The sequence below is a fragment of the Streptomyces sp. NPDC053367 genome, from assembly GCF_044545925.1.
Taxonomy (GTDB): Bacteria; Actinomycetota; Actinomycetes; order Streptomycetales; family Streptomycetaceae; genus Streptomyces.
The window spans coordinates 640778-692835 of sequence record NZ_JBITYN010000002.1 but is presented as its reverse complement, the minus strand read 5'-3'; the positions used below and the strand labels follow the sequence as shown (position 1 = coordinate 692835).

At 71.5% G+C, this 52058-nt stretch carries 35 protein-coding genes and 4 pseudogenes; 20 read left to right on the top strand and 19 right to left on the bottom strand.

Annotated features, from left to right (window positions below):
- The 5 genes and pseudogenes from ACIGXJ_RS09600 to ACIGXJ_RS09580 all read left to right on the top strand — a co-directional run.
- The coding region (locus tag ACIGXJ_RS09600) for a transposase family protein (protein ID WP_399642773.1) at positions 1 to 401 on the top strand (401 nt) is incomplete at its 5' end.
- A 269-nt stretch (positions 402 to 670) separates the two neighbouring features.
- Positions 671 to 1885 carry a PP2C family protein-serine/threonine phosphatase gene (locus ACIGXJ_RS09595; RefSeq protein ID WP_399642772.1) on the top strand — a complete coding sequence of 405 codons (1215 nt, stop codon included), beginning with the start codon at positions 671 to 673 and terminating at the stop codon, positions 1883 to 1885.
- 846 nt (positions 1886 to 2731) lie between these two features.
- The gene (locus ACIGXJ_RS09590) at positions 2732 to 3706 is read left to right on the top strand and encodes an SGNH/GDSL hydrolase family protein (RefSeq protein WP_399642771.1); all 975 of its coding nucleotides are present in this window, start codon (positions 2732 to 2734) and stop codon (positions 3704 to 3706) included.
- An 86-nt stretch (positions 3707 to 3792) separates the two neighbouring features.
- Positions 3793 to 4140, top strand: a pseudogene (locus ACIGXJ_RS09585) (NUDIX hydrolase); the annotation flags it as partial.
- Positions 4141 to 4558: 418 nt separating this feature from the next.
- On the top strand, positions 4559 to 5101 hold the full coding sequence (locus ACIGXJ_RS09580) for a hypothetical protein (protein WP_399642770.1): 543 nt from the start codon (positions 4559 to 4561) through the stop codon (positions 5099 to 5101).
- Here ACIGXJ_RS09580 and ACIGXJ_RS09575 read toward each other — a convergent pair.
- On the bottom strand, positions 5098 to 6267 hold the full coding sequence (locus ACIGXJ_RS09575) for an inositol monophosphatase family protein (protein ID WP_399642769.1): 1170 nt from the start codon (positions 6265 to 6267) through the stop codon (positions 5098 to 5100). The genes ACIGXJ_RS09580 and ACIGXJ_RS09575 overlap by 4 nt on opposite strands.
- A 489-nt stretch (positions 6268 to 6756) precedes the next feature.
- On the opposite strand from ACIGXJ_RS09575, the gene ACIGXJ_RS09570 reads away from it, so the two are divergent.
- Positions 6757 to 7341, top strand: a complete 585-nt coding sequence (locus ACIGXJ_RS09570) for a sigma-70 family RNA polymerase sigma factor (RefSeq protein ID WP_399642768.1) — start codon at positions 6757 to 6759, stop codon at positions 7339 to 7341.
- On the top strand, positions 7338 to 8087 hold the full coding sequence (locus ACIGXJ_RS09565) for an anti-sigma factor domain-containing protein (protein ID WP_399642767.1): 750 nt from the start codon (positions 7338 to 7340) through the stop codon (positions 8085 to 8087). Before ACIGXJ_RS09570 ends, ACIGXJ_RS09565 begins: the two co-directional genes overlap by 4 nt.
- A 170-nt stretch (positions 8088 to 8257) precedes the next feature.
- Here the strand turns inward: ACIGXJ_RS09565 and ACIGXJ_RS09560 are convergent.
- The 6 genes and pseudogenes from ACIGXJ_RS09560 to ACIGXJ_RS09535 form a co-directional block, all read right to left on the bottom strand.
- A pseudogene (locus ACIGXJ_RS09560) lies at positions 8258 to 8452 on the bottom strand (DUF1295 domain-containing protein); the annotation flags it as partial.
- Between the two features lie 150 nt (positions 8453 to 8602).
- Positions 8603 to 8771, bottom strand: a pseudogene (locus ACIGXJ_RS09555) (SAM-dependent methyltransferase); the annotation flags it as partial.
- 317 nt (positions 8772 to 9088) lie between these two features.
- Positions 9089 to 9751: a fasciclin domain-containing protein gene (locus ACIGXJ_RS09550; protein ID WP_399642766.1), complete on the bottom strand. Its 663-nt coding sequence runs from the start codon at positions 9749 to 9751 to the stop codon at positions 9089 to 9091.
- A gap of 107 nt (positions 9752 to 9858) precedes the next feature.
- Positions 9859 to 11427, bottom strand: a complete 1569-nt coding sequence (locus tag ACIGXJ_RS09545) for a molybdopterin-dependent oxidoreductase (RefSeq protein ID WP_399642804.1) — start codon at positions 11425 to 11427, stop codon at positions 9859 to 9861.
- 699 nt (positions 11428 to 12126) lie between these two features.
- The gene (locus tag ACIGXJ_RS09540; RefSeq protein ID WP_399642765.1) at positions 12127 to 13065 is read right to left on the bottom strand and encodes a hypothetical protein; all 939 of its coding nucleotides are present in this window, start codon (positions 13063 to 13065) and stop codon (positions 12127 to 12129) included.
- Positions 13065 to 13460 (bottom strand): hypothetical protein, encoded by a 396-nt coding sequence (locus ACIGXJ_RS09535; protein WP_399642764.1) that lies wholly within the window; start codon positions 13458 to 13460, stop codon positions 13065 to 13067. Before ACIGXJ_RS09535 ends, ACIGXJ_RS09540 begins: the two co-directional genes overlap by 1 nt.
- Positions 13461 to 13700: 240 nt before the next feature.
- Between ACIGXJ_RS09535 and ACIGXJ_RS09530 the strand changes: the two genes are divergently transcribed.
- Positions 13701 to 17633, top strand: coding sequence for a CHAT domain-containing protein (locus tag ACIGXJ_RS09530; protein WP_399642763.1), 3933 nt, complete (start codon positions 13701 to 13703; stop codon positions 17631 to 17633).
- 373 nt (positions 17634 to 18006) lie between these two features.
- On the opposite strand, the gene ACIGXJ_RS09525 is transcribed toward ACIGXJ_RS09530, so the two are convergent.
- From ACIGXJ_RS09525 to ACIGXJ_RS09495, 7 genes are all read right to left on the bottom strand, one after another.
- A complete protein-coding gene (locus ACIGXJ_RS09525) occupies positions 18007 to 18870 on the bottom strand; it encodes a universal stress protein (protein WP_399642762.1) in 864 nt (287 codons plus the stop codon).
- A 365-nt stretch (positions 18871 to 19235) separates the two neighbouring features.
- Positions 19236 to 21803 carry a cation-translocating P-type ATPase gene (locus ACIGXJ_RS09520; protein WP_399642761.1) on the bottom strand — a complete coding sequence of 856 codons (2568 nt, stop codon included), beginning with the start codon at positions 21801 to 21803 and terminating at the stop codon, positions 19236 to 19238.
- A 773-nt stretch (positions 21804 to 22576) separates the two neighbouring features.
- On the bottom strand, positions 22577 to 23500 hold the full coding sequence (locus tag ACIGXJ_RS09515) for a DUF1918 domain-containing protein (protein WP_399642760.1): 924 nt from the start codon (positions 23498 to 23500) through the stop codon (positions 22577 to 22579).
- A 359-nt stretch (positions 23501 to 23859) separates the two neighbouring features.
- Positions 23860 to 24318, bottom strand: a complete 459-nt coding sequence (locus tag ACIGXJ_RS09510) for an Hsp20/alpha crystallin family protein (RefSeq protein ID WP_399642759.1) — start codon at positions 24316 to 24318, stop codon at positions 23860 to 23862.
- Between the two features lie 36 nt (positions 24319 to 24354).
- Entirely contained in the window at positions 24355 to 24642 is a 288-nt protein-coding gene (locus ACIGXJ_RS09505) for a DUF1876 domain-containing protein (protein ID WP_399642758.1), read from the bottom strand.
- 11 nt (positions 24643 to 24653) lie between these two features.
- Positions 24654 to 26045 (bottom strand): nicotinate phosphoribosyltransferase, encoded by a 1392-nt coding sequence (locus tag ACIGXJ_RS09500; RefSeq protein WP_399642757.1) that lies wholly within the window; start codon positions 26043 to 26045, stop codon positions 24654 to 24656.
- A gap of 40 nt (positions 26046 to 26085) precedes the next feature.
- Positions 26086 to 26565, bottom strand: a complete 480-nt coding sequence (locus ACIGXJ_RS09495; protein ID WP_399642803.1) for a hypothetical protein — start codon at positions 26563 to 26565, stop codon at positions 26086 to 26088.
- Positions 26566 to 27418: 853 nt separating this feature from the next.
- Here ACIGXJ_RS09495 and acsA point away from each other — a divergent pair.
- The 5 genes from acsA to ACIGXJ_RS09470 are packed head-to-tail and all read left to right on the top strand — an operon-like array spanning position 27419 to position 32970.
- Complete coding sequence (acsA, locus tag ACIGXJ_RS09490) at positions 27419 to 29209, top strand: acetate--CoA ligase (protein WP_399642756.1); 1791 nt, start codon at positions 27419 to 27421, stop codon at positions 29207 to 29209.
- On the top strand, positions 29206 to 30291 hold the full coding sequence (gene pdhA, locus ACIGXJ_RS09485) for a pyruvate dehydrogenase (acetyl-transferring) E1 component subunit alpha (RefSeq protein WP_399642755.1): 1086 nt from the start codon (positions 29206 to 29208) through the stop codon (positions 30289 to 30291). The genes acsA and pdhA overlap by 4 nt, the downstream gene beginning before the upstream one ends.
- A 2-nt stretch (positions 30292 to 30293) precedes the next feature.
- Positions 30294 to 31292 (top strand): alpha-ketoacid dehydrogenase subunit beta, encoded by a 999-nt coding sequence (locus tag ACIGXJ_RS09480; RefSeq protein WP_399642754.1) that lies wholly within the window; start codon positions 30294 to 30296, stop codon positions 31290 to 31292.
- Between the two features lie 2 nt (positions 31293 to 31294).
- Entirely contained in the window at positions 31295 to 32728 is a 1434-nt protein-coding gene (locus ACIGXJ_RS09475; protein WP_399642753.1) for a 2-oxo acid dehydrogenase subunit E2, read from the top strand.
- Entirely contained in the window at positions 32725 to 32970 is a 246-nt protein-coding gene (locus tag ACIGXJ_RS09470; RefSeq protein ID WP_399642752.1) for an acyl carrier protein, read from the top strand. Before ACIGXJ_RS09475 ends, ACIGXJ_RS09470 begins: the two co-directional genes overlap by 4 nt.
- A gap of 792 nt (positions 32971 to 33762) precedes the next feature.
- Here the strand turns inward: ACIGXJ_RS09470 and ACIGXJ_RS09465 are convergent.
- On the bottom strand, positions 33763 to 36774 hold the full coding sequence (locus ACIGXJ_RS09465; protein WP_399642751.1) for an AfsR/SARP family transcriptional regulator: 3012 nt from the start codon (positions 36772 to 36774) through the stop codon (positions 33763 to 33765).
- A 318-nt stretch (positions 36775 to 37092) separates the two neighbouring features.
- Here ACIGXJ_RS09465 and ACIGXJ_RS09460 point away from each other — a divergent pair, with 318 nt between their 5' ends.
- From ACIGXJ_RS09460 to ACIGXJ_RS09445, 4 genes are all read left to right on the top strand, one after another.
- A complete protein-coding gene (locus tag ACIGXJ_RS09460; RefSeq protein ID WP_399642750.1) occupies positions 37093 to 37533 on the top strand; it encodes a hypothetical protein in 441 nt (146 codons plus the stop codon).
- A 148-nt stretch (positions 37534 to 37681) separates the two neighbouring features.
- On the top strand, positions 37682 to 38164 hold the full coding sequence (locus ACIGXJ_RS09455) for a hypothetical protein (protein WP_399642749.1): 483 nt from the start codon (positions 37682 to 37684) through the stop codon (positions 38162 to 38164).
- 633 nt (positions 38165 to 38797) lie between these two features.
- Complete coding sequence (locus ACIGXJ_RS09450; RefSeq protein WP_399642748.1) at positions 38798 to 40516, top strand: PhoX family protein; 1719 nt, start codon at positions 38798 to 38800, stop codon at positions 40514 to 40516.
- 38 nt (positions 40517 to 40554) lie between these two features.
- Entirely contained in the window at positions 40555 to 42324 is a 1770-nt protein-coding gene (locus ACIGXJ_RS09445; protein ID WP_399642747.1) for a peptidoglycan-binding protein, read from the top strand.
- Between the two features lie 268 nt (positions 42325 to 42592).
- Here ACIGXJ_RS09445 and ACIGXJ_RS09440 read toward each other — a convergent pair whose 3' ends face one another.
- Positions 42593 to 43501 (bottom strand): LysR family transcriptional regulator, encoded by a 909-nt coding sequence (locus ACIGXJ_RS09440; protein WP_399642746.1) that lies wholly within the window; start codon positions 43499 to 43501, stop codon positions 42593 to 42595.
- A 120-nt stretch (positions 43502 to 43621) separates the two neighbouring features.
- Between ACIGXJ_RS09440 and ACIGXJ_RS09435 the strand changes: the two genes are divergently transcribed.
- On the top strand, positions 43622 to 44503 hold the full coding sequence (locus ACIGXJ_RS09435) for an NAD(P)H-binding protein (protein WP_399642745.1): 882 nt from the start codon (positions 43622 to 43624) through the stop codon (positions 44501 to 44503).
- Here ACIGXJ_RS09435 and ACIGXJ_RS09430 read toward each other — a convergent pair.
- Positions 44481 to 44738: an HIT family protein gene (locus ACIGXJ_RS09430; protein WP_399642744.1), complete on the bottom strand. Its 258-nt coding sequence runs from the start codon at positions 44736 to 44738 to the stop codon at positions 44481 to 44483. The genes ACIGXJ_RS09435 and ACIGXJ_RS09430 overlap by 23 nt on opposite strands.
- Before the next feature lie 298 nt (positions 44739 to 45036).
- Complete coding sequence (locus tag ACIGXJ_RS09425; RefSeq protein ID WP_399642743.1) at positions 45037 to 47769, bottom strand: AAA family ATPase; 2733 nt, start codon at positions 47767 to 47769, stop codon at positions 45037 to 45039.
- A gap of 179 nt (positions 47770 to 47948) precedes the next feature.
- Here ACIGXJ_RS09425 and ACIGXJ_RS09420 point away from each other — a divergent pair, with 179 nt between their 5' ends.
- Complete coding sequence (locus tag ACIGXJ_RS09420; protein WP_399642742.1) at positions 47949 to 50096, top strand: M4 family metallopeptidase; 2148 nt, start codon at positions 47949 to 47951, stop codon at positions 50094 to 50096.
- 113 nt (positions 50097 to 50209) lie between these two features.
- On the opposite strand, the pseudogene ACIGXJ_RS09415 reads toward ACIGXJ_RS09420, so the two are convergent.
- A pseudogene (locus ACIGXJ_RS09415) lies at positions 50210 to 50674 on the bottom strand (VOC family protein); the annotation flags it as partial.
- Positions 50675 to 51171: 497 nt separating this feature from the next.
- On the opposite strand from ACIGXJ_RS09415, the gene ACIGXJ_RS09410 reads away from it, so the two are divergent.
- The gene (locus ACIGXJ_RS09410) at positions 51172 to 51795 is read left to right on the top strand and encodes a TMEM175 family protein (protein WP_399642741.1); all 624 of its coding nucleotides are present in this window, start codon (positions 51172 to 51174) and stop codon (positions 51793 to 51795) included.
- Positions 51796 to 52058 lie beyond the last annotated feature (263 nt).

Genomic DNA, 52058 nt, shown 5'->3' with positions numbered 1-52058 from the left:
ACTCCGGGAAACACAAACGCCACGGCATGAACGTCCAGGTCCTCACCGATCCGTTCGGCCGTCTGCTCTGGGCCTCACCGGCTCTGCCCGGCTCGACCCACGACCTGACCGCCGCCCGGCAGCACGGGATCATCGACGCCCTCGCCGCAGCGGGCCTCACATGCTGGGCGGATAAGGCGTATCAAGGAGCCGGCAGACCTGTCCGCGTCCCGTTCCGGGGCCGCCACCTCAAGCGATGGAAGCGCCGCCACAACACCACCCACGCCAAGATCCGCTGTGTCGGTGAACAGGCCATGGCCACCCTCAAGGGCTGGCGGCTCCTGCGGAAACTCCGCTGCGGCACCAACCGCATCACCAACATCGTGAAGGCCGTCCTCGTCCTTCACCACGCGTCAGCGTGAGGTTGGAAAGAGCTCAGTAGGCGTCACCAGTCATCGCCGAGCGGCCTCAGGGCGACCAGGGACGGCCTGGTGGAGATCACTCGCCGGCCGCCGGCCGCACATCAAGCCGGCCCGTGACCTGGCGGTTGTGGGCGGTGCGCCGGAGGACCTCCCCATTGACCAGGGCCTTGGCCTACTCATCGGGTCACCGCCGACAGAGGAAGGCCCGGGTCTCCATCAGGAGGATGCCGGTAAGCGTTAATCGCGCCATTTTTCCATATCCTGCATTCATGAGTATCGACTACGCGGCAGTGTTCCAAGCGCTGCCGGGCGCGGTCGCTCTGCTGACGCCCGACCTGGTCTTCGCCGACGCCAACGTCGCGTGGCTGCGCCAGGCCGGACGCAGCCGCGACCAGGTGGTGGGCCGCTACCTCTTCGACGCCTTCCCCGGCAGCCCGTACGACCCGGCGGCCTCCGGCGTCCGCCACCTGGAGGCATCCCTACGCGCGGTCCTGGCCAACCGCGAGATCGACATGGACCTGCAGCGCTACGACGTGGAATCCGCGCAGCGCCCCGGTCACTGGGAGGAACGCTACTGGAGCTCGGTCAACGCGCCCCTCTTCGCGCCCGACGGCCACATCGCCCTGGTGATCCACCGCGTCGAGGAAGTCACCGAACTCCTGCGCGCCGCCAGCCGGCCGGACGGCTCACGCCAGCTCGAGGCCGAGCTCTTCAGCCGGATGCGGCAGCTGCACGAAGTCAACGAGCGCCTGCGTCGCGCCCACGCCCGCGAGCGTGAGGTCGCCCTCGCGCTGCAGCGCGCCATGCTCCCCGTTCCGCCCCCGATCGGCCCGCACCGGTTCGCCGTGCGCTACCGGCCCGCGGTCGGCTCCCTCAATGTCTGTGGCGACTGGTACGACCTGGTCCAACTCCAGGACGGCCACAAGATCGCCGTGGCCGTCGGCGATGTCGTCGGCCACGGCCTGGAGGCCGCAGGCATCATGGGCCAGCTCCGCAGCGCCCTGTCCGCCACCTCCCTGGTCGCCACCGGCCCCGGGCAGGCTCTCGAGGTCCTCGGCCGGTACGCGCATTGCGTGACCGGCGCCGAGTCGACCACGGCGGTGACCGCCTTCATCGACTTCAGCCGCCACCTCATCACCTACTCCAGTGCCGGCCACCCCCCTCCGGTCCTTCTTCGCGGCGACGGCACCGTGGAGTTGTTGGACCGGGCGACCGATCCGCCGCTGGATGCCGTCGTCGAGTCCAGCCCTCGGCCGGAAGCCCATACCGCCTTCACCGACGGCGACACCCTCCTGCTCTACACCGACGGCCTCATCGAACGCCGCCACCAGGACATCGACACCGGACTCAGCCAGCTCACCGACGCCCTGATCCGCCACAGGGAACTCACCACCCCCGAAGCACTCGCCGATGCAGTCATGCACGACCTCATCCCCGCCGAAGGCGTCACAGACGACACCGCCCTCGTCGTCGTCAGCCTGTGAGGTTCCTACGTGCTCGCACTGCAGTTCTCCGCCCGTTCCCAATGCAATTCCACCTGTCAGGCGGCCCAGAACTGACGTCGCCCGCTGAGCGGATTTGAAATCGGCTCACCAAGGAAATTCGCCGGAATGCAGAAAGGGGGACGCGTCGCAAGAGTCACACGCCCGGAAATGAGGAGCTTCCCGTCCGACCCGCGAAGGTTCCCAGCTTTGAGCCCGATACGCGGGCGTGTGCCACTGGTCATCGCATGCACGGGAAGCGTTTAAGGGGTAAAGAATTCCCGAGGGCGGAACGTCCCCAGAACATCCCCGCCCGGAACCATCAACCCCGTTGTCCTCGACAGCCTTGAAGCCGTCCGTCATCGCGTGATCCGCGTCGGAGCCTGTCCGGCCCGAGGACGCGATACCGGCGGGCTGGGGCCAGCCTGGTCGACCGCGCACGGCCGCCCGGCGAGAGCGGCGCTTCGCCGGTAGTGCGTGGCCGCGCCGGTGAACACCCGCAGTTGGGGGCGGATGGCCGGTGCGCCGAGTGCGCGCCCGCCCGTTCGAAGGCGTCTCCTGGTGGCCCTCGACGGAGGCGAGCGTGTCGGTGATCGAGAACAGGCCAGCCGTGGTGAAGAGGGGTGTCGGGCCGGGGTCCTGTCATCGGTCAAGAACCGTCACGGTGCTGCGCAGGCACCGCTTCGGAGCGGTCGCCTGTGGGGGGCGAGTGATCGACATGCGAAGTGCTGATCCCCCACAAAGGTGGGCCCCCTCGGCGTGTCGTGACTGTCCGCATTGGATCTAGTGCGTTGCGTAATTGCCTCTTTAGGGTGAAAGCGACGCCAACACCGTATCCCTGGAGGATTCGTGGCACGCTTACGTACTCGTCTGGCCCTGCTCGGCTCGGCCGCAGCCCTGGCCGCCGGTGCTTTCGTCCCCGCGCAGTTCGTCGACGCTCCATCGGCCGCCGCGGCCGAGGAATACCAGTGGGTCGCGCTGGGCGACTCCTACACCGCCGGGGTCATCCGGGCCGCGGGCAACACCTTCGAGGTCCCGCGCGACGGCTGCGAGCGCACCGACCGCTCCTACCCCCAGGTCATCGACCGCGACCTCGGTGGCCTGTTCGAGCTGACCAACGTCAGCTGCGGCGCCGCGACCATCGAGAACGTCACCGACACCCCCCAGCACCCGATCGGCCGTCATCTGCCGCCCATCTCCGAGGACCCGGACTACCCCTTCCCCGCCGTGCCTCCGCAGTCCGAAGCGGTGGGTCCTGACACCGACGTCATCACCGTCGGAGTGGGCGGGAACACCCTCGGCTTCGCCGACCTCCTCGCCAAGTGCCCGCAGCTGGGCGGCGAGAGCAGCGGCAAGGGCACCCCGTGCAAGGACGCCCTGGGCGCCGGCATCCCGGCGAGGCTGAAGACCGTACGCCAGGAGTACGACCGGATGCTCGAAGTGCTCCACGAGCGCGCCCCGCACGCCAAGATCCTGGCCGTCGGCTACCCCACCATCGTCCACCAGGACACCTCCAGCTGCGGCTTCGGTGACCTGACGCAGTTCGGCACCATCACCCCCGGCGACCTGGACTGGCTGCGCGACGACGTCCTGGAACCCCTCAACAAGGCCGTCAGCGACTCCACCGGCACCCAGGACGCCGCCAGCTTCGTCGACCTCTCCCAGTCCTCGCACAACCACAGTGTCTGCGACGACTCCAAGTGGGTCGAAGGCTTCGTCACCCTCCCCGACCAGCTGTCCTTCGTCCACCCCAACGCCCTCAGTCACCGCAACGCCGCCGACCACGTCGAAGAAGCCATGCTGAACGCCATCGACGTGAGCTGACCCCACGCGCCACCCCCGCCTGCACCCCACGGACTGGCCCCCGGCACCAGCCGGGGGTCGCTTCCGCATAGAGGGGGGCGGTCTGCATGAAGTGGAAGCCCATGGCGAGCGGCAGATCTGGACCAACAAGTGGGTGAACCGGTGTCGGGTCGATGGCCGGCAGCCGGACGGTCGCAGGTGGGAGTACCACGTCGTGGCGTCTGCGGCATCTCGCGGTGGCGGCCGTGGTCGATGAGCGCCAGGAGGTGCTGATGATGTGGCGGCACCGCTTCATCACCGACTTCCTCGCCTGGGAGCTGCCCCATGGGTCTGGTCGAGGAGGGTGAGACGCCGGAAGAGGCCGCAGCCGTGAAGTGGTGGAGGAGACGGGCTGGCACCCCGGCCCGGTCAAGCCCCTGATCTATGCCGAGCCGGCCAACGGCATCACAACCAGCGGTAGTACTTGCGGGAGACGGCGATGCCCCGGTCACGGGTGGGCACCAGCGTGCGTCGACGGTGTAGACGGTGCCCTTGCGCGGTCGGCGGGCCGGTGAGATGGCCGGCAGGGGTACGAGGTAGGGATGATGCGGTACCCCGCCCGCGACTTGACGTCCAGGAGACCCCGGGCTCCGTCGGGGTCGCCTGCTCCCCGGCGACTCCGGCGGCGCGTATCTCCGGCGGTCTGCCGGGTGAGGTCCTGCGCCGCGGTGCTGACTGGGCCGCCTCGCCTCCGGCCTCTCGCTGGTGGCCACTGATTCGGCGGACCCCGGTCGTAGCACCTCTGCGACCACCCGGCCCGGCGCCGTACGCCGTCGTCCGTAGCGCACCCGTGATCCGGCTCGGGCGCCCGGGTGGCTCTGGGACACTGCTGCCGTGTCAGCGTTGCTTCCCGCTTTGACCGGGGTGTCCGGTGCGGCCCTCGGTGTTGTGGCCACCTATCTCGCCAACCGGTCCACCATGCGGCTCAACCTGGAGCACGAGTACGACCGCACGCTGCGCGACAAGCGGCTGGCGGCCCATCAGGCGCTCTTCCACCTCACCCGGCAGATCCCACGGCACTGGATGCTGATCCCGGTGCCCACGCGATCGGACCTGCTGCCGGTCCGCGCCTCCTTCCGCAACTGGTACTTCGCCGAGGAGGCACACGGAATGTTCCTGTCTCAGGGCTCCAAGCGGGCCTATCTCGCCCTGGAGGACGCTTTGGACAACGTACTGTTCGTGAGGTCGCCGGACGGCCGCAGCAAGACGGCGGACCGGGCGGACACGCCCCTGACCGCGGGCGAGCTGGAAGATCTGCAGCGGCTGGCCAGCGAACTGCGCCACCAGCTCGTCGCGGACATCGGCGGGTCCAATCCGCCGCGCACCCGCTCCACCCGCCCCGACCCGACCCTGCGGGGCATGCCAAGCCGGTTCTAGACCGCCGGCCGCGCCACCGGAACCGACCTCAGGAAGGCGAGGAGTTCGGCGGCGACGCCCGGTGCCGCGGCGACGACCGCGGGCACGCCGCCCGCCAGCTCGATCTCCTCGGCGACGCCGCCGGCCGCCCTCACCAGCGCGATGCCCGCCGCGTAGTCCCACCGGCCGAGGTCCACACCCACGTAGGCGTCGAGCGTGCCGGTGGCCACCGCCAGCTGGTCGCAGCAGGCGGAGCCGATCCGGCGGAAGTCGCGGGCGCGCGGCAGAAGGTGCTCCAGCAGCCGTAGCGATACCGGCCGTGTGGCCGGGTCGTGCGGGACGCCCACGGACACCACCGCCTCGGCGAGCGAGCCTGTGGACCGGCAGGCGAGCGGCAGCGTCCCCGTCGGGCCGTGCTCGCCGGTCGCGGCCCAGACGCCGTCCGCCGGCCGCCGGATGACGGCCGCCAGCGGGACGCCGTCGCGGTACGCCGCGACGCTGACCGCGTAATCGGGCCGCCCCAGGACGAAGTTGCCCGTGCCGTCCACCGGGTCCAGGATCCACTGCACGCCGCTGGTGCCGGGGTGGCTGCCCGACTCCTCCGCCAGGATCGCGTCGTCCGGACGGTGCCGGCGGATCTCGGCGATCGCCGCCTCCTCCGCAGCCCGGTCCGCCGTCGTCACCAGGTCGTGCGCCCCCTGCTTGGCGGCGACCTCGACCCGCCCGCCGGCCACCACGTCCCGGACCGCCCGCGCCGCCAGCCCGGCAGCCCGTACGGCCACCGCGGTCAGCGGCCCCTGACCCTCGCCCTCCTCACGCAGGTCGGGCAGCTCGAGCACACCCCCCACGCCGCCGGCGCGGCGGAACAGGGCGGCGACCTCCTCGTCCTCGCGAACGCCTCCCATTTCCGCGGGACGCAGGCCGGAGGCGTCCGGGCAGTGCGTGACCCTCACCACGTAGGCGTAGGCGGGCGCGGCCTCCGCTCCAATGCGGACCAGGGCGGCCACCCGTCCCCCGATGCCGTACCTCGCCCGCAGGGCGGCCAGCAACGCGGCCTCGCGGTCAACCGCCGGCAGGCCCCGCGGCACCGGCACGCTGGCGCCGGATTCGCCTCCACCCGCCTCCTCGACCAGCAGGGCGCCGTCGGCGGTGACGAGCAGGACGCGCGGGCTGGAGTCGCTCGTCATGGTTCCCCCTACCGTGCGGATGAGCCCGACCGGGCCGCAGCGGTCGGCCCGATCATCGTAGGGCCGCTGGCCACCTGCCTGGAAGGCCGCTGTGCGCCGACCACGGCGATGCCTACGGCGAAGACGGCAGCCACGGGCGCGGCGTCCCCCACCCCGCCGCATGTGATGTGCCATGGCCGCCTGTGTACACAACTCACCGCTACCTCCTGCCACATGGGCGATGAAACGCCCGACACCGGCGAGATCGCGGCACGCGACGCACGAGGCCTCGTAGGGAGTGGGTCGATCATATGACTGTCGGCTGAGGGGTGCGGACGGATGGCCGGCACGGCTGACCTGACCAGCAGCCGAGCGGTGCCAGCGGCTCTCAACTGGGCGCCACCGCCCGTGATCCTCGCCGCCGTCCCGCGCATCCGACCAATCCGCAGCTCGCGTAGTACCGGATTACACGGGACTGTTCCGCCCTGCCGCGTCCATGGGAGAGCCATTGTGAAGGAACCTGTATTTATCGGCAGTGGTCCAGCTGCCAAACCAGATCTGGAACAGTTGGTCAACGAGGTGGCGCTGGGCGATCAGGAGGCGTTCGCCGCGGTCTACGACGCCGTGGCCGGCTCCGTCCTGGGGGTCGTACGGGCCGTTGTGCGTGATCAGGCGCAGTCCGAGGAGGTGGCGCAGGAGGTGCTGGTGGAGGTGTGGCGTACGGCCCCCCGCTACCGGCCCGAGCGCGGCACGGCCATCAACTGGATCCTCACCCTCGCCCACCGGCGCGCCGTCGACCGAGTCCGCTCTGTGGAAGCCGCAGCCGCCCGTGACACCAAGGCCGCGCTGCTCGAGCATCAGCCGGCCTACGACGAGGTCACCGAGCAGGTCGAGAACCGGCTGGAGCAGGAGCAGGTGAGACGCTGCCTGCGCACCCTGACCGAACTGCAGCGCCAGTCGGTCACGCTCGCGTACTACCGCGGGCTGACCTACCGGGAGGTCGCCGAAGCGCTGTCGCTGCCGCTGGGCACGGTGAAGACCCGGCTGCGCGACGGGCTCATCCGGCTCCGCGACTGCCTGGGGGTGACCGCATGACCCCGACCGATCTGCACGCTCTGACCGGCGCCTACGCCGTGCACGCACTGGAGGCTGGAGAACGCGCCGCCTTCGAACGTCACCTGGCCCAATGCGACGCCTGTCAGCAGGAGGTGGCCGAGTTCACCGCCACCGCCGGGCGCCTGGCTCTGGCTTCCACGGTGCACGCGCGCCCCGTCATGCGGGAGCAGGTCCTTGAGCGCATCACGACCGTGCGGCAGGTGCCGCCCGGCGGTGCGCCCATGGAACGGGTACGCCGGGGCGCGCAGCGGGGTCGGGGCCTGGCCGGGTGGGCACTGGCCGCCAGTGTGGCCGCCGCTGCCGCGTTCGGGGGCGCCGCCGTGTGGCAGTACGGACGCGCTCAGGACGCTGCGCGCCAGGCGGCCCAGGCGGAGCGGCACGTCGACGAACTGGCCGCCGTACTGGCCGCGCCAGATGCCAAGTCGCGTCCGGTGCAGGTGGCGGGCGGCGCAGGCACGCTGGTGGTTTCCGCCGGCCGGGACCGGGCCGTGTTCGTCGCCACGGGGATGACCGGGCCTCCGCGGGGCAAGGTGTACCAGCTGTGGTTCGCCGACGGCGACAAGATGCGCTCGGCCGGTCTGATGGACCCCGACCGCGGCAGCCAGGCCGTGCTGATGCAGGGTGCGGTCGATGGCGCCTCGGGCGTCGGCATCACGGTGGAGCCGGCAGGTGGATCGAAGCAGCCGACCTCGACGCCTGTCGCCCTGCTGAGCGTGCCGACGTGACGGTGCGTGTGGGACCCGTCCGAGGACGGGCCCCACACGGCTGTCGGGGTCGGCGCGGGGGCCGGGGCGGGAAGCCGCTGGTGCGGGACGCGTACGCGGCCTACCCGGGACGGCCGGCCATGCGGCGTTCCAGCAGGCCCTTGCCGCGCTTACGTTGCTCAGCGGAACGCTCATCGCCGGCTCATCGCCGGCGGTGAGACGCCCCACACCGCGGCAGCCCGCCATCCGCCGTCGCAGGCGATGCGGAACAGTTTCCACCGGATCAGGAAGTCTCCGAAGTGGTCGGGGGGGCGGGTCAGCCGCCACGGTCCCCGGTCCATGAAGCGGCCCCGGCTGATCCGGTCCGCCCTGCAACGGGCGAGCCGGGCGTCGCCGACGGCCTCGAAGAAGAGACCGACTGTCCGGACGGCCTTGCCGGCGAAGTCCGGGGCCTACAGCGGCCGGAGCGTGTACTGGGCGGCCTGCACGGGCAGCGCCACGAGCCGCACCAAGGCCCCGTGCAGCGGGCTTCCTCACAGCGTGCGGTGCCAGGCGTTGAGGGTGCGCATGGAGTGTTCGCAGCGACTGCACCGACAAGACCTCCAGTCCGGCGGCTTCCAAAAGGCCGACGGTCTCGCCCGCCGGCCACAGGTACATGTCCGGGGCGGTGCACGCCTCGATGAACGCGCCGCCGCCCGGTGCGTCAGCCCTGGCTCGCGGACCCGTTGACCGGGCCTCGCCCAGGCGCGCTTCGACGGCGAGCTCAACGTGGGGGGCGACCTGCCCCAGGGGCCGCGCGCCATGTGGGCCGCCGTGCGGAGCGGGGCGGCCCACATGGAACGGCGACCTGCGAGGGCTGGTCCGCAGGCCTTGCATCTGCGGACCAGCCCTCTGACGAGGGGCACCCGCCTGGCCCCTGCCGGTGGGGTGGCTGGCGGATGCCCCGGTGTGAGGACGAGCACCGCCCGAATCGCTCCCGTCAAGGCGACCGGGCAGGCGTGCGTCCTCGGCTCGTAAAGGTGTCAGTTCTTGGGCATCAGGACGGTGTCGATGATGTAGACGTTGGCGTTCGCGGTCTTGACGTTGCCACAGACGACCTCGGCGGAGTCGTTGACGGTGTAGGACTCGCCGGAGCCGGACGTCGTGAGCTTGGACTTCTCCAGGGTGTCGAAGGAGCCGTTCGGCAGGTCCGTCGGGGTGAGCTTCTGGCCGACGACGTGGTACGTGAGGATCTTCGTCAGCATCGCCTTGTCGGCCAGGACCTTGTCCAGCGTGGCCTTCGGGATCTTGTCGAAGGCGTCGTTGGTCGGCGCGAACACGGTGATGTTCTGGGCGTTGTTGAGGGTGTCGACCAGACCGGCCTTCTGCACCGCCGTCACGAGGGTGGAGAGCGCCGGGTTGTTGGAGGCGGCGGTGGCGACAGGGTCCTTGGCCATGCCGTCGAAGGAACCGGCACCGTTCTTCGGCACGGAGGCACAGGCGGGGCCGAACGGCTGGTCCATGCTGCCCGCGGAGGCCGTCGGACCGCCCATGTCGTCGCTGCTGTCGGTGGCCGGAGCCGACGCCTTGTTCGGGGAGTCGGACTTGGCCGAGTCACTGCTGCCGTCAGAACAGGCGGTCAGGGCCAGGGGAAGCATGGCGGCTGCGGCGAAGAGACCGGCGGTACGGCGGATACGGGTGTTCATCAGATTTCTCCTGTAGGACAGTGCAGCGTGATGCGGCTGCGTCAGGGGTGTTGCGGAAAGGTGGTTCAGGGGAAGGGAGCGGAGCCTCTTCAAGGGGGCGTGGGGGATCACTCGACGGTCACGACGACGGAGTGCCATCCGGTCGCCCCGTCGGGAGTCGTGCGGGTGCGTCTGTCGGTCTGCACGACGCCGGTCCGGTCGGTGGCTCGGACAGTGAGCGTGTGGCCGCCCTTGGTGGCCCGCCAGGGAAGCGACCACTGCCGCCAGGTGTCGCGGGTGTCCTCGGCGGCCAGATCGGCTTTCTGCCAGGGGCCGTCGTCGATACGGACCTCGACCTTGTCGATGCCCCGGTGCTGGGCCCAGGCGACCCCGGCCACCATCACCGTGCCGGCCTCGGGGCGGGCGAACGGCTTGGGCGTGTCGATCCGCGACCCGGTCTTGATCGGGGCCCGGCGCGCCCAGCCGCGCTTGACCCAGTACGGGTCGTAGGAGTCGAAGGTGGTGAGTTCGATGTCCTCGATCCACTTGCAGGCCGAGACGAAGCCGTACAAGCCCGGGACGACCATCCGGACCGGGAAGCCGTGCTCGAAGGGCAGCGGCTCGCCGTTCATGCCGAGGGCGAGCATGGCATCGCGGCCGTCCATGACGTCCTCGACCGGGCTGCCGATCGTCATGCCGTCCACCGACCGGGACACCAACTGGTCCGCCGGCCCACCACGGGACGGAGGCTTGATGCCGCACTCGGCGAGCAGGTCGGCCAGGCGTACGCCGATCCAGCGGGCGTTGCCCACATACGGGCCACCGACCTCGTTGGAGACACAGGTCAGGGTGATGTTCCGTTCGATCAGCTCCCTGCGCAGCAGGGCGTCGAAGGAGTAGGTACCGGGGCGCTGCACCCCTTTGCCGTGGATGCGCAGCCGCCAGGAACTGGCGTCCACCTTCGGCACGACCAGCGCGGTGTCCACCCGGTAGAAATCCGCGTTGGGGGTGACGAAGGCGCTCAATCCTGGGACACGAAGCCCGGCCCTCCGCGGGACCGGTTTCGCCGGTGACCCGGGAGAAGGCAGCAGGAGCCTTTCACGGGAGGCGATCGCGTCCTGTCCGCGCGAGGCGTTCAGTGACCGGCCGGCCGCGCCGACCGCGGCAGAGGCCGCTGCCGCAGACGCTGCCGCGAGGACGAATCCCCGCCGGTCCCAGCCCTCGGAGGCAGGCACACCGTCTCCCGCTTCCTGGGCCGCCAAGTCGGATACCGACGCTGACGACCGCCTCACCGCGGTGAGGCGGCCCACCAGCACGTACAGGAGCAGCGCTCCGGCAACGGCCCCGACGACGGATGGGAGCGCGTCGGTGAGGCTGCTGGAGTCGGGGCGGCCGACGGCGGCCGCCGCCCCGACAGCTCCGAACAGAAGGACCCCAGCGGCTCCGAGCCGCCGCAACCGCAGTGCCAGAGCACCCAGCACCAGGGCCAGTACGGCCAGCACGGCGACAATGCCGAGTTGCAGCACCAGCTTGTCGTCGGTGCCGAAACGGCGGATCGCCCAGTCCTTGACCGCAGCGGGCGTCGCGTCGATGGACACCCCGCCCACCGCGATGACCGGACTGGACTGCGGACGCACCGCTGCCGCGACCAGTTCGGCCACCGCCAGCGCTGTGAAACCGGCCAGCACCCCGCTCAGCGCACCGAGCGCCAGGCGCGGCCACCGTGGCCGTGCTCGCCGATCCTTCTCTTCATCCCTCACGGGGGGAATCCGGTTCTGCCCACAGGGCGGATTGGTCTTGAACCCGATCAGGTGGAAAAAGGCCGCAGACCAATCCACCATGCATTCCGCTACGGAATACCCGGTTGAGCGTCGGCAAGCATCGCCGGACTTGCTCCGCCCCGGGAGGGGCGTGTGATTGCCGCTGCCCTGTCTGTGCCTCGCGCTGCCAGCGCTGTGAGGGTCCCCTCGAACCATCGGGAAGCACTTCGTGGCCCCACCGAACAGCACCTCGGCGCAGCCCCCCTCGGGCCCACCTTCACTCCGCCGCCACGGGAGGGTCCGTCGAGCTCTGCGGAACCGCAAAGCAGCCCGCCGCGACGTCGACCAAGACCGGTAACCACCGGACGCGGCTCCGGCCGGCCTCACGGCCACCACCGTGCACTCGACCCGCAGCGTCGCGCCCGACGCGGGCGAAATGCCCCACTGGTGCGCGTCTGACGGCGCTTCGGCAACACAAGGTGCTGCAGCTTCCGCTCGGCGGGAACTATCTCGACATCGTCGTCACAGCGGGCGATCCGCATCCCGACGCTGCCGAGCGGATCACGGACGCTGTGGACCACTGGCCGACCACACGCACACGTCCAGTGGTCGGCTTCGTCTTCTGGACCGCGGAACCTACGGCGTTCCGGTGGCGGGGGCCGGGAGGGTGGGATGCTGGGGGCAGACCAGTCGTTCGGCGACGGCGGTTCCGATTTCGAGGGCCGAGCGGTCGGTGGGGACGCCGAGCTGTCCCGCGAGGTCGGCCAAGTGCAGGTCGGTGGCGGTGTCGATGAGGTCGGCAAGGACACCGGCTGCGGCATGGGCCCTCACGCGGGCGACGGCGACCACGGCTGCAGCGGGCAGGACGGCGGGCCACCACAGGACGGACAGGGCGGCGTACAGCAGGCCCCATCCCGCGAGGCGGCCGGCCGCGGCGTAGGCGTCTCGGGCGGCGGCTATGTCGGCGCGCAGTCCGTCCGGCAGGACGCTCCACAGCCGGGGCCAGACCAGTTGGAGCTCCAGGCCGTACAGGGTGCGGGAGCGGTTGGCGCTGGCGTCGAAGCGTTCGGCGATGACCGTCGGCCGGTGCGGGGGCTGCGCCGGCCGGGCCAGGTGGCGGCGCTGGGCCCGGCGGGCCGCGGCGCGGGCACGGGCGTGCCTGATGCCGGTGCGCCCCGGGTCGTTCACCGCGGCGATCCAGTAGCGGGCCGAAGCGCGTACCGCGTTCCACCGCCGTTGGCGGGCCCGTACGATCCAGCTCAGCGGCGCACGGGTCCCCTGAGCGACCCACAGGTTCTCCAGCACAGAGCCGAGGCCGCCGACGGCCAGCCCGACCCCCGCCGAGACCAGGACGCCGACGATGCCGGCTACCGCGAGCCAGGTGGTGCGGTGCTCCGCGGGCAGCGCGGCGATGCCCCGCAGCCAGTCGGCCAGCGGCCGAGGGTCGAACGGGTCGGCCTGCTCCAGCCGAAATGCGGCGGCCGCCGCGGCGGCCCACAACAGGCCGGGCAGAACCAGCAGGGACAGCCACCGCTCGGTCAGGTTGGTACCCAGTTTCGCAAGGAAGCCGGTCATCACAGGACCCGGGTCGCGACCATCGGCAGCCCGGCCGCGGCGCAGGAGGGCGGCTCGGAGACCTCGTCGGCGAAGACGGCCCGGCTGCAGCGGCGCAGCGGGCAGGTCCAGGTGACCGGCTCGTCCGGAGTGGACGCCGAGAAACCCTGGGGGAGGGCGGTGTACTGCCTCAAGGAGGTGGTGACCCCGACCAGGCCCCAGTGGCTGCAGCGATCCTCGATCTTGTCGAGAAGTTCGAGCAGCTGCACCTGGTCCGGCGGCCCGTCGGCGGCGACGGCGTCGAGGAGCTGGGCCAGTTGAGTCTCCGCACCGGCGGCGGCGATGGCCTCGCGCATCTCGGGGTGCCTGGCGACCTGGCCGCACAGGATGGCCAGGCGCTCTCGAACCTCGTTCACCCGTCGTTCCTCCACACTCTCGTACCAGCCCGGCCAACTACGTAAATCGCTCTGCCAGTGGGACAATTGCGGTGATTCTAGCCGCTCCGGCGTACCGTGGCGGCTAGGATCCGCAGAACCCGGCGCGCTGCCCGGAGCGCCACGACGGACCGGTCCGCGGCGGCACCGCCCGCCGGGTTCGAGGGGGTCGTGGAAGTGTTCGGCAGATTCGGATCGGACGAGTCAAGACGGAGCCACGCGGTGGCGGCGCTACAACGGCGCATGCTCAAGGTGATGCGGGAGGGTGAGAGCCCGGCGACCTTGCTGATCCCCCAAGCCCTGCTGGAGGCGCAGGAGTTGGCCTCGGCGGGCAGCCCGGAGGAGGACCTGCGAGTGGCCCACCTGCTGGGCACGTTCCACTGGTACCGATACCAGTTGCTTCCCGAGGGCGAGGACCGGGAGGCGTTCGGCGAGGCCGTGCGCTTCCTGTACCCCGTGTACCGCTCCCACCCGGAGGTGGTCCCGGACGCCCTGCGCGTCCTGTTCGCCCAGGCCCCGGCGCACGCCCGCCGCCGGGTGGAGGCCGAGTCGGCCGCCTCCACCGCGGGCAGGTTGTTCGCCTCCTACCAGCGGAGCCGGAGCCTCCCTCAACTCGACCAAGCCATTGCGCTGTTGCGCGGGGCCCTGGACGACGCCCCGCGCGACGACCCCGACTTCTCGCCGTACCTGAGCAATCTGGCCCTACTGCTGCGGGCGAAGTCCGAACACACCGATGACACCGCCCCGCTGGCGGAAGCGGTGGAGCTGGTCCGGCGGGCAGCGGCTTCCGTCCCGGACGACCACGCCGACGTTCCCAGGTACCTGTCCATGCTCGGCCTCGCACTCCGCGCCCTGTACGACCGGACCGCCGACGCCGGAACGTTGGCCGAGGCTGCGGAGGTGGGCCGCCGGGCGGTCGCCGCGGCCCCGGTCGGCCATCCCGACCGCCGGCTCTGTCTGAGCAACCTCAGCATCACTCTGCGCTTCCAAGCCGCACTGCTGCGGGACGCCGAAGTGTTCGCCGAGGCGGTGAAGACAGGTCGGCAGGCCGTCATGGGCGGTCGGCGGGACACGCCGGAACGCGTCGCGTGCCTGGTTAACCTGGGCCTCGCCCTGCAGGAGTCGGCCGAGTACACCCATGACTGGGCCTTCCTCGCAGAAGTCGTGCCCCTCTGCAGCGAGGCCGTCACCTTGGCCCCGCCCGGGCATCTCCAGCACGCGGACGTCGTGCGGCTGCTCTCCGCCGTCCTGGAATCGTTGCGCGGGCTGTCCATTGCCGCTGGTGTGTCGGGGCCGCTGAGCGTCAGACCCAGGGAAGGGTTCGAGCGGATCGGCGGCGCCCGTCTGCTGGCCGAGGCGGTGGAGGTCGGCCGCCGGACCGTCGCCGCGATGCCGGACGACCATCCGCTCCGCGCCGGGCTGGCGGGGCTGCTGGGCCCCGTCCTGCGCACGCTGTCCGACCGGACCGGGGAATCCGGCCTGCTGGCCGAGGCCGTGTCCCTGTGCCGTGGAGCCGTCGCCGCCACGCCTGACGACAGCCCCGACTTCCTCAAGCGCCTGGTCGGGCTGGCCGACACGCTGCGCGCGCACGCTGAACGGACCGGGGACGTACGACTGCTCACCGAGGCCGTGGAGGTCGGCCGCCGGATCGTCGCCGCCACGCCGGAGGCGAGCCCGGAACGGATGGAGCGGAACAGTAACCTGGGCCTGGCCCTGCGGTGGCTCGCCAAGCGCACCGGAGACGTCGGCCACCTGGCCGAGGCGGTCGAGGTCACCCGCCAGGCGGTCGCCGACGCGGCGGACGGCGACCTCTTTCTCCTCCCTACGTACCTGAGCAACCTCAGCCTCGCCCTGCTGGCCCTCTACGATGCGACCGGAGACACCACCGCACTGGTCGAGGCGGTGGAGGTCGGCCGCCGGGCAGTCCTCGGGTCGCCGGCCGGCCACCCGAACCGGGCCGGGAACCTGAGCTACCTCGGGATCGTCCTGACGGCGCTCGCCAGGCGCACCGGCGACGCCAACCTGCTCGTCGAGGCGGTGGAGATCTGCACCCAGGCCGTCGCCGCCCTGCCGGAAGGCCATCCCGACCGCGCCGGGTATCTGAACAACCTCAGTAACACGCTGCTGGACGGCACCCCGGAGATCCAGGGCTGGGCGGTCATACTGCTCCGCGAGGCCGTGGCGGGCACACCGTCCGACGACCCCTACTACCCGCGACGCGTCGGGAACCTGGGAGCCTTGCTCCATCTCCTCGCCGAACCGACCGGAGACTGGGACCTGCTCACCGAAGCCGTGGAGGCCAGCCGCCGGGCCATCGCCACCACCCCGGAGGACCACCCCTCCCACGCCTCCTTCCTGAGCAACCTAGGCCACGCGCTGCGGGCCCTGGCCGAGCGGAACCAGGACCGGGCACTGTCCGCCGAAGCCTTGGACGTGTTCCGGTCGGCCGGACGGAACACCGCGGCCGAGGCCCTCGTCCGGATCCAGGCCCTGCGCGAGGTCGCCCTGCTGGCCGGTGCGACACCTGCCGGCACCGCGGAGGCCTTGGCTGCGGTGGAGACCGCCATCGCCCTGCTGCCCCGGCTCAGCCCCCGGACCCTGGCCCGGGACGACCAGCGCCACCAGGTCCGCCGCCTGGAGTCGCTGGCCGCCGTGGCGGCGGCGACCGCGCTGGCCGCAGGACTCCCCGAACGTGCGGTCGAACTCCTGGAAGCGACCCGCGGGACGCTCGCCGCCGGCACCATCGACGCCCGCGGCGACGACCTTACCCGGCTCGGTGAGCAACACCCGGAACTGGCCCGAGAGTTCCGGGACCTCCAAGACCGCCTCGACGCCCTCGACGGCCACGCCCCTGCCCCGCGGCCGACCCGCCACGGGACCGGCGGGACGCCGCGGCTCCCGGCTTCCGGCCAGGAACAGGGCCGGGGCCAGGGCCAGGGCCCCATGGACGTACCCCTCACCCGCCAGCGGGCCCACGACGAATGGGAGCGCCTCGTCGAGCGGATCCGCGGGCTGGACGGCTTCACGGGCTTCCTGCACCCGCCGAAGCTCGCCGACCTGACCGGGCACGGCGACCAGGGCCCCGTGGTGTTCCTCACCGCCGGGCCGGACCGCTGCGACGCGCTGATCCTCGACGGCACCCGGCCCGGCACTGTGCGCGCCCTCCGTCTGGACCGGCTCACCGCGCATGACGCCGCCGCCCGGACCGAACTGCTCACCGCCGCCCGCCGTGCGGCCACCGACGAGAACGTCTCACCCCTCACGCGCCGGGACGCCCAGCTTGCGATCCTCGACGTCCTCGCCTGGCTGTGGGACACCGTCGCCGAGCCGGTGCTGACCGCCGTCGGTGCCGACGGCCCGCCGCCCCGGCGGATCTGGTGGTGCCCGGTCGGCGTCATGTGCGCCCTGCCCATCCACGCGGCGGGCCACCACCTCGACCTCGACGGAGACCTCCCCCTGCGCAAGGGCGGCCCGCGCACCGTCCTGGACCGGGTGGTCTCCTCCTACACCCCGACGGCCCGCGCGCTGAAGTGCGCCCGCTCCCACCGGCCTGTGACCGTGGAACGTGCGCTGATCGTCGCCGTCCCCGACGCGCCCGGCACGAAACCGCTGTACAGCGCGCGCCTCGAAGCCGACACCGTCCACGCGCTGATCCCCGACGCGCTGCGCCCCGACCGCCCGATGCGCTCGCAGGTGCTGGCTGCGCTCCCCACGCACCCGGTGGCGCACTTCTCCTGCCACGGCCTGGCCGACGGTCGGGACCCAGGGGCCAGCCGGTTGGTCCTGTACGACCACGAGACCGCTCCCCTGACGGTTGGCGACATCGGCACACTGCGGCTGACCGGGGAGCTGGCCTTCCTTTCGGCCTGCGACACCTCCGCCACCGTCCTCCGACTGGCCGACGAGGCCGTGCACCTGACCGGGGCATTTCACCTGGCCGGATACCGGCACGTGATCGGCACGCTGTGGCCGGTCGACGAACGCGCCGCCGCCGAGATCGCCAACGACTTCTACCTCCGCCTCACCACGGGCGGCACGACCCCTCCCGACACCGCAAGCTCGGCCCGGGCCCTGCACCACGCGGTCCGCTCGCTCCGGTCCCGCTACATGCGCTCGCCGACCTACTGGGCGGCCCACACCCACACCGGGCCGTAGCTTGACCGAATGACTCGGAAGGAGATGGTTGCCCTCCCGCCTCCACACCATGGCGCGGCCCACCTCTGCAGCCGGTTGTCGGCACCGTTCCATGAGCCGAAGTGTTCGGGCAGGTCCATCCACGGTGAAACGGCCTGGAGGCGAAGGCGAGGGGCCGGCATCGTCCGTCGGCGGCGAGACGGATTTCGGGAAAGGAAGCCGCCCCGGGAACGTCCCCGGTACTCGCCGGCCTGACCACCTCCGACAGCAGGACCGTCGGTTTGTGCAATACCGGACGAGCCGGTTGTTGCAGCCGGCCGCGTACATGCCCGCGCAGTGCACCTCGTCCGGGTCGCAACGGCTGAGCGAGGGGTCTGTTCGGTGGCCGGGCCGGTCACCCCCGTTGGGGGACGACCGCGACGGGGCAGGCCGCTCGATGCAGCAGGGTGTGTGTCACCCGGCCCGGCCGGAGACCGAAGTGGCCGGACCTGCGGCGTGCGCCGACGACCACGAGGTCCGCGGCGGCCGACCGGCTGACCAGCGTCTTGCCGGCCGGGCCGTCGCTCACCGTACGGCGAACCCGCACGACCGGGTGATCCGCAGCCGCCTCCGCGGTCAGCGAGTCGATCAGGGCCAGGGCGCGTTCGTCATGCCGGTGGGCCGGTTCCGTGGCCGGCGCCGCGTGATCGGCGGGGAAGCGCCGACTGTGCACGACGTCCAGTTCGCAACCGCGCGTCTCCGCCTCCCTGAAGGCGAACCGGACGGCTTCGGCGCTCGTGTCGGCGTCCTTCACGCCGAGCGTGATCCTCTCGTGTGCAGCGGCGAGCGCGGCATTGTCGCCTCGTACCACGATGACCGGGCAGTAGGCACGGGTTGCGACCGCCAGGCTGACCGAACCCAGCAGCGCCTCCGCCGCCTTTCCCCGGCCCCAGGCGCCCAGGATGAGGGCGGAGGCGTTGTCGCCTTCGCTCATGAGGGCGAACACTGCTTCCGCGGGCACCGTCTCGGTGGTGACCTCGAGATCCGGGTCCGTCCGCCTCACGCGCTCCGCAGCGGACGCCACGATGTGCTCGGCCGTCATCCGCTCCGGGACTCGCTCCCGCCCGAGGTTCGGTACCGTCTTTGCGTGGCACTCCCACAGGGAGGCATAGACCAGGCGCAAGGGCAGGCCGTGGCGGGATGCCTCGGCCACCGCCCAGTCGACGGCCGTGAGACTGCCGTCCGATCCGTCAACGCCTACGACAAAGGGCAGCTCCATGATGCCACCCGCCTTCTCTCGGGCTGCCTCGGCGTGCAGCAGGGTCGGCCACCGTCACGGTCCCACTCCGGCGACGACTCGGCCATGAGCGGTTCGGCCTTTTCCCGGGACCTTCGGCTCCGCCCCGTGCCCTGCCGGCCCACGAGCCTTGCGCGCCGCCCGACGGACGCTGCGATCAGGAGACGGGTGGTGGTCCTCCTGGAAGGACGGTTTCCACCGTCGACGGCCCGGCCTCTCTGCACCACCGTTTCGTCGGCGCCGGCACGGCGGCACCGGGCGTCAGAGCCGCTGACCGCCGCCGGATCCCGATGGGACCGGTTCCAGCTCAGCGGAGCCCCCTTGACCGGGCGGAGCGAGAACGGCGACTACCGGGATCCACCTGCCGCCGGGGCGGCGCGCGGCTGCCGCTCCGGCCACAAACGTGCCTGCGCACGCATGACCACATGGCCGAGGCCGGACAACGCGCAAGCGATCGCCAGGTCCCCGAGCGACAGCGGCTCTGTACCCAACAGATCCCGCAGGAGGGGCAGATAGACACCGGCCGCCTGGAGGCCCAGGGCCGCGGCCACGGCGACCAGCAGGAACGGGTTGGCCAGGCTTCCCGGACGCGCGCGGGAGCCCAGGGCGACCCCCAGCTGGGTCGCACCGAGAACCAGGAAGATCATGGACTGCCAGGGGCGGCCCGTCTCATGGGCCCACAGGCCGGCACCCAAGGTCATGATGGCCACGAAGGCCCCCATGAGCAGGATCCGCGGCCACAAGCCGGCGCCCAGCACGCTTTCCTCGGGCGGCCGGGGCGGACGGCACATCGCGTCCCGGGGGACGGGCTCCGCCCCCAGCGCGACACCGGGCAGGCCATGCGTGAGCAGATTGATCCACAAGATCTGTGCGGGGAGCAGCGGCAACGGCATGCCCAGGAAAGGGCCGACGAGCATGACCAGGATCTCCGCCGTGCCCCCGGCGAGTGCGTAGAGCAGGAACCGGCGCACGTTGGCATACACCCGTCGCCCCTCTTCCACGGCCGACACGATGGTGGCCGGGTTGTCGTCGGCGAGCACCAGGTCGGCCGCCTGGCGGGCCACCTCGGTGCCGCGCCGACCCATGGCGACACCGATGTCGGCGCGGCGCAGGGCCGGGCCGTCGTTGACCCCGTCCCCCGTCATCGCCACCACCTGCCCGGCTCCGCGCCACGCCTCGACGATGTCCAGCTTCTGCTCGGGAGTGGTCCGGGCGTAGACACGTACGCCCGTCAGCCGGCCCGCCGTGCCTTCCCGCATCCGCTGCCCGGTGGTGACCTCCTCCTCCCGGGAGGCGATGCCGAGGCGCTCCGCCACCGCCCGTGCGGTCAGCGGATGGTCGCCGGTGATGAGTACAGGGACGATACCGGCCCGTTTGCAGGCGGCGATCGACGGCTCGGACGCGGCGCGGGGCGGGTCCAGGATGCCGACGAGGCCGAGCAGCGACAGGCCCGACTCCCATGTTCCGGACGGTTCCGTCGCCTCCTCGTGGTCGGCCGACGCGACGGCGAGCACCCGGTACCCGTCACGCGCCAACGCCTCCGCCTGGGCCGCCGCCCGGGCGAGCAGGTCCGGGCCGTCGGCCAGTACCTGCGGCCGGAGCAGGGTCTCCGGCGCTCCCTTGCAGGCGGCTAGCACCGCTCCGTCCGGCCGACGGTGGACAGTCGTCATGCGCTTGCGGCCGCTGTCGAACGGAATCTCCCCCACGCGCGGCAGCTCGCGGTTCAGCGCCGCCCGGTCCAGCCCGAGCCTGGCCCCGGCCACCAGGAGCGCGGCCTCGGTGGGGTCACCCAGCGCGCGCCACTCCGCGGAGCCGTCGGGCGCGGGCTCCAGCGCCGCGTCGTTGCACAGCATCGCGGCGCGCAGCAACGCCGCCAGGTCGGGTGCGTCATTGGCCGTGACCGTCTCTCCGTCCCGGACGACCCTGCCACCGGGCTCGTAGCCGGTGCCCAGGACCGTGGCGTCTCCGTGCGGTGTCCACAGCCGTTCGGCGGCCATTCGGCCCTCGGTCAGGGTGCCGGTCTTGTCGGTGGCGATCACCGTGACGGAGCCCAGCGTCTCCACTGCGGGCAGCCTGCGGACGATGGCGTGCCGGTCCGCCATCCGCCGTGCCCCCAGGGCGAGCGCGAGCGTCACGACGGCGGGCAGGGACTCCGGTACGGCGGCGACCGCGAGACTGATCGCCGCCACGATCATCGGTTGGACAGGCTGCCCGCGCACCAGCCCGAGAGCCAGGACCAGGGCGCACAGCGCCACGACGGCGACTGCCACAACCCGGCCGAACCCCGCCAGCCTGCGCTGCAACGGGGTCGGACCGGGCGCGGCACCCATCAGGGATGCGATCCGGCCCAGTGCACTGTGGGCCCCCGTGGCGGTGATCATGACGCGTCCATGGCCGCGGACGACGACCGTGCCCGCTGACGCCATGCCGTGTGAGGGGTCGCTGTCGGGGGCCTTCTCCACCGGAGCGGACTCGCCCGTCAGCGAGGACTCGTCCGTCAGCAGCAGGGCCGCGGACAGTACGTCTCCGTCGGCGGGCACGATGTCCCCCTCGGCCACCAGGACCAGATCGCCGGGCACCACCTCGGCGGCCGGCAGGGAGCGTTCCTTGCCGTCCCGTACGACTCTGGCGGCGGGAGCAGTCATGGCGGACAAGGCCATCACCGCCTGTTCGGCTCGTACCTCCTGAACGACGCCGACCGCGGTGTTGACCGTGATGACCAGCAGGATCACGGCGGCATCGGAGAGATCACCGGTGGCGATCGTCAAGGCGGCGGCCACCAACAGCACCAGGATCAGCGGGTCGATCAACTGCTGCAGCACTCGCCGCCATACGGGGGCGCGCGGCTCCGCCGGGATCGCGTTGGGACCGCAACGTGTCAGTCGGCGCGCGGCCTCGGACGATGACAGACCCACCGCGGAAGATGCGGACGCTGTCGTACGGGGTGCGTCGTCGCCCGCATCAAGGCCCCCGTGGCCCCGCTGCTCGCTCACGCGCCCGGCGCAGTTCTGCAGGTGCGTGCGTCGCGACCTGGTCGACGGTCGCTGTCGCGCACCGCGAGAAGGTCGCGGCGTGTCAAGGCGGCGGCATGGGGGTCTGCTTGTGCGCTGTGTGCCATCCACCCACCTCCCGTCATGCAGGAAACCGCTGTCGCCGAGTACCAGCGTCCGCTTGTCAGGGTGCCACCGCCGACACCGACCGGCATGACCGGCCATTCGTCGTCCGGGCGACGCCGGTGCCGCAAAGAGGGCATCGGCCGGTCCGTCAGGGCGGTGCGAGCAAGCCGCCTGCCAGGCGCCCCTCCTCGCCGCTGGGCTGCGTGTCCTTGCGCTGCGGCACTTTGCGACGATCGTGGAGTCGCCGGCGATGCGAGGTCCGCAACCCCGTCTCTTGTCAGGCCCCGGACAGGCCATCGAGGGTGGCCGGCAGCAGGACGCGTTCCGTGGCCAGCCCGGCTCGGAGCCGGAACTTCGGATGGTCGTGGCTCGTGCCGAGGGAGGTCCTGGGGCGCTGAGGAGGTTCGGGGCAGTGGGAGAGCCAAGGTTGCGGGCTGTGCATCGACGGGGGCGCGGCATGGGCCCGGGGCGTCACCCGCTCCTCCGGCCGGTGTTCGGCAGCTCACCAGAACCTCCCCCTGCGAGTCGGCGGCCCCGCCGGGCGGGGCTGGTGTTCGGCGGTCCGCGGGCGCCTACTGATCGGCCGGGGTGATGCGCCGGCCCGTCAGGCGCGTGGGCCGGATCGACACCCACATCTCGCGTGCACCGCCCGCCCATGGCTCGGTGTGGGCGCGCTGGGCGAGCCTGCGCACGGCGTCGGGCTCGGTGACGACGCTCGCGGGGCCGACGGCGAGCACACTCCAGCCCTGGCTCATCGCCTCGTCCACATGGTCGACCTCGAAGGCCACCTCCGTTCCGACGGCCGCCGCGGGCACGGAGTCGGGCGCGGTGCGGAAGGCGATCGTGTCATCCACGACTTCGTAGTTGACGGGCACGACCGCGGGGCGGCCGTCCGGCGTCGACACCGCGACACGCCCGAGGCCGTGCGTCGACAGCAGGTGGCGGCATTCGTCCGGGCTGAGGTCCCGCAACTGCGGATGCAGGAGTGCGCGGCCCTGGCCGGGTGGCAGGTCGACGCCTGCCCCGCGCAGGGCCATGGCGGAGGTGCCCAACGCGTCGGCCAGCCTGAGGAGCGTCGCCATGGTCGGGTCGGCCGGCTGTTCCTCCAGGTACGCCAGGTAGCCCGGTGACATGTGGGCGCGGCGGGCCGTTTCCGCACGGCTGAGCCCGTGCCTCCGGCGCTCGTCGGCCACACGCCGGCCGATGTCGCCGGGGTTGGGTGTCCCGGCCGCGGGAGCGACCGCGGACACGGTCTGCGTTCCGCCCGTGTCCGGCTGGCCGGACGCGCGAGTGGTTCGGGGCTGCCCGTGCTCCTTGTTCTTGATGTGTGCGTCCGGCCCGGGGAACACGAGCGTCACTTCGTCCGTGTCCGACCAGCGCACGTCGTAGGGAGGCGTTCCGTCCTCGTGGTGGAGTCCGACGATCTCTCCGTCGCGCCTGGTCGCGCCGGTCTTCTGACTTTCGATGACGAGTCGGTCGCCGAGGTGGGCTCGCATGATCACCGCCTCTCCGCGCAATGGTCCTGTATCCAACGTGCCATGCGTGACACGGCGCCGCATGGGCCGACCGGCTGGTGTCCGCGGGGAGGGCCGGAGCCGACCAGATGCCGAGCCGCTCGTCGAGCGGCTCTGCCGGAGCGTCGACGTCGTGGTCTCGGTCGCCGAGCACCTCGCCCACCGCACCGACGACGCCGGGCCATTCCCCGCCTCCGCCACCCGAGGGGCGTCGCGGTCGGCCGCCCGGAGGCACGCGGGGGCCCTGGCAGCGCGTGAGGCCGACCGAGCCGTCGGCCTCACGCGGAGGGAAGGGGCACTCGCTGCCGCATCCGGTACGTGGCCGGCACCGCCCGCCCGGTCTAGCCGGTGATCTCGATGCGGTGTGCCTTCCCCGTCTCGGTCTTCGGGACGCGCACGGTGAGGACTCCGCTCGTCAGATCGGCGCTGATGTGCTCGATGTCGGAGTTCGTCGGCAGAGTCGTGCGGTAGTCGAACTGCCCGATGCGGCGGGTGTGCCTGCGGACCGGCCCAGCGTGTTCCTTCTCCTTGATCTCCCCGTGGATGTCGAGCTCACCCTCGGCGACCTCGACGGTGATCTGGTCCTTGTCCACCCCGGGAAGCTCCAGTTCCACCAGGTAGGCGTCCTCGGTGTCCACGACGTCGGCGAGCGGCACCCACGGCTCGCCCGTGCCGAACTCGGGGTAGCCGCCGACGGGAAAGACGGCGTGCATGAGCTGATCCATACGGGTGCGCAAGTCGTCCAGCTCGTGCAGGGCTGCCGAGAGCCCTCCTCTGGTGTGTCGTACGGGATGAGTCATGGCTGGTCCTCCTTGACGTGCTGTGCCGGCTGTCGGTCACAGGGGCCATCCGGTGAGCTGTCCAGTGCTGGGCCGCGGTGCCCCCATGCCCTCGATGTCGCGCTCGGCGGTGTTCAGCAGCTGCTGGGCGATGTCCTTCATGGCCCGGCCCGCCGCCAGCTCGTCGCCGATCTCGGGCACGTTGGCGTCCGCCGGGTGGCAGTGCGCGGTGCCGTGTCCGGTGAACGCCGTGGTGCCGGTGTCCAGCACCACATGTGCCTTCGTGTTTCCGTCGTCGTCCTCGAAGAGGTGGAGCCGGACCTTCCACTCCGCTGTGTGCGGCATCGCTTTCCTCCTCACCTCGGTACGGACCCATGCGGTCCGGACGCGTTTGGTTCCGGGACCGAGGACCGTACGGAAGCCGTCCCGGTCTGTTCCTCGATGCGGCGCCGGACGCGGGCGGCGAGGGCGCTCAGCCGCTCGGAGGCCGTCGCCCGTGGCGCGACCGGCGCCCGGATCCGTCGAGCTGCCGCCGGAAGCCGGCCCAGGTCGGCCGTGAATCGCTCGCGGCACTCGTCGAGCGTGGGCCTGCTGCGGGTGCGCTGCCCGCCCCGCATCACCGTCTCGAGCAACGGCACCCCTCCGTCCGGGGGCTGTTCGTCTGCCAGACCGATCACGTCGGCGTATCCGGGCCGGCGGAAGACCTGCTTGCGTCCCGGTGCCGTCACCTTCGCCGACGACAGCTTCATCACCGGCCGGCCGTCGTACTCCACCAGTTTGTACGCCGAGTCCAGATACGGTGCGTCGGCCGAGACTCCGACGCGGGTGCCCACGGCGTAGGTGTCGATGGGCGCACCCGAGCGGACCAGGTCCTCCAGGGCGTACTCGTCGAGACCGCCGCTGGCGATGATCCGCACCTCCGGCAGGCCCGCCGCGTCGAGGATGGACCGCGCCCGTCGGGCCAGGGCCCCGAGGTCGCCGCTGTCCAGCCGTACGGCCGAGCCGGGCCCGCGGTCCAGGTCTCGCAGGACGCGCGCGGCGACGCGTACGCCCGCCTCGGTGTCGTAGGTGTCCACCAGCAAGGTCACCGGACCGGGGTGCGACCGCGCGAAAGCACGGAAAGCGTCTTCCTCCGTGGCGAACGCCTCCACGAAGGAGTGAGCCATGGTTCCGACGGCAGGGATCCCCAGGGCGGTGGCCGCGGCCACGTTGCTGGTACCGGCGAAGCCGACCATCGCGCCGAGGCGGGCGGCCCGGAATCCGGCCTGCGGGCCGTGGGTCCGCCGTAGGGAGAAGTCCACCACCGGATGCCCTGCCGCGGCCAGGACGCACCGTGCGGCCTTCGAGGCGACGGCGGTCTGGTGGCTGAGCTGGTTGAGCACGTACGTCTCGGCCAACTGCGCCTGTGGGAGAGGCGCGGTCACCTCCAACAGGGGCTCCCCCGCCAGCAGGATCCCTCCCTCCGGCACCGCGCGCACCTCACCGGTGAACTCCAGGCCCAGCAGGGGCAGAAGATCCCGCCGCGGTCGACGCACCGCCGACGCGAAGGCGTCGACGTCCTCCGGGCCGACATGAAGGCCGGACAGATGGTCCAGAACCGACTCCAGGCCCCCGGCGACCAGGAAACCGCGCTCAGGAGGCAGCTCACGCACGAAGAGGCTGAACGTCGCGGGGCCGGTCATTGCCTCCCGGAGGTAGGACATGGCCATCGTCACTTCGTACAGGTCGGTGATTGTCGCGTCGGACATCGGCGCCGCCTCCTGGGCTCCCGTCCGGGTTCTCTGCTCGTCACCGGCGGAAGCGCGCGGACCACAGCGGCTCCACCAGGTCCCACTCGGCGTCCCACTGTGCGTACCTTCTCCGGTCCAGCAGGTGGCGGACACCTGCGCGTGCCGCGTAGACACCGGCGGCCGCGCCGAGCGCCGCCGCGCCCCCCACGAACCAGCCGTTGGTCTTCGCGGTGAGCGCGTTCATCGGCGGATCGGTGACGCTGCCGTCGCGGTCCACCCACAGCCGCACCATGGCGTCGACGGGCGTTCGCGCCGCCACGAGGGTCGTTCCCGTCCGCCGGCTGCCGTCGTCGTCGGTCCACCGTACCGTTGCCCGCTGCTTCCCGTCCGTCGTGACGCCTTTGTCCGTCGACACGAGCCGGGCGGTGACCTGGTGCCGCTGGGCCGACTGAGCCTGTACCGTGCGCATCGACGACGCGTACGCCGTCAGCCCCGCGCTGAGCGCGGCCACCGGTGGGCCCAGGACGAGGAGGACCATCAGCAAGCCGCGGACCCAGGACTCGACCCTGTCGGACTTACGCCTGAGGGGTGTCGCCCCTTTCGACGCGGGTTGACGCGGCGGGGGCGGACCCGAAGCCCGCGGCGGATTCGGTGCACTCATGACGCGGCCTCCCGCAGGTCACTGGTCCGTTCCCCCACCACTTCGCCCATCATCGGACGGCCGCGGCCTCCCGCCACAGGGCCGAACGTCCCTGCGGGGGACGACGTCCGGTCCCACGGGGACCGCCCGTAGTGGTGGGCCGTCTCCGCCGGTCCGGTCATATCCGGGGGACGACCGCGATCGGACAGGCGCGTCATGCAGAACCCGCACCGAGCGGCGCGCTTCAGGCGTGCACCGCGACAAGCCGGCAGCGCCGCACCTGGGCCTCTCGGAAGGCGACCTGCACGGCTGTGCCGCTGTCCTCTCCCAGGACGTGCGGAGGTCCCCCGGCGACGGGCGGTGGACGAGCAAGGCACGCGAGACGCTCCGTCCCCGCCCTGGGAGGTCGGCTTCCAGCAGGTCAGCGCGTTGACCGCCGACGGCGTCGTGCCGGACGGGGCCCGGAGGCGGAGCGGTTGGAGCGCCGCCACCTCGGCGGCAGCAAGCGTTTGTTCGACTCCCGTGTCGACCAGGGACGGGTGGTCGACGGCCACGGCGATCCGCTCGCGGAGGACCACTTCTGCCTCGACGACGGAATCCGCGTACCGGACTGCCGGGAGTTCGACGACCACCTGCGCCACTGCACACCCCGACGACCGCCGTCCTCGGGCCGTGGCCGTCCGGCGGAAATGCGGCCAGGGCCGGCTTCGGCCACCCTGGACATCAGGGCACAGTGCCGGGAGGAGCCCCCATGCACTGGGAAACCATCCACAAGGACACCGCGCCGGTCGTCCCGCCCCGTCTCACCGACTACGCCCGGGCCCGTTCCGCCTTCACCTGGTCGCAGGCGCGCGCCGCGCTGGCCGGGCTGCCGGGCGGCGGGCTCAACATGGCCCACGAGGCGGTCGACCGGCACGCCGCCTCGGAGCACGCGGACAAGGTCGCACTGCTCTGCGTCGCACGGGACGACTCCGTCTCTGCCATCACCTACGCGGAACTGGCCCGCCGCACGGCCCGCTTCGCGAACGTCCTGCGGTCGCTGGGCGTCGGCCAGGGTGACCGGGTGTTCACCCTGCTCGGCCGCTGCCCCGATCTCTACACGACGGTGCTGGGCACGCTGAAGAACACCAGCGTTCTGTCTCCGCTGTTCTCCGCCTTCGGCCCCGACCCGGTCGAGCAGCGGCTGCGCCTGGGCGACGCGCAGGTCCTGGTCACCACCGCGGCCCTCTACCGGCGCAAGGTAGCCGAGCGTCGGGCATCGGTTCCCGGGCTGAGGCACGTCCTGATCGTCGGAGCCGGCGCCGAGGAACTGCCCGGCACGGCCTCGTTCGACGACCTGATGGCCGCCGCCCCGGACACCTTCACCATCCCGCCGACGTCCCCCGAGGACATGGCGCTGCTGCACTTCACCAGCGGCACCACCGGCACCCCCAAGGGCGCGGTCCATGTGCACGAGGCCGTCGTCGCCCACCACGCCACCGCCGCGTACGCGCTCGATCTGCACCCCGAGGACGTGTACTGGTGCACGGCCGATCCCGGCTGGGTCACCGGCATGTCGTACGGGATCATCGCGCCGCTCGTCCACGGGGTGACGGTGGTCGTCGACGAGGGGGACTACGACGCCCGGCGCTGGTACCGGATCCTCGGCGAACAGCGGGTCACCGTCTGGTACACCGCCCCCACGGCCCTGCGCATGCTCATGCGCGCCACTCCGCGACAGGGCCCGTACGACCTGCCGCGCGCCCACGACCTCTCCGCCCTGCGCTTCATCGCCTCCGTCGGCGAGCCCCTCAACCCGGAGGCCGTCGTCTGGGGCAGGGACGTGCTGGGCCTGCCGGTGCACGACAACTGGTGGCAGACGGAGACCGGCTGCATCATGATCGCGAACTTCGCGGCCTGTGAGATCCGGCCCGGCTCGATGGGACGTCCACTGCCCGGCGTCGACGCCACCGTTGTGGAGCGGGGCGAGGACGGCCGGGCGCTGGTCGTCGACGGCAAGGTCCGGGAAGTGCAGAAGACCGACGCCGAGGGCGAGTTGGCGCTGCGGCCGGGCTGGCCGTCGATGTTCCGCGGCTACCTGCACGACAAGGAGCGCTACGCCGCCGCGTTCACCGGCGGCTGGTATCTGACCGGTGACCTGGTCCGCCGGGACGCGGACGGCTGGTACTGGTTCGTGGGGCGCGCCGACGACGTCATCAAGTCGGCGGGGCATCTCATCGGCCCGTTCGAGGTGGAGAGCGCGCTGATGGAGCACCCGTCGGTCGCCGAGGCCGGGGTGATCGGACGCCCGGACCCGGTCGCCGGGAACGTCGTCAAGGCGTTCGTGTCCCTGCGCCCGGGGGTCCGGCCGACCCCCGGTCTGGAGAGAGAGCTCCTGGCCTTCGGCCGCCGCAAGCTGGGTCCCGCCGTCGCTCCCAGGGAGATCGCGTTCGACCAGAACCTGCCCAAGACCCGCAGCGGGAAGGTGATGCGGCGTGTGCTGCGGGCGCGTGAACTCGGCCTGCCCACAGGTGACCTGTCGACCCTGGAGGGATCCGAATGACCGTGGCCCGCCCCGCCCGCGCACGCAAGGACCCGGCGCCCCCGAAGTCCGGCAAGAAGACCAGGACGGCCAGGGGGGACGCCAGTGCCGTCCCTCCGTCCGGGCGCGGGGGCGCCGGACACCGGGTGGATCTGCTGGAGTCGATGCTGCGCATCCGGCGCTTCGAGGAGCGGTGCGTCGAGCTGTACAGCGCCGCGAAGATCCGTGGCTTCGTCCACCTCTACATCGGCGAGGAGGCCGTGGCCGTCGGCGTCAGCGCGGCCCTGACGCCCGAGGACGCGGTCGTCTCCACGTACCGTGAACACGGCCACGCGCTGGCCCGCGGAATCACGGCCGACTCGGTCATGGCCGAGATGTACGGCAGGACCACCGGGTGCAGCGGCGGCCGTGGCGGTTCCATGCACCTGTTCGACGCGAGCCGCCGCTTCTACGGAGGCAACGCCATCGTCGCCGGCGGGCTCCCCCTGGCCGCCGGCCTCGCGCTCGCCGACCGTATGCGCGGACAGCCGAACGTCACCTGCTGCTTCTTCGGCGACGGGGCCTTCGCCGAGGGCGAGTTCCACGAGACGGCGAACCTGGCGGCACTGTGGAAGCTCCCGCTGCTGCTGGTCTGCGAGAACAACCTCTACGCCATGGGCACGGCTCTGGAGCGGCACGAGGCACAGACGGATCTGGCCATGCGCGCCGCTTCGTACGGCATGGTCGCCTGGGCCGTGGACGGCATGGACGTCGAAGCAGTCGAACATGCCGCCAGGCGGGCCGTGGAGGGCATCCGGACCGGCACAGGACCGCACTTCCTGGAGCTGCGCACGTACCGCTTCCGCGCCCACTCGATGTACGACCCGGACCGGTATCGCCACAAGGCGGAGGTCGAGCGGTGGAAGGAGCGGGACCCGATCAGCGTGCTCACCGACCGCCTGCGGGAGGACGGTGAGCTGGACGACAAGGAACTGGCCGGGATGGAGCAGCGCATCACCGACGAGATCGACCACGCCGTCGAAGCGGCGGAACAGGCACCCGAGGAACCGGTCGAGCACCTGCTCCACCACGTCAGCAGTTCCTCGGCAGAGGCGGTGGACTGACCGTGGGCGCCGGCGACGAAACGCAAGAGGCGAGGACGACCTACCGGGAGGCGATGCGCGAGGCCCTCCGGGAAGCCCTGCGCTCCGACGACCGCGTCTTCCTCATGGGCGAGGACGTGGGCCGCTACGGCGGTTGCTTCGGCGTCAGCCTCGGCCTGCTGGAGGAGTTCGGCCCCGAACGCGTACGCGACACCCCGCTGTCGGAGTCCGCCTTCGTGGGCGCCGGCATCGGCGCGGCCCTGTCAGGGATGCGGCCCGTCGTCGAGATCATGACCGTCAACTTCAGCCTGCTCGCCCTCGACCAGATCCTCAACAACGCCGCCACCCTGCTGCACATGTCGGGCGGCCAGCTGCCCGTACCCCTGGTCATCCGCATGACCACAGGGGCCGGACGGCAACTCGCCGCCCAGCACTCGCACAGCCTGGAAGGGTGGTACGCGCACATCCCCGGCATACGCGTCCTCGCCCCCGCCACCCTCGAGGACGCGCGCCACATGCTGGCCCCGGCGCTCGCCGACCCCGACCCCGTACTGATCTTCGAGCACGGCAGTCTCTACAACGTCTCCGGCGAACTCAGCCCGCCCGCCGCGCCCCTGGACCTCGACCACGCCGCGACCCGCCGCCCCGGCACCGACATCTCCCTGATCACGTACGGTGGTTCACTGCCCAAGGCTCTCGCGGCGGCGGACGAACTGGCCGCCGAGGGCCTCGACGCCGAGGTGATCGACCTGCGTACGCTGCGCCCCCTGGACGACGCGGCCATCGCCGCTTCGGTGGCCCGGACGCATCGTGCGGTGGTCATCGACGAGGCATGGCGGACGGGAAGCCTCGCCGCCGAGGTGTCCGCTCGCATCGCCGAAGAGTCGTTCTACGAACTGGACGCCCCCGTCGAGCGGGTGTGCAGCGCCGAGGTGCCCATTCCGTACGCCCGGCGGCTGGAGGAGGCCGCGCTGCCCCAGGTCGCCGACATCGTCGCGGCCGCCCACCGGGCGGTGGACTGACGATGGCCGAGTTCACCATGCCGTCCCTCGGCGCGGACATGGACGAGGGCACCCTCCTCGAATGGCTCGTGGGACCCGGTGACCCCGTCCGCAGGGGAGACCCGGTCGCGGTCGTCGAAACCGCCAAGTCGACCATCGAGGTGGAGTGCTTCGAGACCGGGACCGTGACGAAGTTGCTCGTCGAGCCAGGAGCGACGGTGCCGGTGGGCACACCGCTCGCGCTGATCGGGCCGGCCGAGGAGCGGCAAGCCGCCCGTCGTGCACCCGGGAAGGGCAAGCCTTCCAGGCCCGCCGGGCCCGACGCGATCTCTGAGCCTCCCGCGCCGCCCTCCCCACCGCCACCCTCCCCACCGTCCGAGTCCGTCCCGGCCACGGCGCAGGCACCCGCCGCCGCTGCGCTGCCCGGCCATATGGAGGCCGGCCCCCTGGTCCGGCACCTCGCGGAGCGGAGCGGCGTCGACCTGGAGACGCTGCACGGAACCGGATCCGGTGGACGCGTCACCCGGACCGACGTCGAACACGCGGCGGCAGCCCGAGCCGGCACGAGGCCGGCTCGCTCGCGGGCCACCCCCCTCGCGCGACGGCTCGCCGCCGAACTGGGCGTCGACCTCGCCACGGTGAAAGGGACGGGCAGGCAGTCGGCCGTCCGTGCCTCGGACGTACGTCGTGCGGCACCCGGCCCGTCAGCCCCGGCCCCGCCCGCTCCCGCTGCCGCCACCCCGGTACGGCCTTCCCCGGTACGCCCTGCTGCGGCGCAGCCGGCCGAGGACCGGGCGGCGGCCATGCGCCAGGCGATCTCAGGCCTGATGAGCCGCGCCAACCGGGACATCCCCCACTACTACCTGTCCACGACCATGGACATGGCCGCCGCGACGGAGTGGCTGCGCGAGCACAACCGGCGCAGCCCGGTCGGGGAACGGATCCTCCCCGCGGCTCTGCTGCTCAAGGCGGCCGCGCTGGCGGCTCGTGAGGTCCCCGAACTCAACGGCTTCTGGATCGATGACCACTTCACGGGAGGCGAGGGCGTCCATCTCGGCGTGGCCGTGTCCCTGCGCGGCGGCGGGCTCGTCGCTCCCGCGCTGCACGACGCCGACACCCTGCCACTCCCCCATCTGATGGCCGGGCTGAAGGACCTGGTCGTCCGGGCCCGTACGGGCAGGCTGCGAGGGTCGGAGGTGTCCGACGCCACCATCACGGTCACCAACCTCGGTGACCAGGGTGTGGAGGCGGTCTTCGGTGTGATCTACCCGCCGCAGGTGGCCCTCGTCGGCTTCGGAAAGGTGGTCCACCGGCCGTGGGCCGTCGACGGCCTGCTGGGAGTCCGGCCCGTGGTCACGGCAACGCTCTCGGCCGACCACCGAGCGACGGACGGTGCCGTCGGCGCCCGCTACCTCAAGGCGGTCTCCCGCCTCCTGCAGAACCCGGAGGAGTTGTGAACCGAACCGACGCACTGGACATGGTCAGGGACTCGATCTCCCGCGTCGTCCCCGACGCCGACGTCGCCGCGCTGGGACCCGACGACGCCTTTCGCGACGTGCTCGACATGGACTCGCTGGACTTCCTGAGCTTCGTCGAGGTGCTCAGCGAACGGTGCGGGGTGCGCATCGAGGACGAGGACACGCCCCAGCTGTCCACGCTCTCCGGCAGCGCCGACTTCATCGTCTCCCGTACGCAGTGACGCGCGCCCCGTGGACGATCAATCGACGATCACGACTCGGACCGCTTCGGTGTCGTCGACGACACCCGACCACGCCGTCGATGTCCCGCATCGATGCGGTCAGTCCGGCGACCACGGCCATGTCCGGTCTCCCCGCCCCGGTGACCACGCGCCACGGCCCCGACCACCGGCTGGGGACCACGGTGGCCGGCAGCGCCTGCCGAACTCGGCGCGCGACCCCCCGCCCCCGCGCCCGCCGAGCAACCGGGCCGCCCGGCGAACGGACGTGAGGAACATCTCTCGTGGCGCGTCCGGTCGTGGTGGCAGTGGACGGCTCCCCGTCGAGCCTGCACGCGGTGGAGGTCGCGGCACGCGAGCCCGGTGTGCGCGGCGTGGGCCTGTGGCGGGTGCACGCCCTCGGGTGGCCGTCGATGCGTGTGCCGCCTGGCGGACCGCCGTGGAATCCGGCTGCGGCGGGGTGCGTGAGCTGATGGGCGGCACGACGGTTCACCGGCGGGCGCGGAAGCCGTCCGGTTCCCCTTCGCCGAGGCGTGGCTGCGCGGCGCGGACCTGGGTGGCGCTGCACGTGTGGCAGACCTGGAGCGAGCGACTACCACGGTCATGGTGTTCCCACTTGGACCGAGCCGTCCCATCCGAAGGGTCGGATGGGACGTGCCCTCACCGCGACGACCGTCTGACCCGGGGAAGAACCCGAACGTCCACACAGCTGCCGTGCGGAACCGCGGAGCGCGGTGACGGCGGTCTGACACCGCGGTCCGCCGGGCGGCCTGCGGTCCTGACGTTGTCACCGGCTCAAGCTTTCCGTACTTCTTCGGCCTCCGCGCGGGCACGCTCCGCGGCTGTGTGGTCGCCGGCCAGGGCGTGTGCCTCGGCCAGCGTGTCGAGGCCGACGGCCAGCCATCTGCTGGAGCCGATCTGCCTCCAGAGCCTGACGGCAGCTTCGGCGCGCGACCGGGCTGGTCCCGAGCGGCCCACCGCCAGGTGGGCCTCGGCGAGGGCGTACAGTGTCGCCGCCTCGCCCCAGAGGTTGCCGAACTCCCGGTAGGTCCACAGGCTTCTGGCCAGCAGGCGGCGTCCTTCCCGGTGTTCGCCCTGCCGGACCAGGACGTCACCGAGCCAGCACGTGGCGTGGGTGGCGCTGAGGCGGTCGCCAAGCCCTTCACTGATCGCCGCGGCTTGCCGGTAGGCGTCGGCAGCGGCAGGGTGGTCCCCGACTGCGCGACGGCTCTGTCCCAGACATCGCAGGGCTTGCGCTTCCCCCGGCCGGTAGCCCGCCCTCTGGCTGACGCGTAGGCATTTGGTGAATCGCACGACGGCGGCCTCGACACGGCCTTGCTCGAGGTCGATGACGCCGAGGCCGTTGGTCGCGTAGACGAGGCAGTTGACGTTGCCTGCCCTCTCGGCGAGATCGGCAGCCTCTTCGAAAAGGAGCGCGGCGGTGGAGTGCCGGCCCAGGAGCCGGTGCACATATGCCAGCCCGGCGGTGGCACTGGCCCGGTATGTGGGCCCCTGTCCCTCGGCGAGTTTCAGAGCCTGCTCGAAGTGGTCCACTGCTTCCGGATAGCGGTCGAGGACGGTGGTGAGTTCACCGAGGCACCGGTGGACCTTGGCGGCGCTGTGCAGGTCACCGTGGTGCATAGCCGCTTCGAGGGCCCGGTTCTGCAGCTTCTCCCAGTCGTCGAAGTGGCTGCCGACTTGGAAGAGCGTCGTAAGGGTGGTGGCCAGTCCGGCGGCGGGTGCGACACCCTCCGATGCTTCCAGCGCCTGCTCCGCCACGTCGATGAGGAACTGACGTTCGTCGTTGAACCAGGTCAGTGGATCAGCGACTAGTTGATCGGCTTCGGACGCGGCCAGCCGCCAGGAGGCCAGGTCCAGCTGTGAGATGCCTTGGAAGTCGACGCTGAGGGCGTCCGCGGCCAACTCGGCGAGATGCAGACTCGCGCCGAGTAATCGCGTGAGCGCGGCCCTGCGATCCCGTTCGGCTGAGCCCTGCTCCGCACGCTCCCTGCCGAACAGCCTTACCAGATCGTGCAGTTGGTAGCGGATGGTGGTGGTGTTCACCGATTCGACCTGCACGAGATGCACCTCGACCAGGTCGTCGAGGAGGGCTTCCGCCTCGGACAGGCCCACGTCCAGCAGCGCGGCCAGCGCCCAGGGCGCGAAGGTCGGACCGGGCAGCAGGGAGATCATCCGCAGGGCGTGCTGCGAGGCGGGGGTCATCTGGCGGTAGGTCAGTTCGAGGCTGGCCCGCACGGCGATGTGACCGACCGCCAACTCGTCGAGTTTGCGCTGCTCGTCGGCGAGTGCGCGCGCCACTTTGGCCAGGGGCCAGTGCGGTCGAGCGGCCAGCCGCGCGCCGGCAACCCATACGGCCAGGGGCAGGCCACCGCAGGTCTCCACGATGGAGCGGGCGGATCCGCACTCCGCGTCGGTTCGCTCTCGGCCCAGCATCTCCCGCAGCAGGGCGAGCCCTGCTGCGGCGTCCAGCACGTCAAGAGGACGTCGGTGGCCGCACAGTTCCGCCACGGTCGTCCGGCTCGTGATGACGGTGGCACAACGCACACCGCTGGGCAGCAGGTCGCTCACCTGACCCGCATCGGCGGCGTTGTCCAGGACGACGAGCATGCGCCGCCCTGCCAGCAGGGTGCGGTAGAGATCGATGCGGCCGGTCAGTTCTGTGGGCACGGTACCGCCAGGGATGCCGAGCGCGCGCAGGAACGTGCCGAGGACCGTGAACGGCTCCGCCGGCTCGTCACCGAAACCACGCAGATCCGCATACAGCTGGCCGTCCGGGAAGCGGGAAGCGAGCAGATGCCCCGTACGCACGGCAAAAGCGGTCTTGCCCACTCCGGCCGGGCCGGTGACCAGCAGCGTCACCGGACTCGACCGCTCTTCGCCCAGCAGGCGGAGCACCTCGTCCACCTCGTACTCTCGACCGACGAAGAGAGGCAGGTCCGCCGGCAGGAGCCGGGGCACGAGCTGGCGTGCCATGGGCTGGCTCTCCGCCGTGCCGCTCCTCGCCGGCTGTTGTGTGGTGGCGGGCGGTGCCGGGGAACGGGGCACCGTCAGCTCCGGATCGCCGGCGAGAATGCGTTCGTACAACCGCTGCAAGGCCGCGCCGGGGTCGACACCCAGCTCGTCGGCGAGTCGACGCCGAGCCCGCTCGTACACCTCCAGCGCTTCGGCCTGCCGTTCACACCGGTACAGGGCCAGGATCAATTGCCCGGTCACTCGTTCGTCGAGCGGATGCTCGTCGGCCCGCGCGGCCAGTTCGCTCACCATCTCGTCGTGTTGCGCCAGGCGCAGCCGCACATCTGCCAACTCCAGCTGCGCGGCCAGCCGCTCGCCGTCGAGGAGATGCCGTTGCGCGTTGAACCACGGGGTGTCCATCCCCGCGAACGCGCTGCCCCGCCACAGCGTCAAGGCCTCTCGCCACAGTGCCTGCGCCTGTCCGTCACTGCCCGCCTTCCGTGCACGGCCGGACAGATCGCGGAAGCGGTGTACGTCCACCGTCGAGGGCTCGACCGTGAGCCGGTAGCTGCCGCCCCGCTCCCGGGTGATGGTCGTGCCGTCGGCCGTCAGCGCGCGTCGCAGCCGGGAGACGTATCCGTACAGGTTCCGGCGGCCGTTCGCCGGCTCGGAGTCTCCCCACACCCGGTCCACCAGTGCGTCGCAGGACACCGCGCGGTCCGCGTCGATGAGCAACGCGGCCAGCACTCGCCGCTGCATCGCGTGCCCGACGTCGACCGGAACACCATTGCGCCGTACCTCCATCGTCCCGAGGACTCCGAAGCGCGTGGACATCAGGCACCCCCTGCTCGCCCGGTCATCTCCCCACCCCCACTCTGGGCGCTGCGGACGTGCGGTTCCAGGCGGATTCAAGCTTTTCCGAAGGATTGCCGACGCCGCCCCCGGCACTGTGAGCAGCACGTCCCCGCACCACACGAGCGTGGACCGGCACACCGAACCAGCGGCGCTGTGCCGGCGGACACCGCGCGTGCGGGGGACGGACACGCCGTACCCCGGGCGGGTCGGCGATCGGAAGGAACGACAGGCAGTGCCCCGTTCAGGAGGAGACGAATGCGTAGTCGACTGTCACCGCACCGTTCTAAAATTCTGGTCATGGCTGCCGCCGGACTGCTGGCGCTGATGAGTTCCGGCACGGCAAACGCCGCCGACGGAAAGCAACGGGCGACCGACTCCACCGGCCCGAGCGGGTCCGTCTCGTGGACCTGCACCTACGGGAGCGCGAACGCCCAGGCATGCTTCGCCCCGCTGGGCGAGTGGTTCAGGATCAGGGACACCCGGGCCGACGGCTCTCCCGTCGTCATCCAGTGGTTGTTCTACGACGATGCCGTGAGTCTCGCGTACCCCGCGCGCACGGGCACGATCTGGAACACCTCCGGAGAGGCCGCCGGCTGGCTCTACATGAACAAGTCCTATCCGGAGGACCAGCCGGGCGTACTGCGAAGGACACTTCACTTCCGGGCCTGCTCCGGTTCGTACCCGTCCGACGCGGTATCCCCGAGCACCTGTTCCGAATGGAGCGTGGAGCGGACGTGACCCGTGCACGGGTCTCGCACACGCCGGCGTCGGCGACGGCGACCGCGACCGCGACCGCGACCGCGACCGGAATCCCGTCTCCGGCAAGACGGCCCGGGCACAGAGCCATGCGGCCGGGGAAAGGCACCACGACTGAGGGGGAAACACCGTGAAGCGCACAACACGCTGGCAGAACACTGTGGCGGCATCCGCCGCCGTCCTGATGGCCGGAGCTTCTGTGGTGCTGACGGCACCGCAGGCCGACGCCATCACGATGTGCTACGACGAGGTCGATTACGTCAGGAACTCCTCGGGCGTGAACGGCGCGTCCGGACGGGCCAGCTTCTGCTACAACGAGAGCACCGGCTTCTTCGACACCACTGCGGGTCAGAACTGGGTCAAGGACCTGGTCAATGGCGACGGCGTGGCCGCCCGGCTGTGGGTGGTCTACCGGTACCCAGATGAGGGCTTCTACCGTCAGACCCTGCGTGCGACGGACACGGTCAGCACGTCAGGGGCCACCTCGTGGGGGTGGTCCGGCTACTTCGACTACGCCGGCGCGTATGTGTGCCTGGGCACCACCGCACCCCTGACCTCCAGGGACCGCTGCAACCTGTTGTACGACACCACCGGTTTCGACGGCTATGACTGACGAGGACGCCGCTGACAGACGGACGGAACTGCTGCCCGCCGCCGCTGTGCCGATGCCCTGGCGGCAGTGCGATCGGGAGAGCCCACGAACGTGTCGGCAGCAGGGCGGGCGCGCGTGCACAGGAAGCGCGAAGGCCACGACGCTGTGCGAAGCGTCCGCCGTGTCGAGCCGCCCCCTACTCCGAGGGTGTCCCACCCTCCGCCCGACCGCCCGACCGCCCGACCGCCCGACCGCCCGACCGCCCGACCGGCTGACCGGCTGACCGGCTGACGAACCATCCGTCGGGCGAGTGCCTTCGTCTGACGCGGTGGACGGCATCGCGGGCGCTGAGCCCGACGCCTCGGCCTGCGACCTGCGCCCTGCCCGCGACGGCCGGGCCGGGCGGCGGAGCACCGCTTGCACGTTCCGCGCCCGGCCCCCCGGCGAAGCCTCCAGGCGAAGCCCCCAGGCGGCCGCCATCAAGCGATCCGCCCTCCGATCATGAGGTGATCCATGTCCGCACGACCCGGTCCACACTCCCTGCCGGAGCCGAGCCGCCGTAGCGTCGTCACCGGCGCCGTCGTGTCGATGGCGACCCTGTACGCCTCGGCGTGCACCGCCGCGACCCCAGCAGGCGTTCGATCGCCGCGGGACATGTCCCTACCGCCAGGCACGAGCGACACCTTCACCACTGGCGCGGCCCACACGGCCGACGTGCTCACTCCGTGGGGCGCCCCGACGGAGGGCGCAGCGCCCCGCTGGGACGGCACGGCCTCTGCCGGCGCCCACCAGCAGGCGCGGCAGATCGGTACGCACCACAGCGGACTGCAGTACCGGCCGCTCACTCCTGACAACCCCCGTGACGAGCGGGGACTGCTGGTGATCGGTCACGAATACCCCGATGAGACAATGCTGTTCGCGGACGGCGGCCGTACGAGCACCACACCCGAGGGCCATGCCAAGGCGCTCGCGGCGGTCGGCCTCACCGTCGTCGAGGTGCGGCGCACCCGGGACGGCTGGCGCACGGTCCCCTCACATCGCAACCGGCGGGTCACCGGGGCCACTCCTGTCGCGTTCTCCGGGCCGGTCACCGCCGGCCACCCGCAGCTGCGCGCCCCGCACCCGCCGCGCGGCATCCTGGCGGCGGGCTTCGGCGGGACGACGCCGTGGGGAACCCACCTCGTGTGTGAGGAGAACTTCCACCGCTTCTTCGGCACCGACGACCCTGGTTGGGCACCGGACGAGACCCAGCGCCGCTACGGCTTGAACGCCTTCGGCTACGGCCATCGGTGGCATCGGGCGGACGAACGGTTCGACCTGGCAGCCCGTCCCGGCGAGGCGAACCGATACGGCTGGGTCGCCGAGATCGACCCGCTGAACCCTGGCGGGACACCAGTCAAGCGAACGGCTCTGGGCCGGTTCGGACATACCGGCGCCACCGTCACCGAGTCACGCGGCACCATCGTCGTCTACAGCGGGGACGACGAGGACGGCGGCTACCTGTACCGGTTCGTCGGCGCTGCCCCCTGGCGGAGCCTGCTCGGACGGGGACACAGCCCGCTGGACCACGGAACGCTGTACGTGGCGCGCTTCGAGGACGACGGCCTCGGCCGCTGGCTCCCCCTCGTCCACGGCCACGGACCGCTGGTGGGCCGGAACGGCTGGCACGACCAGGCCGAGGTACTCCTGCGCGCCCGGCAGGCCGCCGACGCGCTGCGAGCCACCCCCTTGGACCGCCCCCAGCAGACCGCCGTCCACCCTCGAACCGGGCACCGGTACATCGCCCTGGCCAACGGCAGCGGAGCCGGCACCGCTGCGGGGCACTGTACGTCCTTCACACAGGGCCCGCGCCCGGCCAGCCCGTGGACGGGCAACCGGTGCGGGCACATCCTGCGCTGGCGGGAGACAGAGGACGACCCGCATTCCGGCACCTTCAGGTGGGGCTTCTTCCAGTTGGGCGGGTACAGGCCGCACCAGGTGGCCGGCGCCCCCTCCGCTGCGTTCGGCTCGCCGAAGGGTTTGTGCTTCGACCGCGGCGGGCGGCTGTGGATCACCACCGGTCACGCGGATGAGGACCGCGCGGTGCTCGGCAACAACGCGCTGCTGGTCGCCGACCCCGCCACCGGCGAAGTCACCCGAGTGGCGACCGGGCCGCGCGGCGCCGAACTCACCGGCATGGCGGCGACTGCGGACGGCCGGACCCTGTTCGTCAACGTGCAGCACCCCGGAGAGCGCACCTCGGGCCTGGGCGCGCCGACTTCCGATGACCCGAGAGTGGTCAGCAACTGGCCCGACCACGACCCGTCCGGGCGGCCGCGCTCAGCCACCGTCGCCCTCGAGCGGCGCGACGGCGGCCGCATCACGACGCCCTGAGACCGGCTCGACCCGGTTGCCGAAGCGGAGGAGCAGCAATGGTCTACATCGTCCCACGTTCCGCCTGGAACGCCCGGGCACCCAGAAAACTCACCGACGAGCCCTGGACCCCCTGGAACGGCGGGGTCATCGTCCACCACAAGGGCCCGGGCAGCGGATATCCCTACCAGGACCACAAGGGGTGCTACGAGCAGGTACGGGTCATCCAGCTCGACCACATAGAACGCAGGGTGTGGGACGACATCGCCTACAACTACCTGGTCTGCATCCACGGTTGGGTGTTCGAGGGCCGGGGCGGAAAAATACGCTCGGCTGCCAACGACATCGAGACCACGGGAGCCAATCAGAACTGGTTCGCCGTCATGGGGATGATCGAGGACGGCGACCAGCCCTCACCCGAGATGCTTCGGGGCATCCGCGACATCATCACGCACGTCAGACAGTACGAGAAGGCGGGCCCCGGAATCCGCGGACACATGGACGTGGCAACCACCGAGTGTCCCGGACGGCTGTACCGCTACGTCGAGGACGGCTCGCTGGAGCCCGGCGGTTCGGTACCGTCGCCTCCCCCTGCCCAGATCGACATCGTTCCCCGCGTCCAGTGGGGTGCGCGACCCGCGCGTGCGGTTTCCCGTGTGGAGCCGAGCGCCAGGACCGGCTTCACCGTCCACTACTCCGCCGGACCACCCACCCAGACCCCGCGGCAGATCCAGAATTACCACATGGACTCCAACGGCTGGGACGACATCGGCTACAACTTCCTCGTCGACAGAGGCGGGCGCGTCTACGAGGGGCGCGGCTGGAACATCCAGGGCGCGCACGCCACCGGCCACAACACCACGCACATCGGAGTGTGCTTCATCGGACGCGACGGCGAGGCCACTCCCGACGCCCTGCGGGCCGTGCGCGCGCTGTATCTGCACGCCAACAAGCTGACGGGCAAGACCCTGGCCAAGACCTGGCACGGCGGGCTGTCCGGCCAGGCCACCCCGTGCCCGGGCTCTTCGCTTCGCGCCTGGGTCCAGGGCGGCATGGTCGGCGACGACGTCCCCGTCGCCGACGGCACGGACGGCGGCTCGGGCGGCGGCGGGATGACCTCGGTGCGATCGGTGGCCGCCCAGCAGCGCGCCGTCAACGGCATGGGCTACGCCCCACCGCTGGAGATGGACGGAATCTGGGGACCGAAGACGGACGCGGGGGTGCGCTGGCTGCAACAGAAGGTCGGCGTCACCGCCGACGGACTCTGGGGACCTGACACGGAGGCCGCCTATCGGACCGCCACAGGCGACGGCGGCTCGGGCGGCGGCGGGATGACCTCGGTGCAGTCGGTGGCCGCCCAGCAGCGCGCCGTCAACGGCATGGGCTACGCCCCACCGCTGGAGATGGACGGAATCTGGGGACCGAAGACGGACGCGGGGGTGCGCTGGCTGCAACAGAAGGTCGGCGTCAGCGCCGACGGACTCTGGGGACCTGACACGGAGGCCGCCTACCACGCCTACCTGGGCGAGGGCGCCCTCCTCGCGGTCGACGGCGTCTTCGGCCCTGCGACCGTCGCGGCCACCCAACGTGCCATCGGCGCCGCGGCGGACGGCCAGTGGGGGCCGGCTTCCGTCCGTGCCCTGCAGCAGCACTTGAACAACTGGAGCTCCGCCGGCCTCACCGTCGACGGCGACATGGGCCCCGCCACGGTCACGGCCTTGCAGCGGCACCTCAACAAGATGGTCAGTGCCGCGCTGTCAACCGACGGTCAGTGGGGGCCGGCGACAGTCCGCGCCCTCCAGAAGGCCCTGAACCTCGGCAAGCTGTGACCGCCGGCAGGCGGGAAGTCGTCCGTTCCGGACACCGAGACCCCTCGGCCGCACGACAGTGTGCTTGTGCTGCCGGCACGGCGTCGACGCCCAGGGGCACGGGGGTCGGGTCCGGTCGAGATGAGTGCGCTGTGCCTCATGGCCTTGCTCCAGAGATACGACACCGGTCGTTCACCTCTTCCGGCAGCGCTCGGACGGTGACAGGAGGGCTTTCGATTCGGGTGGCCGCTGGGGGGCAAGTGGTGAGCCTGGCTGGGGCGGGTGTGGTTCAGGGGGCCGTGTTCTGCCCGAGGGATTCGGCTTGTGCCTGCTGGACGGCGGCGACGCCGCAGGCGGCGCGTACGAAGGCTGCGACGGCCGGGGAACGGGTGTCCTGCGGCCAGGCGACGGCCAGGGTGGAGTCCGGGAGGTCGCTGACCGGGCGGTAGGCGATGCCGGGACGCGGGTATCGCCGGGCCACGGAGACGGGCGCGAAGAACACGATGCCGCCCGTCTCGACGAGGCTGAAGATCTCTGACAGATTCGAGGCCGGCTTCGGCTCTCCGGAGCGTCGGGGATGCTCGACGGCCCGGCCGTGGTTCGCCGGGGAGCCGCCAGGGAGCTTCCGGCCGGCCAAGTCGTCCAGACACAACCGGGTCCGGGCGGCCAGCGGGTCGACGGCGGCAAGAGCGACCAGGACCGGCTCGGTCAGCAGCGGCTCGCTGTCCAGCCCGCGTTCGTCGAAGGGGGACAGGACGAGTCCCACATCGGCGAGGCCGTCGCGCAGGGCCTGTGACTGCTCGCCGAAGCCCCCGAGGACCAGTTCCGCTGGCAGGGACGCGTCCTCGGTGCCGTAGGCGTCCAGGATCTGCGGCAGCAGGCCCCCGTCGATGTCGGCCTTGAGCGCGATCCGCAGCCGCGGCGACGCGCTGCCTGCCTCTCTTGCCCGGTGGGCGGCCGCGGTGACCGCCTCCAGTGCGGTCCGGGCGTCACGCAGCAGCACTTCCCCGGCCGCGGTGAGCCTCACCTGCCGAGTGGTCCGCTCGAACAGAGCGACGCCGAGCTGCCGTTCCAGCTCCCGGATCGTGCGGGACAGCGGGGGCTGCGCCATGCCCAGCCGGCCGGCGGCACGTCCGAAGTGCAGTTCCTCCGCGACCGCGACGAAGTATCGGAGCTGCCGCACCTCCAGATCACTCATACCTCCAAGGTATCAATGGCGACCAAGGTGGTCCTTCACCTGTCTCGCCGCGCCAGGTTGACTCGGAAACCGGCAACGCCCCCGAGGTTTGCCGCCGACCGTCTCTCACGGAGGTACGTCATGATCGTCATCACCACCCCCAGCGGCGACATCGGCCGACAGGTCGTGGACCGCCTCCTGGACGCCGGGGAAACGGTCCGCGTGATCGCCCGCGACATCTCCCGGCTGTCGACACACGTGCGCGCCCACGTCGAAGTGGTGCAGGGCTCCCACAGCGACGCCGACACGGTCGCACAAGCCCTTGAGGGCGCCGACCGGATGTTCTGGCTCGTGCCCCCGGCCGGATTCCGCACCACCGCCCGGGCCACGGACCACTACCTGGCGTTCACCCGGTCCGCAGCCCAAGAGGCCGCGATACGCGGCGTCCGGGTGGTGGGCGTCACCACTCTGGGTCATGGCTATCAAGGTGCGGCCGGACTCCTGTCGGCCGCACTGGCCATGGACGAATTGATCAAGAACGTCGGCGTTCACTACCGGGCGCTGGCCCTGCCATTCTTCATGGAGAACCTGCTTCGCCAGGCCCCGGTGATGGCAGAGCAGGGGACGTTCTCCATGGCAAACGCAGCAGACCGGCCGCTGCCGACCGTCGCCACCCGAGACGTCGCCGCCGTCGCGGCAGAGCTCCTCCTCGACACCTCCTGGAGTGGGCAGGCCCGCGTCCCCTTGGCCGGACCCGAGGACCTGACCCCCGACGCCATGGCCGAGGTCATCTCGGACACCCTGGGCCGTACCGTCCGCTACCGCCAGATCCCGCTGGCCGACTTCCAGGACGCGATGGTGCAGCACGGCATGAGCCCGGTGCTGGCGCAGGACATGGCGGACATGGTCGACGCGCAGAACAACGGGATCTACGACGCCGAACCCCGCGACCCGCGCACCACCACCGCCACCGGCTTCCGCCAGTGGTGCCAGGACAGCCTCAAGCCGGCCGCCCGGCCCTGACAGTGCGCTGCCCCAGTGTTCCACGTGCGGAACGATTGAGGATCGCGAACAGTCGCGCCTCCGGGTCCTTGATCGAACGATGGCCGGACCGTCCGGTGGGCCAGGTCGGGACTCCGTCGTCGGCCCACCGCGGAACGACGTGGAAGTGCAGGTGCTGCACCGACTGTTCCGACCCCGGTCCGTTGGCGTTCAGGACGTTGGCGCCCGAGGCGTCCAGGGTTGTCCGCATGGCCACCGCCACCCTGCCCCACGCAGGAGGACCGCTCCGCGGCCGGCCAGGGGACGACCGACCTCCGTCACCCGAGTACTGTGCCTGCCCATCAGGGTGCGCCGGCACCGTATCTCGTGAACACAGCCACCGTCGCCTCCGCCAGGTACAGATGCAGGTGAACGAGGAGGCTCACCGCGCGTGCGGGAAACGGCCCCAACGCGTAGGCCGTGCGCTTGCATCGGGGCCGGCCATCGCGTGCCTCATGCAGAACCGGCCGGAGCCGGCCACCTCCGCGGCCCACCAGGCACTGGACGGACGCGGGTCAGTCGCGTGCCGGTTTCACGGTGTGTGCGAGCTGGATGCGGGAGTCCAGACCGAGTTTCCGGTAGACGCGGGTGAGGGTCGCTTCGACCGTCTTGATGCTGATGGTGAGGGCGGTGGCGATGTCGCGGTTGCTCGCTCCGGCGGCGGCGAGTTCGGCGCAGCGTTGTTCGGCGGAGGTGAGGCGGGGGTGGGTGGTGTCCGTGGGGGCGGCGTCCAGTCGGCTGAGGGTGCGCGCGGCGGTCTGGGCCCACGGGTGGGCGTGGTGGGCGGTGAAGAGGTCGGCGGCGCTCTGCGCGGCCGTGCGGGCGCCGGCGCGTCGGCGCCCGCGTCGTTCGGTGTGGCTGAGCGCCAGCAGGGTCCTGCCGCGTTCGAGAGGGAGATGGCCGAGGCGGTCGGCCGCGTCGGTGAGGCGCTGGGCGGCGGTGTCGTAGTCGCCGCAGGCTGCGTCCAGAAGCGCCTGGGCGCGTTCGAGTGAAGCCAGGACCGTGTCCCTGCCGAGGGCGGTCGCCGTGCGGCAGGTGTCGTCCAGCAGGCTCTGCGCCTGATCGAGGCGGCCGAGGGCGACGAAGGTCTCGGCGAGTTCGGGATGCCAGCGCAGGACGGACGGGTCGCGGACCTGCTGGAGCTCCTCCAGGGCGCGGACCTCCTCCAGAGCTTCCAGCGCCTCCTTGGGGCGACCGGTGGCCAGGAGAAGGTGACCGAGGGCGAAGAGGTTGCGGGAGAGGAAGACCTTGTTGTCCTCCTGCCGGGCGGTGTCGACTCCGCGGCGTGCATGGGCGAGAGCGAGGTCGGTGCGGCCGCCGCTGCCCTCGGCGAGGGCGGAGGTGTAGCACGCCGGTGCGGGTGACAGGGCGGTGCCGTCGGTCAGCGCCTGGGCGCGGTGGGCGTGGTCGAGCGCCCTGGCGCACCGTCCGGCGCGCAGTTCGGCCTCGGCGAGGCTGCGCAGGATGTCCACGGTGGCTTCGGCGTCTCCCGTCCGCTCGGCTTCGACGAGCAGGGGAAGCAGCGCGGTGCGGGTCTCCTCGGGGCGGTCGTCGAACAGGGCGTGCCGGGCCGCGAGGTGCTGCGGTGTGCCGTTGGCCGGGATGGGGGCGGTGCGTGGCAGGGACAGGGCGCGGCCGAGAGTGGTCTCGGCGTCGGGGTGGCCGAGGATGCGCTGCACGCGGGCCTGCATCGTGAGGGCCATGACGGCGGTGGTGGTGTCGCCGGCCGTCTCGGCGAGGGCGGCGGCCCGGCCGGCCAGGGCGCACGCCCGGTGGGGGTCGCCCTGGCTGACATTGGTCCAGATCGATTGGCGGATGAGGACCCGCGCGGTGAGGTCGGATCGGCCGTCTGCGGCGTGGAGTGCGTCGGCGAACAGTTCGTCCGCACCGTGCAGGTGCCGGCCGCTGGCGTCGATCAGGGCGATGAGCGCCTCGACGCGTTGGGAGGGGGTGGTGTCGTGGCCGAGGACAAGTCGGGCGGCGGCCCGGCCGCGGGGGAGGTCGCCGTAGTGGGCGGCGTCCCGTACGGCGGTCAGGGCCCGGTCGGTGAGCAGGTCGCCGTCGTCGTGCGGGGTGCGCTGGGCGGCGAGCAGGGAGAGTTCGGCCGCGAGCGCGTGTTCGCCACGCAGCCGGGCGCGTACCGCAGCGCGGGCGGCGCGGCCGGCCGACCGCGGGTCGGCTTCATCGGCCGCCAGCGCGGTGTGCCGGTCGCGGCGGACGCTGTCACGGCTGGCCTCGGCCAGCCGGGCGTGCCGGAGCCGGCGGGCGTGGCCCGGCTGCCGGGCCACGAGTTCGGTGGCGATCGCTGAGGCGGTGAACCGCATGGCCTCGCCGGGCTGTCCGAGGTCGATGAGTCCGGCTGCCTCGGCCTCGGCGAGGAGGCTTTCGGCTGCCGGGCCTGCGAGACGGCACAGCAGGTCGAGGTCGGGCCGGTCGTCGAGCGCGGCGAACGCGAGCAGTTCCTGGACGTCCCCCGAGACGGTGCCCAGCCATTCGCCCACCAACTGGCGTGCCGACGGGGGAAGGACCGGCCCGCCCCCGGCGTCCTCGACGACCGGCACGGCGGCGGTGTGACCGCGCACCTGGGCAAGTGCCAGGGCCAACGCAGGGTTCCCTCCGCTGCGGGTGTGGATACGCGCGACCTCGCCGCGGGCAAGACCGTACGGCGACACCAGAGTCGCGACCTGATGGGGTGTCAGGGGCGGGATGCGCACCGCGTAGGCGTCCTCACCGCACCAGTGGCCTGCGGCACCCGGACGCCAGGTGCGCTCGGCCGCGATGACGGGAAGGTCCTGGGTCAGGCGCAGCGCCCAGCCAAGGACGGCCGCGCTGGCCGCGTCCAGCCACTGGGCGTTGTCCACCACCAGCGTCATGGGTGGTGCCTCCCGCAACAGCTCGGCGGTCTGCCGGCGCAGCCGCAGGGCCGAACCGGCATCGCCCGGGGAGCCGGGCCGGTCGGCGGCCTCGTCGAGCCCCGCCGCCAACTCCCGCGCGGCAGGCAGCGCTTGCAGAGCCAGTGCGAGTTCGAGCAGTCCGGCGTAAGGAACCTGGGCGTCCTGCGGACGCGGGGCCAGCCGCAGGGCGGGCAGGCCCAGACGTCGCCCCAGGGCCCCGGCCGCAGTGGTCTTGCCGCTTCCGGGCGGTCCGAACAGCACCACCCGGCGGGTGCCGTGCACGTCTTCCGGCACCACCGGCAGTTCGTGGCCGGTCTCGGGGAACGCGCTCACCCACATCGCAGAGTCTTGCATCGGGCCATGGTGCGCCCGCCGGACCCTCCCGGTCCAGGTCAAGGGATTGCCCTGATGCCGGCCGCCCCCCGCGTCCCTAGCCTCATGGCCACAGCCGAGCCAACTGCCGCTGAACGTCCCCCGCACCCCAGATGACGTTCAGCGGCATCTCCCCGACATGGCTCGGCGGAAGGATCGCGATGAACCGCAAGAACGCCCTGGCAGCCGCTGTCGCGGCGGCCCTCGCCCTGGGCGCCGTGACCGTGGTGGCCACCCAGTCCACCGCTGCCGCCGACACCTCCGCCGCCCAACCCGGCACCGGGTTCCGGGCGATGACGGCCGACACGCGCCGCGAGGCGATACGCACGGCCGACCGGAACGCGGCCGCGACCGCCCGCGCGCTCGGTCTCGGTCCCGCCGAGCGCCTGGTGGCCAAGGACGTGCTGATCGACACCGACGGCACCCGGCACGTGCGCTACGACCGCACGTACAGCGGCCTGCCCGTGATCGGCGGCGACCTGGTGGTTCACCTCGCCAAGGACGGCAGGACCATCGGCTCGGACCTGGCGCACCAGGGTGCGATCCGGATCGCCGACACCTCGCCGGAGCTGACCGCCGCAGACGCCTCGGCCGCGGCCGTGAAGCACGCCAAGCACGTAAGAGGTGCGAAGACCAAGAGCTCGGACAGCAGCACCCTGGTGGTGTACGCGGTCGGCAAGGTGCCGGTACTCGCCTACCGTTCGACGGTCACCGGCGCGGGCGAGGCCGGCCCGGCCACGCGCCAGGCGGTGATCGTGGACGCGCACAGCGGTGCGCCGCTGGACCAGTACGAGCTGCACCAGAACATCACGGGCACCGGCAACGGCATCAACGTCGGCCAGGTGTCGCTGGAGACCACCCAGTCCGCAAGCGGCTACACCCTGACCGACGCGGCGCACGGCGGCACCGTCATCTACGACTCCTACAACAGCTCCCAGTCGAGCCCGACGCAGAACGCCCGGGTGTTCTCCAAGTCCACGAACTCCTGGGGCAACGGCTCCTCCTCCAGCCGCGAGAGCGCCGCGGTCGACGCCGCCTACGGGCTGGGCAAGACCTGGGACTACTACAAGAACGCCTTCAACCGCAGCGGCATCCGCAACGACGGCCGCGGAGCCCCGGCGTACGTGCACGTGGACACCAACCTGCTCAACGCCTTCTACGACGACGACTGCTTCTGCATGTCCTTCGGCGACGGCTCCTCCCAGAACAGCAACACCCCGCTCACCGCGCTCGACGTGGCCGGCCACGAGATGAGCCACGGCGTCACCGCCGCCACCGCGAACCTCAACTACTCCGGCGAGTCCGGCGGCCTCAACGAGGCCACCAGCGACATCTTCGGCACCATGGTCGAGTTCTACGCCGCCAACGCAGGCGACCCGGGCGACTACTACGTCGGGGAAAAGGTCAACATGCCCAACGGGTACCTCCGCCGCATGGACAACCCCGCCGCCGACGGGAACTCGCTGTCCTGCTACAGCTCGAGCGCCGGCTCGGCGGACGTCCACTTCTCCTCCGGCATCGGCAACCACTTCTTCTACCTCGCCGCCGAAGGCACCGGCACGAAGACCATCGGCGGACTCACGCACAACGGCACCACCTGCAACAACGACACGTTCTCCGGCATCGGCAAGGACAAGGCCGCCGCCGTCTGGTACCGGGCGCTCAGCGCCTACATGACCTCCACCACCAACTACGCCGGCGCCCGCACCGCCACCCTGCAGGCCGCCGCCGACCTGTACGGCAGCAACTCCCAGGAGCGGTACCTGGTCTCCAAGGCATGGGCGGCCGTCAGCGTCGGCACCGCCCTGGCCGACCCCGGCACCGGCAGCCCCTCCCCCTCGCCGTCCACGACGTCCCCGACGTCCCCGAGCGGGAACGCGCTGACCAACGGCACCTTCGAGCAGAGCACCAGCGGCTGGACCCAGAGCGACAGCATCATCACCAACTCGGCTCTGCAGGCCGCGCACGGCGGTTCGTGGTACGCCTGGATGATGGGTTACGGCGCTGCCGCCGTGGAGTCCCTGTCCCAGTCGAACATCGCGGTGCCCTCCACCGGCACCCCGAAGCTCACCTTCTGGCTGAAGGTAACCACCCAGGAGTCCGGCTACGCCGCCTACGACACCCTCAAGGTCAAGGTCAACGGCACCACGCTGGCCACCTACTCCAACGCCAACGCGAGCACCGGGTACGTCCAGAAGACCGTCGACCTGTCCGCCTACAAGGGCCAGACGGTGAAGCTGGAGTTCGCCGGCACCGAGGACGCCTACCTGTCGACCGTCTTCCTGGTCGACGACATCGCCATCGGCTGACCGGACCCGCTCACCACCAGTGCTCCTGCGGCCAGGGCCCCTGCACGGGCGCTCCGACCGCAGGAGCCACGGCGTTTGTGGGCAGTCGTCGAAGGCACACACCGACCACGGCGATCAGCCCTCCGGCCGGCCATGCGCATCGCCGCGCTGTACTTCGGCTCGAGCATCCGCTCCCAGGCCCGGTCCGGCGTGACGTCCTCCACGCGGCTCATCACCCACCAGATGTTGCCGAACGGATCCCGCACCCGGCCACCGCGATCCCCCCAGGCGCTGTCAGCGGCCTCGGTGACCACCTGCGCCCCGTGCAGGACGGCAGCCGCCATGGCGGCGTCCGCGTCCGGGACGTAGACCCGCAACAGCGAGGGCATCGCCGGCCAGTCGGGCCGTCGATCGAAGGCCAGCACCACCGTGTCGCCGACGCGGATCTCACCGTGACCGATGGTGCCGTCCTCGACCGGCACCCGGGCAAGTTCCTCGCCGCCGAAGGCGGCGGTGATGAAGTCGAGCAGTGCACCGGTGTCGGCGGTGACCACCCACGGCGCAACGCTGGTGCAACCCTCGGGCGCAGTGTGTCCCATCGGTTCCGTCCCCTCGTGTCGTCCTTCGCGATGCGGCGACCATAGAGCCCGGCCAGGACAACTCCTGACCTACATCACCCACGAGACCAGCACCGATGTTTGCGGCGTGAAGGTCGCTGTGCACGCGTTCCCGGGCTCGCGTCGGTTGGCCATTCGGCAGGTGGATCGCTCCTTCCAACGGTTACAAGAAATGCCGGGCAGCCCAGCCCGCCGGGCCGAACGGACTGTCCCGCTGCGTCTGTGAGCGGATCAACGCCGGGGCCGAGGCGTACTTCGCGGAGCCGCTGGACCTGGCTGTCCGCGAGACGGGCTGCTTCTGACATGGAGACCCTCGTCTCCCAGCGGCTCTCTCACAGCTTCCGGGCCTGGCCAGCGGCCGGAGGGCGCTCGCCCGCCGCGCCCACGTTCACCCCCTGCTCAGGAATCCGGTCCACGACACACGCGGACCCGGTGGACGGGCGCCCGGAATTCGTGTTCGGGGGTGCTACCACAGGACCATGGACATGGGCCACGGGCAGGCAGCTGCCTCTTCTGAGCGGACGTATCTGCCGAAGCACAGGATTCTCGCGTTGACCGACGGCGTGGTAGCCATCGCCATGACGCTGCTGGTGCTCGATATCGACGTACCCGACGGGCTCCGGGGGCAGGCCCTGCGAGACGCGCTCGACGATGTGCAGAGCCAGGTGGGGACGTTTCTGTTGAGCGCTGTCGTCATCGCTCTGTTCTGGCGGGCCCACCACTCGGTGCTGCACGACGCGGAGCGGATCGACGGCTCCCTCTTCTGGTGCAACGTCGCCTTTCTGGCACTGGTCTCGTTGATCCCCTTTCCGACGAGGGTGCTGGCCGACTACGGCCACCAACCGCTCGGACCGGGCCTGTACGGCGCGGTTATCGGCACGACCGCCCTGGTGCTGTACGTGATGGCCGTGCGCATCGCCCTTGGATCGGAGCGCCGAAAGCCCTTCCCGCCCTTTCCTGCACAGGCGTTCGTCTTCCTCCTCTCCGTCGGGATCGCCCAGTTCTCGCCCCTGACGGCCGTCTACAGCTGGATCGCCTCCGTGCCCCTGTCCGTGCTGGCCGACCGGCACGCCACCCGCACGTCGCGGGCCTCCCGGCCCTGACTGAAGGCCCGGCAACAAGGCCGCACGGTCTCGTCGCTCAGATCGCTCAGGCCGCCCCGGGTTGCGCAGCACGCAGGCGCCCGCGCGGCGCCGGGGCAACGGGGTCGCTCCTCTGAAAGCCGGTGTGGTGGTCGTGCGGCGTTGACGGCAGCCCTCGCAGGGCTCGCCAGGACCGCGGGAGCCTGGGGCGCGCCAATGCTCGTGCACCGCTGCACCCTGGTTGGGGCTTTGGCCCCTGGTCGGGCCGACCAGGGGCCTGACCG

Coding starts and splice junctions, on each gene's coding strand:
- ACIGXJ_RS09595 (WP_399642772.1), top strand. CDS start 671: ATGAGTATCGACTACGCGGCAGTGTTCCAAGCGCTGCCGGGCGCGGTC.
- ACIGXJ_RS09575 (WP_399642769.1), bottom strand. CDS start 6,267: ATGACGAGCGACTCCAGCCCGCGCGTCCTGCTCGTCACCGCCGACGGC.
- ACIGXJ_RS09565 (WP_399642767.1), top strand. CDS start 7,338: ATGACCCCGACCGATCTGCACGCTCTGACCGGCGCCTACGCCGTGCAC.
- ACIGXJ_RS09550 (WP_399642766.1), bottom strand. CDS start 9,751: ATGAACACCCGTATCCGCCGTACCGCCGGTCTCTTCGCCGCAGCCGCC.
- ACIGXJ_RS09540 (WP_399642765.1), bottom strand. CDS start 13,065: ATGACCGGCTTCCTTGCGAAACTGGGTACCAACCTGACCGAGCGGTGG.
- ACIGXJ_RS09525 (WP_399642762.1), bottom strand. CDS start 18,870: ATGGAGCTGCCCTTTGTCGTAGGCGTTGACGGATCGGACGGCAGTCTC.
- ACIGXJ_RS09515 (WP_399642760.1), bottom strand. CDS start 23,500: ATGCGAGCCCACCTCGGCGACCGACTCGTCATCGAAAGTCAGAAGACC.
- ACIGXJ_RS09510 (WP_399642759.1), bottom strand. CDS start 24,318: ATGACTCATCCCGTACGACACACCAGAGGAGGGCTCTCGGCAGCCCTG.
- ACIGXJ_RS09505 (WP_399642758.1), bottom strand. CDS start 24,642: ATGCCGCACACAGCGGAGTGGAAGGTCCGGCTCCACCTCTTCGAGGAC.
- ACIGXJ_RS09500 (WP_399642757.1), bottom strand. CDS start 26,045: ATGTCCGACGCGACAATCACCGACCTGTACGAAGTGACGATGGCCATG.
- ACIGXJ_RS09495 (WP_399642803.1), bottom strand. CDS start 26,565: ATGGTCCTCCTCGTCCTGGGCCCACCGGTGGCCGCGCTCAGCGCGGGG.
- acsA (WP_399642756.1), top strand. CDS start 27,419: ATGCACTGGGAAACCATCCACAAGGACACCGCGCCGGTCGTCCCGCCC.
- pdhA (WP_399642755.1), top strand. CDS start 29,206: ATGACCGTGGCCCGCCCCGCCCGCGCACGCAAGGACCCGGCGCCCCCG.
- ACIGXJ_RS09475 (WP_399642753.1), top strand. CDS start 31,295: ATGGCCGAGTTCACCATGCCGTCCCTCGGCGCGGACATGGACGAGGGC.
- ACIGXJ_RS09465 (WP_399642751.1), bottom strand. CDS start 36,774: ATGTCCACGCGCTTCGGAGTCCTCGGGACGATGGAGGTACGGCGCAAT.
- ACIGXJ_RS09460 (WP_399642750.1), top strand. CDS start 37,093: ATGGCTGCCGCCGGACTGCTGGCGCTGATGAGTTCCGGCACGGCAAAC.
- ACIGXJ_RS09450 (WP_399642748.1), top strand. CDS start 38,798: ATGTCCCTACCGCCAGGCACGAGCGACACCTTCACCACTGGCGCGGCC.
- ACIGXJ_RS09445 (WP_399642747.1), top strand. CDS start 40,555: ATGGTCTACATCGTCCCACGTTCCGCCTGGAACGCCCGGGCACCCAGA.
- ACIGXJ_RS09440 (WP_399642746.1), bottom strand. CDS start 43,501: ATGAGTGATCTGGAGGTGCGGCAGCTCCGATACTTCGTCGCGGTCGCG.
- ACIGXJ_RS09435 (WP_399642745.1), top strand. CDS start 43,622: ATGATCGTCATCACCACCCCCAGCGGCGACATCGGCCGACAGGTCGTG.
- ACIGXJ_RS09425 (WP_399642743.1), bottom strand. CDS start 47,769: ATGCAAGACTCTGCGATGTGGGTGAGCGCGTTCCCCGAGACCGGCCAC.
- ACIGXJ_RS09420 (WP_399642742.1), top strand. CDS start 47,949: ATGAACCGCAAGAACGCCCTGGCAGCCGCTGTCGCGGCGGCCCTCGCC.
- ACIGXJ_RS09410 (WP_399642741.1), top strand. CDS start 51,172: ATGGACATGGGCCACGGGCAGGCAGCTGCCTCTTCTGAGCGGACGTAT.